Genomic DNA, 57,671 nt, shown 5'->3' with positions numbered 1-57,671 from the left:
CCTTTTTCACTTTCTATTTTCCACTCACCATCATGTATATGAACAATTTGCCTTACAATCGCAAGACCTAAACCTGTTCCACCATGTTGGCGACTTCTCGCTTTATCAACTCGGTAAAAACGCTCACCAAGATTCTCTAAATGCTCTGCATCAATACCTATTCCTGTATCCCTTATTTTCAACTCACAGTAATCGTCTATTTGCTCTAGCGTTATTATGATATTCCCGTTTTGATTTGTATACCGTATCGCATTATCTAACACGTTATGAAGAACTTGTTGCATACGATCTTCATCAATCATTACGATAATTTCAGGATTTAAATTCGTTGAAATACGAAGTTTTTTTTCTATAAACTTTAGTTCATACGTATCTAACACGTCTTCAATAAGCTGCGAGAACACAATAGGTTGCTTCTTTAGAGGAAAATGTTCACCTTCTAGTTGCGCTAAATCTAATAAATCATGAACGAGACGCTGCATACGATCCGCTTCTTTATGAATAAGCTGCGTCACTTTTTCTTGCTGCGGTCCCTTTGCTACACCATCTAAGATAGCCTCACTATATCCTTTTATATAACTAAGCGGTGTTCTAAGTTCATGCGAAACGTTAGCCAAAAATTCCTTACGCTTTACATCTTCTGTTTCTAAAGAATGCGCCATTTTATTAAATGCTTTTCCTAATCGTCCAATTTCATCTTCTGAAGAAATGGTAATCCGCTCCGAGAAATCTCCAGTAGCGAAATGATTGGCAACCCGCTCCATTTGCGAAAGCGGCTTCGTAATCGCTATAATAATTTTTCTCCCAATCCATATCGTAATTAAAATCATAGCAATTGCTAGCGGGGCTAAAATAAGACCCATATCATATATTAAGTCTTTTATACTTTTTAAAGGAATATAAGAATATACAATTCCAACTAACTTTTTATTATCTAAAACAGGGATAACAACACCCATAATATTCCGATCAAAATGTTCTTCATATCCTACCTTTGTCACCGTTTTACCATCTAGTAGTGTTTGTCTATCCCCTTCACTTATAAGAGAATGATGATGCACATCAAAAGGCAAACATGCGCTTAGATCACGTGGATTGGAAACGAAAAGAACGTCTGAACTAGATATTTGATCAAATGCTCTTACTTTCTCTTCAAAAGTTGACATTCCTTCATTCTTATCATATTGCGTTGCAAGACGCTTTCCTTCCATTACTAATGAGTCTTTTAAATTATCAACGTATAACTTTTCATACGAGTATAAAGATACAAAATAAAGAAAGGAAACTGTTACACATACTGCACATACTACTGTAAGCCAAAGCTTTTGTACCATCGTAAACATACGTTACACCTCAAATTTATAGCCTACACCCCAAACAGTTTGAATGTAGTTTCCACTTTCTCCAAGTTTCAAACGCATCGTTTTCACATGTGTGTCTACTGTTCTTGTACTTCCCGCATAATCATACCCCCACACCTTTTCAAGCAATTGTTCCCGGCTAAATACTTGTCCTGTATGTTGGCAAAGGAAATATAGTAAATCAAACTCCTTTACTGTAAGAGAAATCGGATCGCCATCTGCCTCAATCCTCCTACTTTTTTCATTAATAAGAATGGGACCAAATTGAATCTCCTCTTGCTGTTCTTGCTTTGTATAACGTCTTAGTACAGCTTCCATACGAGCAATTAATTCACCTGGACTAAACGGCTTTACAATATAATCATCTGCTCCCATGCGTAAACCGTTCACCCTATTCCACTCTTCACCTTTTGCCGTTAAAAATATAATTGGCACATCTGACGTTTTTCGAATCTCTTTGCAAACTGAAAGTCCATCCATCTCTGGCATCATAATATCTAATACAACGAAATCATAATGATCTGACTCTAATTTTTTAAGAGCCTCTTTTCCATTTTCAGCTTCTCCCCACTCGTATCCGAAGTTATCTAAGTACATTCCGACAAGTTGCCTCATGTCACTTTCATCATCTACAACTAGTACTCTATATTTACCCATTGTCCTTCCCTTCCCTCTCTATGAGTTGAAATGGTCCTTTTCCGACTTTAATTGTTTGTTTTATTTTCATACTCTTCATATCCATGACGCACACTTCATCACTATCATAACTTGCTACATATCCTTCTGCCCCGCTTTTCAAAAATGCAAATGGATTTGAGCCTACTTCAACGGAAGCTACCTCTTTATACGTACTAATATCAAATTTTCTAAGCGTATTCGAACCATGGCTTAATGCATATACGTACTTATTATCTTTCGTTATGTTCACAGGCATAAACGGGGCGTGTAAAGAACGTACCATTTCGCCGCTCTGTAAAGAATACACTAATACTTTCTCATTCACTTGATTTCCATCACCATGTCCGCCAATCCATATCTCTTTTCCATCCGGACTAATCGTTGCTCCTGTTGATGCTGGTGGAATCATAAAGGATTGTATAACCTCTTTTTTCTTTGTATCAATTGTCGTTAGCTTCGTATCATAAAAGTTTAGTACAGATAACTGGTTATGATACTCTACCAGGGTTATCGGTCCTTTTCCTGTTGAAACACTTCCTGTCTCTTTCCCTTCTATCGTAAAGAACCTTACCTTTTGTGCATTTTGATCGGCGGCAAACAATTGTTTTTTATCTTCTGATACAACCACATTTACAATGCCTTTTCCAGTTTTATATTTTTCCACTTGCCTTCCTTCTGCTAGTGAATATACATACATGTATTCTAACTGCTTACCATATACAAGTATGTCCTCGCCGTTTGGAAGTAGTGCAATTCCTGCCATCGGTTCATTTAATTCCCATGTCGTAATTAATTTATTAGTTTTTTTATCAATAAAACTAATACTGCCTTCTTTTATATTCGTTGTTATAATAATACTTTTATCTTCAGTAATTGGTGTATATGAACTTCCTTGACACCCTACTAATAGAAATAAAAAACAGAGAAGAAAAACATACTTTCTCAAAAGATTCCCTCCATTTTCGAATGATTTCGTTATAATTGTAAAATAACAAATAAATGTGTGGAAAGTGTGAAATCTTCCTTTCTTATTCAACTTACATATATAATGTACAACAAATAGAATTTGAGGTGTGCAAATTATGCTTTTTCCTGATTTAGCGAATAAAATTGTACGGGAAGTACGCAGACTAATTACAGAAAATATTATTATCATTAATATACAAGGTGTTATTATCGCCAGTACAGATGCAAAAAGAATCGGTCAATTTCATGAGGGAGCACTCCGCTGCGCGAAACAAAAGAAAACCGTCATCATTACAAAAGAAGACGAACGACGGTTGCAAGGTGTAAAAGCCGGGATGAATCTTCCTTTACTATTTCATGACGAAGTAATTGGTGTTATTGGAATTACAGGAGAACCCGACAATATTTCACAATACGGAGAAATATTACGGAAGATGACCGAATTATTAATTCATGAAAACTACTTTTTAGAGCAATTAGAACTTGAACACCGTTCTTATGAAGCATTTGTCTTTGATTGGCTTCAAAATACAGACTGGTCTTCAAGTTTTCTCGATCGTGCAAAAACACTTGGCGTTGATTTATATAAGAAGAAACAACTTATTTTGTTTTCGATTGATCAAAATGATACGATGCTCCAGCGTAAAGTTTGGCAACATATTCGCAATCTATTAGCAAAAGAACATCTATTTGTTCGCTGGGGAAATGATCGATTTATTTTATTTTCAGTGATGAGCTCTAAAGAACAAACTTACCTATTTTTAAAACGGTTAAAACATGACTGTGAAACTTTATTTTCTATCCCTTTATATATCGGGATTGGGCAAACCGTTACGCCAAGCAAGATGCACATATCATATGAACAAGCACTACGAGCGCTTTCTGTGTCACTTGAAACGAAAAAAATTGTATTTAATGAAGATTTACGTTTAGAAATGTGCTTACAAGATATTTCTATCGAAACGCGAGAACAGTTTCTAGAGCGTACCATTGAAAACTTAGTACAATCTCCTGAGCTCATGCACACTTTACGTTTATTTATCGATTATAACCAATCTTATAAACAGACAGCTGAGCAATTACATATACACATTAATACATTGCATTACCGACTAAAAAAAATTGAAGAACATACCGGACTTGATCCGAAACAATTCAAAGATTTAAATGTTTTATACTTCGCACTCCTTTTATTAGATAATCATACAAAAAAGAACGATAAAACAGATTAATCTTCAGATGATTATACATAGAAAGAATCCTCCAACTTTTTTATCATTATAATGAAAGCACTGTTACAACGTTTTTATTATGACTAAACACGTTAACAGTTTGAGGGGGATTTCCAATGTTAGAAGAGCAAATTATTCATTCATTCGTATCCATTGTTGGCGAAGATAATGTAGATACATCCAATATGGGGCGCTTAACTTATAGTTATGATGCCACTCCAAACTTCCAAGCAATGCCTGATGCAGTCATTGCTCCTCGTAATACAAATGAAGTAGCTGAAGTGTTAAAAGTATGTAACTCTCACAAAATCCCTGTGTATGTTCGTGGTTCTGGAACAAACCTTTGTGCAGGAACTTGTCCACTAGAAGGCGGTATCGTCCTTATTTTCCGCCATATGAACAATATTTTAGAGATTGATGAAGAAAATTTAACAATTACCGTACAAGCTGGTGTCATTACACTTGATATTATTAAAGCAGTAGAAGAAAAGGGATTATTTTATCCGCCAGATCCAAGCTCGATGAAAATTTCTACAATCGGCGGTAATATTAATGAAAACTCAGGCGGATTACGTGGGTTAAAATATGGTGTAACACGTGATTATGTAATGGGTCTTGAACTTGTCTTACCAAATGGTGATATCATTCGTACTGGTGGTAAATTAGCAAAAGATGTTGCTGGTTACGATTTAACTCGTCTATTTATCGGTTCTGAAGGAACACTTGGAGTAGTAACAGAAGCGATATTAAAACTTGTTCCTATGCCTGAAACGAAGAAAACAATGCTGGCACTCTACGAAGATATTAATGAAGCTGCACGTGCTGTTTCTTCTATTATTGCAAATAAAATTATTCCAGCGACACTTGAGTTTTTAGACCAACCGACAATTGAAGTTGTAGAAGAGTTTGCACAAATCGGTTTACCAACTGACGTAAAAGCAATTTTATTAATTGAACAAGATGGTCCACCCGAAGTGGTCGATCGAGATATTGAAAAAATGGCTAACGTTTGCCACTCTATGAATGCAGTTGATGTTCGCGTTGCAAAAGATGAAGCGGAAGCAGATGCACTTCGTACAGCACGCCGTAGCGCACTATCAGCACTTGCAAGATTAAAACCGACGACAATATTAGAAGATGCAACAGTACCTCGTTCACAAATTGCTCCGATGGTTGAAGCTATTAATGCCATCGCAAAAAAATTTAATATTCCTATTTGTACGTTTGGACACGCTGGTGATGGAAACCTACATCCAACTTGTATGACAGATGCCCGTAATGAAGAAGAAATGCACCGTGCTGAACAAGCTTTTGCTGAAATATTTGCGAAAGCAATTGAGCTTGGTGGTACGATTACTGGTGAACATGGTGTTGGTGCGATGAAAGCTCCCTATTTAGAAATGAAATTAGGTAAAGAAGGTATTGCCGCTATGCAAGGGATTAAACAAGCCTTCGATCCAAATAACATTATGAATCCTGGAAAGATGTTCGCGAAAGACACTCGTAAAAGAGTGGTGGTTGAGCGATGACAACATTAAATAAAGAAAACATTCAAAAGGAATTTAAAGAACGATTAAGTAAAGATGAGCTACTAAACTGTATGCGCTGCGGGTTCTGCTTACCTACTTGCCCTACTTACATTCAATCTGGTTATAAAGAATCACATTCGCCGCGCGGACGTATCGCATTAATGAAAGCTGTCGTTGATGGTTTAATCGAGCCAGATGAAGATGTTGAAAATACTTTAAACGTTTGCCTTGGCTGTCGTGCTTGTGAACCTGTTTGTCCATCTGGTGTGAATTATGGACATTTATTAGAAGAAGCTCGTGATATTATTAATCAAAATAAAAAATTCTCTATGCCAGTGAAAGCCGTTCGTAAAATCGTTTTTGAAGGATTATTCCCACATCAAAATCGAATGAGAACTTTAACTGGACTTATCGGATTTTACCAACGTTCCGGCTTACAAACGTTAACTCATAAAACAGGTATTATGAAGTTATTCCCTGAAACACTTGCAACGATGGATCTCGTTTTACCAAAAGTCCCTAAAATGAAAGCAATGAAAGATCGTCCTACATTTTTATCTGCTGAAAGTACAAAGAAAAAACAAGTTGCATTCTTCACAGGCTGTTTAATGGATACGATGTTTTTAGAAACAAATAACGCAACGATGAAACTTCTTCAATTAGCCGGTTGTGATATCGTTATCCCGCAAACACAAAGTTGCTGCGGTGCATTACATGGACATGCTGGTGAAAAGAGTGGAGCAAAAGAATTAGCGAAACGAAATATAAAAGCATTCGAAGACTTAAACATTGACTATATTATTACGAATGCAGGTGGTTGCGGGGCTTACCTCGTAGACTATGATTATCTTCTAAAAGATGATCCAGAATGGGCTGAACGTGCAAAGCAGTTTGTTTCTAAAATTAAAGATATTACCGCTATTCTAGTAGAACTAGATTTCCATAAACGAACTAACTTACGACTCACGCCGCAAATTATTACGTATCAAGATTCTTGCCATTTACGTAACGTTATGCGAACATCTTCTGAACCTCGTATGCTACTAGAAGCCATTCAAGGCGCAACATATCGTGAAATGAAAGATGCGGATCGCTGCTGTGGTTCGGCTGGTATATACAACATTGTACACTCAGAATTATCAATGGAATTTCTAGATTATAAAATGGACCGTGTACATGAAACAGATGCAGCAACAATTGTCACTACAAATCCAGGGTGCCTATTACAAATGAAACTAGGTATTGAACGTGAAGGTCTTTCTCATGAAATGAGAGGAATTCACATTGTAGATTTATTATTAGAAGCAATTGAAACTAACTCGTAATAACTCGTAACATACGTAATAATAGGAAAACGGCTATCTCCTTCGTCTATGTAAAGAGATAGCCGCTTTTTTGTCTGCTACAACATTAAAAATATGTTACTTTATTATAAAAAAGAACAACAGAAACATTACAGTTTTGTAAAAAACAATCCAGTATATTCCTTAAAAAAACGTTCAAACCATTGATACAATAGGATTCTTCATTTTCAATATAGGTACATTTATCCAAAAACCTCCTATTAAAACGAAGTATAAAAATGCTGAAAATTCCTTTTACACTCTACGTTTCTCTTATTTCTCTCCTTTTCTCTCCTTAGGATAAATTAGGTAAATTTTAAGTCTATGAATTTTTTTCCATCTTTTTTCTCGTAAATTGTATGCTACGATGGATTTGTCAGTCAGACAGGCTGTCAAAAACAAATCGTGTGAAAACAAATTAAAACTTTATATAGGGGGACACACATCATGAAAAAGCGTGTTTTATTATCTGTAGCTGCTGCAACAGCTCTTACTTTAGGAGTATCTTCTTTAGATGCACAAGCTGCAACAGTACAACCATCTAACATAAAGGTTCAAAATATTCAGCATTCAAAAGTGATGATGAAGCAAATGAACCAACAAGAGTTACAAGCATTCTTACAATCTATGGGAGTTGAATCATTAGCACAATGGCAACAAGGAAACTTCCAACCAAATTGCTTCGTTCCTGGTCAACAACCTACTGAAAATGTTGTAACTGAGCAACCAACAGCTAAGCCAGAAACTCAAAAGCCTGTTGAACAAAAACCAGCTGAGCAAAAGCCTGCTGAACAAAAGCCAGAAGCTCAAAAGCCTGCTGAAAACAACAATACTCAAAAACCTACAGAACAAAAGCCTGCTGAGCAAAAGCCTGCTGAAGAAGCAAAATCTTTAAGCGAGTTCGAACAACGTGTTGTTGAATTAACAAACGCTGAGCGTACAAAACAAGGCTTACCAGCACTAAAAATCGATACTGAATTAAGCAAAGTAGCGCGTGTTAAATCTGAAGATATGCAAAAAAATAACTACTTTGATCATAACAGCCCTACATACGGGTCTCCGTTTGACATGATGAAGAAATTTGGTATTTCTTATACATCTGCAGGTGAAAACATCGCTCAAGGCCAACGTACACCTGAAGAGGTAGTACAAGCTTGGATGAACAGTGCTGGACACCGTGCAAACATCTTAAATAACGGCTTCACTCACATCGGTGTTGGTTATGTAGAAAGCGGTAACTACTGGACACAACAATTTATTACGAAGTAAATAGATAAAAAGAGTCTTCTCATAATGAGAAGACTCTTTTTAAGTTTCGTAACTTTCTATTATGTATGAATATAAAATGTAGGACATAAACAAAATAGATCCGCAACTTATTACGCTAAGCAATACATAAAATCCCCACTTCAAGTTCAAAAACAAGGAAAACAGTATACCACATGCCATCACTTGAAAAATTCGTCTACTCACTAAACGAATTTTTTGTAATTTAATTGGATCTTTTTCTTTACCCTTTTTTTTAAAATCTTTGCTAAGCATAAAAAGAAACATACTAATCCCGATCGTTAATCCTGTCTGAAAGGATATAAAACTTCCAAAATTAATAACGAGAATAAGCATATGAATAAACAACATAAATAAAGTAATCGTCTTTATAAATCCGCCTATAATGAAATGCTCTCCTCCATTAAACTTATATATATTATGTGAAATAATATACACAAATCCATGTAAAAAAATAATAAGAACCGGAATAAATGCAACAACAACTTGTTTACTCATAAATTCGTTCGGCCCACCATTTTCGTTCCAATGTACTGCCAAACGTTCTGGTAAATCTGGATAGATGCATAGGGTAAATAAAAGACAAGCGAAAAATATTCCTAGTATATATTTATATTTGACCAAGTAATTCTCACCTCTCTTTTCTCTTTACGGCTTCGCTTCTTTTAGAGAAATTCCTGCAAAAATTTACTTTTCTCAAATTAAAACTTACACTTTACACATTGTCCCTTTGAAATTCTTTCATTGTATTGTTTAATTTTGCAGGAAACGGTACATCAATTTCGATCTCTTCTTTCGTAATTGGATGCAAGAAATTAATTTTCATTGCATGTAACGCTTGCCCTGACATATATGTTGTTTGTCCACCATATAACACATCCCCAACTAGAGGATTACCATTATGGCTCATATGCACACGAATTTGATGCGTTCTACCTGTTTCTAATTGTAAGGTTACAAAGGTTGTATTGTGCTTTTTAAAATATTTTTCTACTTTATAGTATGTAATAGCTTCATCACCCTTTGGAGAAACACGACGTCTCGTAGCATGATGTCGATCCCTTCCAATAGCAGCGTCAATTGTGCCCTTCTTCTTTTTCACTTTCCCTTCAACAAGCGCAGCATACGTTCTTTTTATTTTTCGTTCCATTAATAAACGATCCATAATCGCGCCAGCAATTCTATGTTTAGCAAACACGACACCACCTGTCGTATCTTTATCTAAACGATGAATATGGCGAACCTTCGCCTCTAAACCTTGCATTTGAAAATGAAAAGCAACAAGGTTTGCAAGTGTTCCCGTTCCACCTTTTTCGGCAGGGTGCGTGTCCATTTTCTCTGGTTTATTTACGATAAGTACGTGATCATCTTCATATACTACATGTAACTCACCATATTCTGGCCCTACACCGTACTCTTCCTCCATAAACATGTGAACTTGGAATTTATCGCCCTCTTTTAAAAGCTCATTCCATCTTCTCTGTTCACCGTTAACAGTAACACCTTTTTCCATACGAAGCTGATGTAATAACTTTTTCGGTAGTTCCCATTCTACTTTTAATAACGATTCGATACTTATACCATTCCATTTAGCCGGTACAGTAATTTCGCACCATTCGCCCTTCTTCTTTGTTTCCATACTATATCACCTTATTTCTATTGATTCTCTCATTGTAACGGAAAACACGCTTTGATGCATCGTCAAAAATAGAGGACAGCCTTATAATCGACTGCCCCTCACGCTCTAAGCCTTTTCATTTCCTGCAATACTTCTTCAGCTTTTTGCTCATACGATAAATCTTTGAAGAAATCCGCCAATCGTTTATAGTCGTTGTATGTATCTAATAAGTCGTCTATTTTCTCTCCTTTCATAACTTGCTGCTTTTGCTTCATTTTTACTGGATACCGATAGCCCGATAGCTCTTGTATTTTGTAATACTCATCCTCTACTTGAATAACCTTTACAAGTTCCTCCTCTTCCGCGTCCATCGTATATCCATCAAACTCTCTAAGCAGTTCATAAATGATATGAGTCCATTCATCTTTTGGATAAAATCCTTTTTCTAATCGATAACCGACAATGCGATACATATGCCCATCGTTTTCTGAAAATTGTACTGTATCATTTAGCTTAAATTTGAAATAACGAAACATTGCCTTCACCTACTTATATGTAATGTTCTTATCACATACTATTTGCAAAATGTAGGCCTTGCTATTCATAAAAAAATACTCATCTATAAGATGAGTATTTTTTATGATGATTTTTCTCGTTTTTTCCGAAATGGCAGCCACCAATTCCAGTCTCCAAACAACTTCATTAAGCTTGGTACAAGCATAAGACGAATAACGGTTGCATCAAGGAATATCGCTAATGCCACGCCAAGACCCATTTGCTTTACTGGTAAAATATCAGTAAATGCGAACGCACCCGTTACAACGATCATAATTAAAGCAGCTGACGTTATAATTCTACTCGTTGAAACGAGCCCTTCTAACGTTGCTTGATCATTATCTCCTGTTTCTTCATAAAGCTCATGAATACGTGAAATAAGAAATACTTCATAATCCATGCTAAGCCCAAATACAAGGCCGAAAATGAAGATTGGTAATACAAATAAAACAGGACTCGCTTCTAAACCAAAATGACCACCCTCAAATAACCAAACGACAATTCCAATTGTTGCACTTAAACTAAGTACGTTCATAATAATTGCCTTAATTGGAATGAGTATAGAACGGAATGCGAATAATAAAATGACAAAGGTTGATCCGAATATAACTGACATACCAATTGCAACTTTATCTTTAATTTCATCTTCTAACTCTTTTTGGAACGTCGTCATTCCGCCTAGGTAGTACGTAACATCATTTTCTTTATAATTACTTTTGAAATCACGAACCCACTGTTTCGCAGTTTCTGTACGAGGCTTCGTATCCAAAAAGACTTCTATTATTGTCTTATTTCCTTTTGAGTACGCTTCAAATACAGGAGCTATTTTTGCCGCTTCTGGCGACTGCAATATACCAGCAACTTGATCTGCTTTCATTCCGGTTAACCCATCGTATAAACTTCTTACCTCATATACTTTCTCATCATCTTTTAACTTTTGAACAACTTCTTCTATCTTTTGTAAACTCTCTTTTTCTTTTATATTTTTTTTCGTCTCTACTACTAATGTAACATCAGCATGTGTTTGGACCGTTTTATTAAATGCTTCTTCATATTTCTCATAAGCAACTCTAGTGTCACTCTTTTCAGGTAACGCTTCAACACCAGGAAACTGCAAATTAGCTGTACGTAGCGGTAATAAACAAATAACAATAAATGTTGTAACAGCAATAATCATTATGATTGGATGTTTCATTACAAATTGTGCAAATTTACGCCATGCCTTTGCCGGTGTATGTGCTACTTGATTCTTTTTTAATATTCGTTTTCCAATTAAAGATAATAGTGCTGGAAGAAGTGTAAGTGAGAATAAAATACTCATAATCACAACAATCATCCCGCTTATGGCAACAGACTGAATATAATCAATTTTAAAGAAAAATAAGCCTGATAAACCAACGAATACGCATAATCCTGAAAATACGATCGCACGTCCTGCCGTTTGATACGTAATCGCTATCGCTTCTTTCACCGTTCTCTTCGCAACTTCCTCTCGAAAACGATTCACAAATAACAGTGCAAAATCAATGGATAGTGCAAGTCCAATCATCGGTGCAACATTTAATACGAAAATAGATAACTCTTTGTCGCTACCTATAAAATATAAAATCCCCATCGTACTAATGACACTAAGCGCGCCATTTACAATCGGTAAAATAGATGCCAAAAGGCTACCAAATGAAAATAGTAATACGAGAAATGCAATTGGTAAACCAATCATCTCTGCTACTTTTAAATCATTTTGTGTTCTTTCATTAATCTCTTGATTAATTTTTGGAAATCCTGTAGGTGTTACTTTTAATGCTGTATTACTTTCCTTCTCAATAGTATCAGCGAACTTTAATGTCTTTTCCATACGTTCTTTAGTTGTTTTCCCGGAAAATAATATTGTCGCATAACCGATATTATCTTGTAACATTTCTTTATTTTGCACTGGATGATGGAAAGATTCATATTTCTCGTTCTCTTCAATCTTCTTTACAATGCTCTCTATTTGCTTTTTAAAATCCTCATGTGAAGCATCCTTATTCCTTTCAAAAACGAGTAGGAGCGTATCTTGAGACCTCTTAAAATCTTTATCTAAAATTTCTTTCGTCTTTTGATAGTCCCCTTCCGTTTGAAAACCATCACCACCTAATACTCCCGGTAGCTTTGGAGCAAAAATACCGAGTGCTATCGCAAGCAATAGTAGCGCTACAATTACTGTATAACGAAACTGATACAAGAAAGTTCCTAACTTCCCCCACTTATCCACTTTATGTACATTTGTCTTCACACAATTTCACCTACTTTAAATAATTCAATTATCACTTATACTGTATCACATCTTCATACAAACAAAAAACGTCTGGAAACACTATAATGATAGTTTTTCCAGACGTTTTTTATCTCTCTTTATTGAGCTGAAGCCTCTTAGTAAGTAAACGATGATAATAAATCGCGATAATTAACAAAATACCACCTACGCAATAACCTGCTAAAATATCAGTTGGATAATGTACATTTAAAATAACTCTACTTAATCCAATCGATACAATTAATATACCCATCAAAATGGTTATAACATATTTCCCAGTTACACTCTTCAAATTTGCCGCAATGATATAAGTAAGAAAACCGAATGTCATAATAGATAACATTGCATGCCCACTAGGAAAGCTATACCCAAGTGCATCTAATGCTTCATTTAACGACGGACGCTCCCTTTTCACAATTTCTTTTATTCCTTTATTAACGAGATGTGTGATCAAAACCCCCATTGGATACACGATCATTGCAGCATAATAACGTTTCTGCCAAAAAACAAGCAAACTTATAATAAGTATAGTTACAATTCCAATTGCTGATCCTAACTTTGTAAAGTATGAGAAAAAAGTAAGTGAGCTCTCCGTTTGTAACCCCTTTACTAATCCGCGGACATATGTATCCATCACTGTAACGCCACCTGCATGTACGCGCCAAGCAATAATACTAAATACCGTAAGTAATAAAATAACACACATTACCTCATACTGATGTAACTTCTTCTTCAAACGATTTCCTCCTACTATGAAAAAATGCGATTTCTACTTTAGAAACCGCATTTCCTTACTTATTTACCTTTTGTTTTTAATTCTGTCCAGTAACGATCATAGTCTTTTAACTTATCGTCTACATCAACAAGCCATTCTGTGCGATCTAATTCTTCTTTCGTTAAGAAGATCATATGGTTCTCACGATATTCTTTACTATGAAGAGGGTGAGCTTTTTCATTTGGATTACTGTACCCAATTGACTCGTAGTTTTTCACACTTACTTTCTCATCTAATAAATAGTTCATAAACTTCTCTGCAAGCTCTTTGTTTTTTGCACCTTTTGGAATTGCTAACGTGTCGGCCCAAATTGTGCCGCCTTCTTTTGGTACAACGTACTCTACATCTTTATTATCTTTTGCGATAAATGCTGCATCTCCAGACCAAACTGTTCCGATCCAAGCATCTTCTGTAATGAACTTTTGTTTAATGTTATCTGTATCAAATGCTAATAAATTTGGAAGTAGCTTCTGTAAATCAGTAGCCGCTGTCTTTAACTCTGCATCGTCTTTCGTGCTGTTTGAGAATCCATGCTTCTTAAGCCCCATTCCTAATACTTCACGAGAATCATTTAGTAATGTTACATGTCCTTTATATTTCTCGTTCCATAAGTCAGCCCAGCTTGTAGGTGCTTCTTTCACATACTTTTTATTGTATGCAATCCCTGTTACGCCCCAAGTGTATACTAAAGAATATTTATTCTCTGGGTCAAATGCTGGCGTTTTAAAATTAGAAATCATATTTTCGATGTTCGGGATATTCTTCTTATCTAACGGCGCTAATAAATCCATTTTCGCCATTGTCTTAACCATGTAATCAGACGGCTGAATTAAGTCATACTTTGCGCCACCAGCTTGTAATTTCGCAAGCATTTCTTCGTTACTTGCATACTTATCATAGTTAATTTTTACGTTATATTTCTTTTCAAAATCTCTTAGCACTTGCTCATCAAAATTGTCAGCCCAGCTATAAATGTTTAACTCTTCTTTCTTTTCACCACAACCGGCAAGTACACCAGCAACAAGGCTAAAACTAATTGCTGCGCCAGCTATTCTTTTCATTAATTTCATCGGTTTTACCCCCTCGTACTTTTTATATCGTTCGTATTATAAAGGAAGGTGTCCTCCAGAGTTTTCTTCACCATCTGCACCTTTGTTACGGAAGATTTCCGATAGCACCATTAATCCTACAATAACAACAATTAAAATTGTAGAAAGGGCATTAATTTCAGGTGATACTCCGCGCTTAACCATACTGTAAATGTATAATGGCAATGTTGTTGATCCTGGTCCTGATACGAAGAAACTAATTACAAAATCATCAATTGATAATGTGAATGTTAATAACGCTGCTGAAACAACTCCCGGTGCAATTGCCGGAAACGTCACATGGCGAAACGTTTGCCATGGCGTTGCTCCTAAATCATTTGCAGCCTCTTCTAAATCACGTCCCATGCTAGAAAGACGGGCCGCTAAAATAACAACAACAAATGAAATACTAAATGTAATATGTGCGATAATAATTGTTGTTTGTCCAAGTTCCATACCTAATTGACTAAATAGGATAAGTAAAGATAATCCCATTAATATATCAGGAATTAAAATAGGTAAATATACAAGACCATTAATGGCCCCTTCAAAACGATATTTGTAACGATGTAATGCTATCGCAAAAAACATACCAAGTATCGTTGTTACAACTGTTGTTATAACTGCAATCGTCATACTATTTACAAACGCATCAATAACATCTTGTTTTTGAAATAAATCTGTATACCAATGGAATGTAAAGCCTTCCCATTCCGCATTAATTCGAGAATCATTGAAGGAATATACCATTAAAACCATCATTGGAAAATACAAGAACAATAAAATTAACCAAGAATAAGAAACTAAAAACTTTTTCATTTTTGCCTATTCCCCTCCGTTCCCATCATATTTATATACTTTCGTTGCACGATAATATAAGTAAATTAACAGAACAGAGAATAGAACAACAATCATAGATAACGCAGATCCAAACGGCCAGTCACGCGCACCTAAGAATTGGTTTTGAATTACGTTTCCGATTAATGCTACTTTCGATCCACCCATCACGTCTGATACAACAAACATTCCGATAGAAGAAACGAATACTAAAATAGAACCAGTAGCAATTCCTGACATCGTCATTGGTACTGTTACATTCCAAAATGCTTTTACTGGTGTTGCACCTAAATCATAAGCTGCTTCTAGCTTACGCTTATCCAGCTGCTCAATTGCTGCATACACTGGTAAAATCATAAATGGTAATAAAGAATATACCATTCCAAGTATTACAGAAGGCGTATTATATAGTAAATTTAACGGTTCACTAATAATACCTAATTTTAATAACAGTGTGTTCACAAGACCTTGTGAACGTAAAATAACAATCCACGCATATGAACGAACAAGGAAGTTAATCCAAAACGGTATCGTTGCCAATAATAAAAGAATAGAACGATATTTACGATCAACAATTGTAATTGTATACGCAAATGGATAACCAATTAATAAACAAAGTACTGTTGTAATAACAGCAATCTTTACTGTTTCCCATAATGTTCCCATATACAATGGGTCAAACACACGTACTATATTATCTAACGTAAATTGCATTTCCACTGTTCCGTATGCTCCGCGCTGCATGAAGGCAAAACCCAATACGAATACAAGTGGAACTAGGAAGAAGATTAACAGCCACGCGACTGTAGGTAGTGCGAGTAATTTCCCTTTTTTCAATTTAAGGTCACCTCGTCCTCTTGCTCCCATCCTACATATACATTATCTCCAATGCTCCACTGTGCTGCTTCTTCAGCTGTTTGATACGCCATCAATAATTCTGCTGTTTTCTCATCACGTACATAAAGCTTTTCCATATTTCCAACAAACTCAATGTCTTCAATATGTCCAAGATGGTAATCTTCTAAAATTGGTTCTTCAACCGAACGTACCTTTACATTTTCAGGGCGAATTGCTACGTAGTCTTCCCCGTTTTTCACAATATTATTTTCACCGATAAATGTCGCAACGAACAACGTTTTCGGCTTATTATAAATTTCTTTCGGTGTTCCGATTTGCTCAATATGTCCTTTATTCATAACGACAATACGGTCACTCATGCTCATCGCTTCTTCTTGATCATGCGTTACGTATATGAACGTAATCCCTAAATTGCGTTGTAAGTTTTTCAATTCACGTTGCAAATCTTTTCTTAGCTTAAAGTCAAGCGCTCCAAGTGGCTCATCCAATAGTAATACACGTGGGTTATTTACAATCGCTCTCGCAATTGCTACACGCTGCTGCTGCCCACCAGACAGCTTCATAGGTTTACGATTACGGAACTCTAGTAACTGCGTTAAACGCATTGCCTCTTCAGCACGTTCTTTCTGTTCTGCCGCTGGTACTTTTTGCATTTTCATACCGAAACAAATATTTTTCTCCACATTCATATGCGGGAATAGTGCATAATGTTGGAACACTAAGTTCATATGACGCTTATATGGCGGCAAATCGTTAATCTTTTCATCATCTAATAAAAGATTCCCTTTAGTTGGAGTTTCAAATCCTGCGATCATACGAAGTAGCGTCGTTTTCCCGCAACCACTCGGCCCTAAAATTGTTAAAAACTCTCCTTCTTTAATATCTAAAGAAAGCGGTGGGATAATCACTTGATTTCCAAAATGTTTTTCTACTGCTTCAACTTTAATAATTTTTTTCATTTTCCCGTCCTATCTACCTTAAATTTTAATTTTTATATTCATGAATAAATATTTATGTTTTATAGACTATTTTTTGTTTCGATCCAAACAAAATGGTTATTTAGCAAGCGTTCACTTCTATTCTTTATGTAGTATGTTTGATTCATTTTTTCATGATACATAATGTCGAACAGAAAAACCCCTTCCATTGCGAAGGGGCTATTATCATACGGCTACGCCTACTGATAAACACCATCATCATTTTAACAACTTTCGTATGAATTTTAAAGCACTTTTTGTAGAAGAGTAACGAATTTTCATATCGAATGCCGTAGATTGGGCTAAAATGCTTTTATAATGTGAAAAAGTCCGAAAACTTTCTTCCCCATGATAACTACCTAATCCACTACTTCCAACGCCCCCAAAAGGTAAATATGGCGTTGCAAGATGATAGACAACATCATTAATGCACCCTCCGCCATATGAAATATTACTCGTCACTTTCTTTTGCACTTCTTTATTTTCAGAAAATACATATAGCGCTAACGGCTTCGGATGTTGCTGAATTGTGCCAATAACATCTTCTATTTTGTCATACTCTATAATCGGTAAAATCGGACCAAAAATTTCATCTTCCATAACAGCATCTTGCCACGTGATATCTGTTACTATTGTCGGCTCAATATGTAATGTATCTTTCTTATAGTTCCCGCCAATTACGACTTGACCATCTTGTAAGAATCGACATAATCGTTCAAAATGACGCTCGCTCACAATTTTTACGTAATTGTCATTGTTCAGTGGCTCTTTTCCATACTGCTCCGTAATTTCATGTCTTAACGCCTCAATTAACTGTTCTTTCACGGAAGAATGAACGTACATATAATCCGGTGCTACACATGTCTGCCCTGCATTTAAAAACTTACCCCAAACAATCCGCCTTGCTGTTACATCTATTTTTGCATCTTTATGTACAATACATGGGCTTTTTCCGCCAAGTTCTAACGTAAGCGGCGTTAACTCTTTGGCTGCTGCTTCCATCACAACTTTTCCAACACCAACACTACCTGTAAAGAAAATATAATCAAACCTTTCCTTTAACAATGCCGTACTCTCTTCTATCCCGCCTTCTATTACCGCTACAAGCTCTTCTTGGAATAATTCCTCTAACATTCTCGTAAGCACTTTTGAAACGTTAGGCGTTAACTCTGACGGCTTTAAAACAACTGTATTCCCAGCTGCCAGCGCTCCTACTAGAGGTGCAATTGCTAACTGAAACGGATAGTTCCATGGCGCAATAATAAGCGTCACGCCATACGGTTCTGGTACTACCTTCCCCTTCGATCCGAAATGAGTTAATGCTGTTCGAACTCGCTTCGGTTTACTCCACGATGACATATGTTTCAATTGAAAAGAAATTTCTTTTAATGCATATCCCACTTCCGTTGTAAACGACTCATGAACTGACTTATTTAAATCTAATTTCAATGCTTGAAATATCTCTTCTTCAAAACGCTGAATTCCATCATAAAGCTTTTTTAAATTATTTTTTCTTGTTTCTATACTTCTCGTATATCCATTATAAAAATATTGCTTTTGTTTATTTACAATAGAAGAAATGCTCATCTATTCACCTTCTCCCACTATTTTTATCCAATTCTTTCATTATTTATATAGAACTTTTTTACTCGTAAAATTACATTATATATAATTTTTTCTTTTATATAAAATTCATTGCTCACAAAAAACTACCGAAAGAAAATCTCTCGGTAGTTTTACGGTATTAACGGTATAAACGAACAGCACCTGCAGAATTATCATCAGCTTGTCCTACTACTTCAAACTTAAGACCAAGCTTCGGTAAAATACGTCCTGCATCTGGAATCTGTTGATTAATATACGTTTTCGAATCATCAAACTTCGGTACACCAGCTAAGCCATTGTACGTATACGTTCCACGCGTTGGAGATACAACTTGCCAAGCTGGCGTTTTGTCGAATGAGAACGCCGCATCAGCGATTTGGAATCGTGTACTACTGTCAATTGTCGGCTTACCATTTAAAGTTCCTACAATTGCTTCTGGATGAGAATCAACTACACCAAGGAAACCGTGTCCTGGATGTAAACCAACCCAGTTATCTGAGTAAGCTGAGTCTGCATACCATACAACCATACCTGAGTTATATTCTGGACCGCGAGCAAATTTCAATGCGCTATCTGATCCAGTATGGTTTCTCCACTCTACATAGTAGTTATGTTTTTTCTTCTCTGTTCCGCTAGAAACAACGAAACCATCTAATTTAAATTGTGATGTACCTTCTGCATCATCTGAGAATGCAACTTTACCATCTACTGTTAATGATGCATTATCAAGTAGGAAACCATTTAATGCTAAACCACCATCTGTAATGTACTCAAATGTTAATTTTACTTTCTTACCTTTGAATTGACTTAAATCATATGATTTATCAATCCATTTTCCATTTGTCGAATCTGCATTTCCGCTATTTGCTTTCTCGCCAAGTCTTTCAAGTAACGTTTGTTGTCCATCTTCTGTTACAGCGTGTACTTCAAGGAAATCATACTCAGCTTCAATCTCATATAATGATTTGAAATCGAATTTCGCATTCGTTGCATTTGTTAAATCAAACAGTGGTGTTTCCATTTTCGTGTGAAGATTGTCACCTTTTGTGCTGTAGTAATACTGTTTACCAAATGCTGGCTCAATTGTTTTTACATCTTTATCTGGTAAGTTAACACGAATCATACCTGGTCGGTTAGATTTCGTAACACTTTGGTCTAAATATGTTGCTAGACCAATACCTTTATTTAATTTCTCGTAATCTACTTCTACGATATTTGCCCAGTTACCACCGATTGTTTTTTGGAAAAACTCTTTATTTTGTGGTGAGAAACTTGTTGGCGTTGTTCCAGCGATTTTACCAGCCCAGCTACCGCCACTCATAACAGACCAAGCTTGAATTGGCTCACCATGACCCGTATAGTCTGTATCATACTCATCTGGAAGACCTAAATCATGACCATATTCATGCGCAAATACACCAACCGCACCATCTTCTGGTTCAATTGTGTAGTCGAATGCTGCCATCTTTCCGCCCCAATATGGAACTTTCGCTTGCGTACCTTCAATTGCGAACGGCTTTGGTCCAACTGTCCAGCGATGTGACCAAATTGCATCATCACCTAATTTACCACCGCCAGCTTCTTGTCCAACACCCGCATGAATAATCATTAAGTGATCGATTAAACCATCCGGTTGATTTTGATTTCCATCACCATTTACATCGTATTGATCGAACTGATCAAACTGTGATAAATCAAGACCGCTATCTACAGCTGCTTTTAATGCATCTTTTACTAGATCACGTGGTCCTTTTGGTCCTTTATTATCATGACCTGTAGCAGCATCTGCACCGTAATCAGCAGCTTTACCAGGAACTGTTAACCATTTTGTAACTGTTCCGTCCACTGTGTAACTACCACCGGATTGCTCTTCGTAATATTGTTTAAACGTTTCGATTTTGCTTCCATCCTCTAATGCGAATGGCTCATCACCGAATAACATTTTTTCATAGTGTTCTTTGTTAAAGTCTTCCGAATACATATAACCAGGTTCTTTATCAATGTTGTTATGTTTAAAGTCAGCGTACTCTACAAGTAAAACAAGTACCTTATCTTTACGAACATCGCCGTTATATGCTTTTTGTTTTGCTGGAGAAGTTGGTACTTTACCATTTAATCCGCCTTTAACTGGGCCTGTCGCTGCAGGTGTCCCTGTTGCTGGCTGATTTAGTTTTTCTTTCGTGTCTGCTTTCGCATCTTTCACTTTCTTTAAAAAGTCTGATGCTTCTTTCGTAAGTTGATCCCCATTCGTTGCTTCTTTCCCAGGATTTTCACCCTTTTTGTTCTCTACATACTTTTCGACAGCTTTCTTTGTTTCTTTCTCTGAAGCTGACGAATCAATTACCCCACGCTTTTTCAGTGCATCTGCTAAACGCTCTTCTGGAATTAAATGGTCATCAACTGGGCTCGTAGCTGCTTTATTCCCAGGCGTTTCAGCGTACACAGACTGAGTGCCCGCGCTAAATGAAAGACCTAATACAGCTGTCAAAGCAATTGATGATAATACTTTGAATGGTTTCTTGTTCATCCCTTATTTCCTCCCCTAATAAATAATATGTATTACAATTTGAATTTTATTAAAAATTCAATATTTTTTCAATATTTAGTTATATTATGTAATTTTTTTAATATATTTGTAAAAATTTCATAGTTAGTATACGGATATATCACAATTCAACAATGTTTTCTGAAAATATTGAAAGTTTTTATCGAACAATTTATAATTATTTCCATCGAGGGAGTTTAATGGGGATTTTATCTTTGTTTTACCTACACAATATTTGATAATTCGATACATAAAATAAAAAATTCGGTTTTATTATCATTTATTCTGTAGCAGCAGTTATGACCGATAATTAGGGAGGAATTACAATTGTACAAAGATAAGACGGACACACTGGATCAAGAATGGATTGATTTAATACTTGAAGCTCTAGATGCTGGTATCGCCCTACAAGATATCGAACACTTTTTCCAACGTATGAAGCCATCAAGTCAAGCTCAATAGCCTTGTTCTTTTTAACGAAGTTTATGTTATAATAATGACATCATAAGACGACGACATATTGATAGAAAGGTGCGCAAACATGATTGGAGAACGTATAAAACGCCTTCGTTTACAAAAAGGTATTTCATTAACTGAACTTGCCGAAAAAGCTGGTGTTGCTAAATCTTACATTAGTTCTATAGAACGAAATTTACAAAAAAACCCTTCCATTCAGTTTCTTGAAAAAATCGCAGCAGTTCTACAAATTCCAGTTGATACTTTACTTCATGACGAAACAGAAAAAGAAGCTCGCCTAGACTCCGAATGGACACAGCTCGTTAAAGACGCAATGAACTCTGGTGTCTCTAAAGAACAGTTTCGTGAATTTCTTGAATTTACACAATGGAAGAAAAATCAAAAATAATATATAAAAAGGAGTGCTTAAAAACTGGCACTTCTTTTTCTTTATAAAAAAAAGCGGGGGATACCCGCTTTTTTTTATTTTTCTTCCCCAGCTTCTTGGTTAGCATTGAATGTCCACTCTAAATTCAATGTATCACCTTGGAATTTATTTTGGTCTTGACCATTATCTTCGAATACAAATTGTACCCATAGATAATCCTCTGTACCAGCTTCTAATCCACCTTTTTCTCCCCACTCAGGAGCAAAGATGTCTTTAGCTAAAAGATCTGGATCCGCATTTTGTAAGTCTGCTAAAGTTGTTTCATATACAGGCTCACTTTGTTTATCCCAGTTCCAAATAAATTTTACTTTAATGTGCTTGCCAAAGTCTTCCCCAGCATTATCATTTTTTGCATCTTTCACAGTATACTTTGTTGCTAATTTAACGTCTTTAATTGTTAACGAACCATCGTTCTTTAGTAAGAACTCTTTCTTAACAGAATCCCCTGGTTTTAAATCTTTAATATCCACAAGCGTTTTAGGGTTTAATGTAAGATCTAACGTCCCAGCTGCAAATGTATTATTTGATACTTCTTTATCGCTAAAGAATGCAAACGTTCCTCCACCAATTAAAGATAACCCCAATGCTGCTGATGCAACTCCCATACCTAATTTCTTTTTCAGACTCACAATCAATTCCCCCTAGCTGTTTTTTGTATTTTTACATTGCTATCTCTTATATAAATTAAGAGATGTAAATAAAACTATATTAGCGATGCTAATATTTGTTCTTTTTCAAAAACCTTAAGTTCATTATAACGAACAAACTTATGTAAATACAACAACATTTTTTAGTATTTTCAATTATTTTTATTTCTCAATATTGTTTTGATTTTTCAGAAAATAATATATGCTACTTTATACTAATTTATAACTTTTTTCACACGCAAATACATTTCATATTATAAGAAAAAAGAAAGACAAAGAGGTGAGGGCTAACGTTCCCTCACACTCCTATAAAACATTAATCGTTTTGCTTATTCGCTCGTTATCTCTTGCACCACATTCTTGTTTTCCAGCTGTTTCACTAAAGCAGTTACCCCACTTTTATCTGTCTCTATTTTTTCTGTTCCTCTGCTTTCTTCTGCTCTTCTAGCTTTTTCTGTTCTTCTACTTTCTTTTGTTCTTCTGCTTTCTTCTGTTCTTCTACCTTCTTTTGTTCTTCTGCTTTCTTCTGTTCTTCTACTTTCTTTTGTTCTTCTACTTTCTTTTGTTCTTCTGCTTTCTTCTGTTCTTCTACTTTCTTTTGTTCTTCTGCTTTCTTCTGTTCTTCTACTTTCTTCTGTTCTTCTACTTTCTTTTGTCCTTCCGCTTCAAGTGCAACGTTTAATTGTTGCTGTAGAGCCTGAATTTGCTCATCAATAGCTTTCAAACTAACTTCTTTCTCAATATAATCTCGCTTCTCTTTTATAATCTGAAAGCCTTCACTCACATATAAGGCTACTTTTTGAATCGACTCATCTTTAGTTACTTTTAATTCTTCCTGTATTTGGTTGTAAGGAGCTTCTATTTCAGTATATACATTTTGCAAGGCTTCCTTCTCAGAAACAATTTTCTCACGACCTTGTTGCCATACAGAAATTTCCTGTTTTATTTCTTCAATAGAAGTTACTTTCAGTTTCCCCTTCATTGTTCCATACTCATGCTCAATAAACTTTTTATGTTGCTCAGCCTGTTCTTTTAATGTAGTAACTGTTTTCGGAAATATAATTGCTGTAGAAATACTCGCTTCTACTTTCGTTTCATGAATGAATGCCGCTTCTGTATGCGTCATAACTTGAGATCCTAAATAAAACGTAATAGAGCACATACACGGCAATATAAGCATCTTTTTTAAATTACGTGGTCTTTTCAGCATCTTAATCTCTCCCATCGAACATTACGTTCTTTATACAGAACATTATCTTTATTATAATAAAGAACTATATAAAATGATAGCTATATACTAGAAAAATAGAAAAAGGGCTATCCATATGATAGCCCTTTTTTATTATTATCTTTCTTCACCTGCTGTTTGTTGTGCATCAAACGTCCAATTTAATTGTAACTTATCGCCTTGGAATTGATTTTGATCTTTTCCATTATCAACGAACTCAAATTTCACTTTGAATTTATCAGATTTACCTGCAGAAATACCTTTTTCATCCCAGAACCAAGCAGCTAAATCATTATCTACGGCTGTAAGTGTGTCACCCTTCAATTTATCTAATGTAGTTTGTTTCACAATTGTCTCATGCTTATCTACATTTTTTAAGAATGTTACTTTAATATGTTTACCAAAATCATCTTTATTATCTTTCTTTACATCTTCTACATTATAATCTGTTTTCAGTAGAACCTTTTTAATATTTAAAGAGCCTTTATTTTCTAGTTTAAATTCTTTTTCAATTGTATCACCAGGTTTTAAATTCGATACATTAACAACTGTTGATGGATTTAATGCTAAATCAAGTGTACCAGCCGCAAATGTATTGTTTGACACTTCTTTATCACTGAAAAACGCAAATGTTCCTCCACCAACTAATGCTGCTCCTAGTACTGCTGATGTGATACCCATTCCTAACTTTTTCTTTAAAGTCATGTCCATATCCCCTTAATATATATATATTTGTTAACTTCCTAAACGGAAAGTATAACCAAACGAACTAGACGGATTGTTCTACTTTTTTATCTTTCTTTTCTCCGTCAATGCTACGAATAGCGCCAAAAATAGAAATCGCGGAATAACCAAGTAAAAAGACGCCTGGAATAATAAGAAGTAATGCTGCTCCCGCTTTTGAATTCGCATAATTCAGTAAATAACCAACGTAAGGAACTGTAATATCTGCATATTTCCCAACTACATTTTCTGCAAGTACTGGTTCTAAATCTGGTCCGTTGTTGTTATCCCCTTTTGTTTCATACATTACTTTTCCATTTGTATCTTTCACACCGATAATACGGTGAGTGATAATTTTTTGATCTTTCTCTTTAAAGGTAATAACATCACCTTTTTCATATTTAGAACCATCTTTCTTTGGCTCTATTGCAATGATTGATCCTGTTAAAAACGTCGGTTCCATCGATCCTGAAAGAACACTCTTAAACTGATATCCCATCACTGTCGGATCCCCACCGCTCGCTTTTGAAGAAATGACTACAAAAGCTAAGAAAACCATCAATGCAAATAAAACAAATGAGATCGCGTTGCTAATTATCTTCCAAATTAATTTCATCGTCTCTCTCCCTCTCCGTTGTTTTATATTATTTGAAGTATGCAATGCCTCTTTCGTTCTTTAACAAGAACACAAGTAAATGATATAACGAACTTCGAGTTATTGCAATAAGAAAATTTACAATTATTAGTTAAACTTCTTTTCCGTATATAAAAAAGACTGTGACAAAATCTCTTCACAGTCCTCATGCTTTTTTTACTTTTCTTCTGATTTTATTCCTTGTCTATTATGGCGCACAACAGCATATAAAATGACTCCAACTAATACAATCGCACCTATCCCAATACTTATCACTTTCACATTTGACTCTTTTATTTCAGGCTCAATTGTATCTTTTTTAGGCATCGCAAAAGTAACATCTTCTTTTGAAAGAACATTTATCGTCGCAATTGTTTGATTATTTTTCGTAATATCAACTGCACCAACTACCTCACCACGATGGATTCCCTTATGATACAAAGAGTCTTTATCTAATGAAGCGGCCCGAAAAATAGTTTTCACATTTTTCCCTTCATCTTTCTTAAGCACAAGCTCTGCACTTTTTTCAAGTTCGCTATCAATATCTTTATTTAAATACGTTGTCTTTTGATGCCAACTATGTTTATCTAGCACCGTTTGTTTCGTAAATTGCCCAAAAGAATATTCCGCCATCTGCTTTAAATCCTCATAGATTTCAGGTCTTTGAGAAGCCATTACTACATTTATAATACGATTTCCATCTTTCTCATTTAATAAAACGAGCGTATTACGTGCCTCATTCGTAAACCCCGTCTTACCGCCGATACTATATGGGTTCTCAAAATAAATAGATTTATTAAAAATAGAAACCGTCTGCCTAGATGTAGTAACTGTCGTTCTTTTCGTATTCATCGCTTGCAAAATTTCAGGATACTTTTGCACACCTCTCGTAATCACAGCGATATCATACGGCGTCGTATAATGGTTCGGATCATGCAGTCCATTTGGTGTTACAAAGTGACTATCTGTAGCACCTAACTGTTTTGCCTTTTCATTCATCATATTAGCAAAATTCTCAACACTTCCACCAATATGCTCTGCAATCGCATACGACACATCATTCGCACTTAACACCATTAAAATCATAAGCGCGGTATTTCTATTCACCGTCTCACCGGGTTGAAACTCAATTTGATAATTGCTCTTCTCTTGATCTAATGCTAATTGCGAAAATGTAAACTGATCCTCTGGCTTCGTATGCTCCATTAACAAAATCGCTGTTAACACTTTCGTCACACTAGCTGGATACGCACGATGATGTGCATTTTTGTCATACAACAAATCACCTGTTTTCGCATCAATCGTAGCTGCAAACTGACTAAAAACATTTGGCCCTTCCTTAGGTGGTGGTGCCACTTGCTCCGGATTCACTCCAATATTCGTCTCAGCACGCAACGTCATAGGTGTCAATAAAAACAAACTAATAACTGTAATAAAAGCCAAAATCTTCTTAAAATTTACCATATGACTCTCCCTTTTCACTTTACTCCTACAAATAAAAAATGAATCTACCAATCTATATGTAATTTGTATTAAATTGGAAGAAAAATCACTATTTTTTACTATATCATATTTTTACGATAAAGGACATAATTATACAATAAAAATAAGAAGGAATTACTCTTTCTTATCCTTCTCATCAATCAACGAATCTATTAACTTCTGACTTGCTTCCTCAGGCGTAATCTCATCCGTCATCCCCATAAATGACCAACCTTTAGAATCGACCCACTCAACAAGCTCTTGCAAAAACTCATCATGCGTAACATCCACATCAAGAATCGAGCCATTAATCGAAATCGTTCTATTTCTAGAAACGCGCATCTTGAACGTTTTTCTTACCATTACAATAATTCTCCCTCTACTCTTGAATATTTATAAAGTGAAACTTTAATCCGTGGGGGTTTTCTTCATCCCCCACGGATTATTAGCCTTCACCAATCGGGCTTTTACGGGCAGTTGATCTCCCACCTAACTTCTTTGCTTTCGCTGAATTTTGAGCGGGGATCTTACTGCCCGTTAATGCGGGGTAAAATAATCTTGTATCTCTGTTATACATGATTTTAAGTAAATTGTAAAAAGGATATATTGGCCAATTTGAATATTGAAAGTGAAAATCTCTTATTCTACATAGCCATCACACGTTATACAATTTGTCATACATTACTAAATGCATCCGTATAAAAACAACACAACTTACATTTTATCACATCAAATACACTTTGCTTTCGTACAATTAAATGGAATATATTAAAAAACACTAAAAATGAGGAGGAACTCTATGACACGTTGTACATATTGTAAGACGAAGTGGAAAATAAAAGATGTATGGTCGTTACTCATGACATTTGAAAAAGATTGTCCGTATTGTTTTGGAAGGCAATATCTTTCTAACGATACCTTTCATCATGCTAATGCTGCTTTACCTTTGCTATTCTTATGTCCTTTACTTGTTGATTTAAGCGATGAAAACCCTTTGGATAAATATCGTAAATAATATAACCTCTACATTTAAAACCTACTTTCTATTCAGTTTCCTTCTTATTAATTATTCCTTTATTCACTTCTAGCATGATTGTACAAGATCCATCTTTAAAAACTCCCTGTATAAATATTGTAAAATTTCAGTTAATTATATATAATTGCTTTAGCATTATTATTAAAGATGCTATTACATAAGTATTTTTGAAGATCCCGTAGCTCAGCAGGGAGAGCGCCACCTTGACAGGGTGGAGGTCGTGAGTTCGAGGCCAGTCGGGGTCATATAGTTAGAAACCGTGTCAAATTAACGTTTGATGCGGTTTTTATTTGTTTACTTTCATACTCTACAACGCCAGTGGTCACAGAATTGGTCACATTACCTACAAAATCTCTTCTATTTTGTTTACCGCATCTTCTTGCATTGTAGGCAGCACATGTGAGTAAGTGTCTAATGTGATTTTGATATTACTATGTCCTAACCTCTCAGAAATCACCTTCACATTCACACCTTTAGCTAATAGTAAGGTTGCATGCGTATGACGTAAATCATGAAAGCGAATCTTCGGAACAGCCGCTTTCTTAATCAAAGCGTTTAGACTTCTTCTCACATTAGCAGGATTAATTGGCGTTCCAGAAGGAGTACACATCACCAAGTCATTGTCTTGGTATTCCTCACCTTGACTCAGCTTCTCTTTCAATACGACTGCTCTGTACTTCTTTAGCTTTGCTACTGTTGATGCAGGTAATAGTATCTTTCTTAAACTTGATTTCGTCTTTCCTCCAAGCAAGAACGTCTTTCCATCATGGCTTAACGTTTGACTAATAGTTAAATGTCCCTTTTCTAAATCAACATCTTTCCAGCGCAACCCTAGTAATTCACCTTGCCGCATTCCAGTTACAAGAGCCATATGAAAGACAATAGAATATCTGCTATCTTGTGCAGCTTTCAAAAATAGCTGTACTTCCTGTTCGTTCCACACAGTTAACTCTTCCTTATCAGCTTTAGGTAACTTTGTTTTAGCTGCAACATTTTTACTTATTAACTCTAAATCTATTGCATGTTCAAGAGAGTTCCGAATGATTTTGATTATCTTCTCAATTGTTCCCCTCTTTAAACTTTCGTCTCGCAGTGAAGTAACGTAGTTTTGCATATGCAATGATGTTAACTTGGCTAGTTTGATATTGCCTAGAGAAGGAATGACACGGCTATTTAAGTATCCTTTCAGTACTCTTGCTGTTTGAATACCGACACTGTGCTTCTTCGTATTAAACCAACTCTCAAGATATTCACCATAAAGTAGTTTACTAGGTTCTACATATGCCCCTGTATGAACTTCTGAAAGTACCATTGTTAAAGCATTTTCTGCTTCTTTTTTAGTAATGAATCCCCTCTTCTTTTTTTGCTTCCTCTTACCCGTTAAAGGGTCAATACCAATGTCTACAGTATAATAATACTTTCCTGTTTTCTTATCTTTTTTGACGCTTCCTTTCATCGTTAAGTGCCTCCTTGGAGCCCTTAACTGTGCTGTATATGGTAATTATATTATAGCGTATCTATTATTTTAATTGGCTAGGATTTTACATTATTCCAGTATAAAAGACAGCTGAACGTTATTTATATATCTTTTCTAACATTTGAAGGAATATATCGAACAGTTCAATCCTTTAAATAAGGTATTTTAAGCGTCTGTTTTTGACCAATCTTATAATTGGAAGAAAGACCTTTAGTAATTTTGTATTTATCATCATTTTAGTGACCAAAATTATAAGAAAAAATATACTATTAGTCTGTGAATATTTTTCTCTTCAATAACAAAGGTAATACTAGATATCAAAAAGTCCTACCTCCTATAAAGGAGATAGGACCTTTTAAATTTTCAAGAAATTATAATTACAAAATGTAATCTCCATTGAAGCTTTACAGGTCATGACCACTTCTCATATTAAAGCTCCATTTCTACTTATGTAATAGTATTGAAAATAGTCTAGCAAATAAGGAGAATCATTTACTACACCAAGCCACATAAATGAGCAGAATAAAAAGGCATTAATAAATACCAAAAATGAACAAATTTTGGTAAACTGAGTATAATAAGTACTTGTTATACTTAATACATATGAAGAGGTGTGGCAAAAAGTGAGCGATTATGTAAAGAATGGGTATTGGTCAGTTGCAACACAAAAACATTTAAGAAAGTTTGCTATAGATAGCCCCAATATTGATGAATTTGAAAATTTGAATCTCTCAGGTAAAGCTGGTAGATTATTAGGAATAATTAGAGGGAATCAACAGTTAGATAATATAAAAAAATTAGAAAAAATGGCAGCTTCTGTTGGTATAGGAAAACTTGAATTACACCAAATAATTTTACCTAAGTTGGAAACAGCTTCAGACAAAAAAATAGAAATACATCGTAATTCAACAGGTGAAGTTATTGGCGTAGAAGAGTACGTATTTGGCAATAATGAAGTTTTAGATATTTCAGGAAGGTTCTTTGAACTGCTATCTCCTAGTCAAGTTGAAAGAGCAGTTATTGATAGCTTAGATATAACAAAAAGAATACCTCAACTTGAGAGTGAACTTTTACATACATTAAGTAAGAATGGGTATCACGAGCAAAATATAGCCCTTTCATGTTCCTTACAAGAACAATTTAAATTAATACAAAAACTTGGTCAAGGAAAAGGCAGAGAGCCTATATTTAGTAATGAATATGTTTGGGGACCCAATCATCATAAAATTGCCTACACTGTAGCAAATCTTGAACTAGATAAGAAGCAAACTATGGGGGGGGTAATTGAATTAATACAAGGTTCACAAGGTTACCCCTTAGCACAATTAATCAATATTGATTCGGAACTTTTACTCCTAGCGAAAAAGATAGGAATTATTAATCCTACAACCATTATATCTACTAGAGGTGTTCATCAAGAATTTGGTTTTAGCTCTAACTTGATTGAATCCAGTATGTACAATGACGATATTCTGGATGATGTAAAATTGTTGTTAGCTTCCATAAGATTCGGACAGTATTATACTGAGTATTCTACGTTAAGTGCACCTACCCAATTTTTAAATGCATTAATCAATAGAGATAGGGTTGGTCCCCATACTGCGAATGGAACAGATTATATTCTTTTAGAAAAGAGAGGTATTGTTAAAGCTATACCTTCTCATATCCCAAATCGGTATTATTTAAAATTAATTCGTAAAGATGTTGGGGAAGCTGCTCTTAAAATTCTCTCAGATGCCCAATTTGATATTAATTCAGAAATAGAAAGTAAAGACGTTGGGGCAATTATGCAATATGGTAATTTTAAATCTTCTGAAGAAACAAGAATTGAAATGGCACAATCACCTGAAAATGTTGCTGAAGCTGAAGAATATTTAGCACGAATTTTGCGTGATGAAAACATATAAGAGAGGGTGTAAAAAGGTGAGTAATAAAAAGAGTAACAATACTAGCAGTGATATTAAAGCTAGCACAGAAAACCAAATTGACACCAAAAAAATAGATACAGAAAATTCACTTAAGACCAGACAGCAGCAACATGAAGCCACAAACAAGACCATTGAGGAAAAGCAGGATGAAGACAACGTTTTACAAAAGAAAAAAAATATTCAAGTATCACCTTCGAAGCCAGAAAATACTCCAATAAATAATGGTGCATCAAAAAAGAAAACAAAAATAAGTCAAGGTGATTTATTAGAGTTCAGAGCTAAGAGGCTATTGTTCCATATGGGATACTTCCCTACTAGAGGGATAAAACTGAGAACATCGTTGGATGAGTATGGAGAAGACATTACAGATTTAGATGTCTATGGAATTTATATTCACAAAGATTTTAGGAGTAAATCGGTTTGGATAGACTGTAAATCTGGAGCTGCAAAACCCTTAGAGAGAATTTCTTGGATAATGGGAATTAAACAGAATTTCAAAATTGATGATGTACTTTTTATTAAAAATGGTATTAGAACAAGTGTCAAACATTTTTCAAGGAAATCAGGAATTGAAGTTTTAGATTTGATGACATTAGAAAAGATAGAAAAAGACTACAGAATTGAAAGTAATGTTTGGATGGGTTCCTGGAATCCCAGTATTATGTTAAACAAAATAAATGAATTTACAAAACTCTCCATCCCTAATTCGGATATTTATAAAAGGATTGCAAATTTCATTTCCTATGAATACTGGCAAAGAGATAGCTTTACAAAATTAAAAAAATGTATAACCGCTTTAAGGGAATTATCCATGATACCGACAAACAGTTACTCTAAAGAAGAAGAGCAAACGTTTAGATGGGGAGTATATCAATTAACAACCCTATTTATTCTAGCCATCCTTAACATTGCTAAGGAAGTATATTATTATAATTCAGATGACAGACGCAAAGCGCTTCATGAAGGAATATTATCTAGTGATATACCATTAAGAAAGAGAACGGAAATTTTACAAGCCGCATATAAATTAGCTTTTGAAATGGTAAAATCTAAATACCCAGATTCAAATCTAACAATGGAAAGAAATTTAACTATCCAACCGCCTGATTATTTCGAGCAATTGTTAGACTTGCTTTCTCGTATTATTGATAACCCAAATACTTACTATGATATTTTACGTACAACAGATTTCATCTTAATGGAATATCAACTATTAGGTAAAAAATTAGATACTAATGAAATTAAATCTTTATGCACAAATTTCGATAGCAATTACGTAGGCATAAAAACTTTTCTACATTTTATACATCAAGTGACCAATATTCCAAAGGATTATTTTAATACTACACTATAAAAAACCTATTAATAACAATTATTAGTAAACACCTACACTTATAAGGCATCTATATTTTTTAATCGCCTTATAAGTGTAAAGTTTTGGATTCTCCTATTGTTCAACAACACTATTAATATTCTCCTTAAGTCTTTTTTTAATATGTTAAAATGCGGTAATTAACTCTTCTTTTATCATATTTTATGATTTTTAATAAAATCACAGTTTTATTAAAAATCATAAAATAATTTCTTGTATTCTTTTTCTAGCATCCACTCCTTATACACAAAAAAAGGAAGCCTCAGTAAGAGACTTCTTTAATTATTATTTATACAACTTCCACTACTACTTAATCTCTTTAAACTATAAATAATAGTTATTGATTAGATTATCTAATCAATAACTGCAAAATGTAATTTTTCTCGATTAATCTTTATGCTATAGGAGCTTTCTCCTTATGAGCATTTAATTTATCATTCTCATCCATAGAATTATCTTCATTCTCATTCATGGAATTATCTTCATTCTCATCCATGGAATTATCTTCATTCTCATCCATGGAATTATCTTCATTCTCATCCATGGAATTATCCTCAATTTTATCCATTACCTTTGAAGTTTCTATAGTTTGAGATTTCACTTTAGACTTCTCTTCTTCCATCTTTCTAAACCTGTAATTTTGAATATACCGCATATGTATCTTAGATTCTTCTTTTTCCCAATCTATCCTATCTAAAAAAAGTTTCCATGAACTCTTCTTTTCTAACCTTTTAATGAAAGTATCTATCCAGTTATAATAATTCCAGCCATTTACGGATAACAATGCTGAGAGTTTTAGCTTCCCTGACACCTTCATATTAACACTGTACCCCAATAACTCATCTACCTCTTGGTCTGTATAAAAAGTTTTAAACCGCTTAGAAATAGAAGCTGAGTGTCCATCAAACCCAATTTCAAACTTGATTATCGCTTTTTTAGTAATAATCTCTAACATTCCAATATCTAGGCGTTTAATTCGACTTTTCTTTGGTAAAACAAGGTCAAATCTATTATATTCTGCTCCATTATAATACATTCTTACAAGAACCTTATTACCATCCTCTACTTTATATATGGATGCCACTTTTTTCTTTTCTTTTTCATCTAAATCTAGAAATACTTCCCGTTCTTCTATCGGTCTAGTCAATAAGTCTAATATGCGATTTTTTAATAATGGTTGCAGGTTGTCTCTATCATACTCTTGTAACTCTTGTTTTAGTTCCTCTTGTTTAGCAAAATAGTCAGTAAGATGTGTGGACAGCATGTCTAGAAGATAGTATTCTGTAGCCTCAATCAGTAAAACCTTAGATACAGACTTTTCCTTACTTTCTACCTTTGCAACTAGTGTTTCTATATCATTTCTACCATCATCTAAAGCCTCTTTTTTCCACCCTGCTTCCAATGCACGATTCTCTAAAAATACAGAAGATAAGGTAGTACTTATATCAGTACCAAATGAATAGTTAAACACAGGAATAATCTTTTTATCCTTCTTGTTAAATAAAACTACAGCTTTAACTTCTGTATTTAGACTTCGATTCTTTACCCTTATGAATAAAATGTACAATAAGGAGACCAATACCAAAACTACCCCTGCTATACCTAGAATCCCCATATTTATCCCCGCAGATTCAGAAGATAGATAATTTGCTATTAATGCAGTTCCAAGGGCAAGAAAAAAAGCTACAAAAACAACTTCTATAAAAAGACCTCGTTGAATAATAAAATCACTAACTAACTTTTTTCTTTCTTTATTCTCCATTATTTTCCCCCGCTACCTTTTTTTATAACATCATATCTTAATTCTATTAATCTTACAATGTTAATGAAAACTTTCTGACCATCTTATTAAATTTCAAATTATAAATTCAACTAATAACATTGAAGTGTAATAAATTAAGGATTTCCCTCTTGCAATAATTGCTCGTTGTTTTTATTCATAAAATATAATTAAAGTTGACGAAACTACTCCAATATACAAAAAAGAGAGCCTCAATTAAGAGACCCTATTTATCACATCTGACCATATCTAATCCTATGAAACACTTCAAGAGGATTGTTTGTGGTTCGTTCTAATTTGACAGGCTGTCCCCCCTCAAATTGATTCTCCCATTCCTTGTGTTCTCGTTGTTTTTGATGTTCATATTCATCTATTATCTCTTTTGCTGTAACCTTTCTTGTCCCATGTCCCAAAACAGCATCAAGCGTCATGTGTTTCACACCGTCATCACCATACTTTTCTTCATAAACCCGAATCTCATCTCTAATGGTTTGCATAGCATCAAAATATTCATAATCTGTAATTCCTGTACAATATCCAATTTCCAGAAATTCTTTTTCGTATTCATAGAATTCTTTTTCAACATAGTACTTGGAAAGCTCGATATTTGGTTTGGCTTTAATGTTGTTGCCTTGCTGTGCTAGATTTTCTAATTCAATCTCTCTAAAGACTTGATTTTGATTGTTTTGTACTTTCTTCGTCAATTCTATATGTTGTTCAGTGTTCACGCAGGGTTCATAATTACGAATCCCATTTTTAACACTTTTCTCATGCTCTGCCTTCGCTGAGAGTGACAGTCCTAGCTGTTCAAGTTCTTTCCTTTCATATTCATCAATCATTTTTTGAACTGCTTTAATTTCATCGGATTCAGTGATACTCATGCCACGTAATTGAAGATAGAGGTTTCTAATACACTCAACATATTTATCGCTCTCAAGTAGTGCTATATAAGGTGATTTCTCTTTCCCCTCAGAATAAGCCTCTTCTTCCATACGCTGCTCATTAGATGCGATGATTTCTTCCTCTGATGTACCGAGTACTATCAGTAACTCGCTCACATCATCTTCAAGCTGAAATTTCTTATCATGCTTCTTCTTCAAATAATTGTGATACTTCTTTTGAGCATTATCTACAACATAATCAAGTAACTTAGAGTGGTATGCTTGTTCGTTTTCATGTAAATCGAATGAATCAATTTCACTAGGATAATGTGCCTTAATATACTCATCAAATGCGTATTTGTTTGATACTTCGATTCGAAACACTTCATAAATATACTGCAAGTGCATTGCATCGCCTTCTGCATCTTCTACATTCTCAATATATTCAAGCCACTCAGCTTTAAAAGCTTTGGTCTTTGGACAGTTCTTAAACATTAGTGAATGTGTTTTAGAAATTTCATGTTTCTTAAGCAAATGTTCTTCAATGAATTTTATCTCCATGGCAAGGAATCCATCAATTTCAATCGGCTTATCAGAACCTTTTACCTTACCTTTCCATGAACATATTCTGCTAATTAGTTTCAACTTCTCCGCTTGGTTAAGTACAGTCTGTATTTGTCCTTTAGCAACCTTAGTTAACGTGTAAGCAAGGTCTTGGAATATCTTCTCTTCTCCATCTTCTATAATTCCTAACCCAATCATGGATTGCTTATATGGTTTAAGTGCTTTTTCACTGAAAACGCCATTCATGATATCTTTTTCAGCAGAGGATATAAGTCCAAAATAGGTTGCCCATCCATTTCTAGTCCTTGCCTTGTTATCAATATCATTCATCTTCCTCATAACCATGAGCGCTAAATTCTTTGAATGGGGTGGTGCTATTCCTTTATTAAATTGCCGTCTGTCTTCTTTCTTAGCTTTTACTTTTCGCTTCTTATCTGTGATGATGATTCGGTTCTTACCAATACCTTTGTCCCTAACCTCTTCGTAATAGCATTCAATTTCTTTGATAAGAGATTCGTATTCACGTTTGTTTAGATTCCCATTATTCTTATTCAAAGATTTCATCTTTTCTGGTTTAAACTTCTTAACTGCATTTTGTAGTGTCCATTCTTTTGCCACTTTTTTACCTACTTTCTCCTTATTTTTATTAATGAATTTGAGGATTAATTTCTGTGCAAGATTTACCTCTATATAGAGACATTTTTATATAAATATTTAGAGACAAATCTTGCACTGTTTTTTTGCCATAGATTCGCCTTATCTTTACTAACGGTTTTGATATTTTCAGTTGATATTTTTTAATTTACGATTATCTGAATCCGATTCAATGTCATAACTTAAGGACATCCGTTCCATGTCTCCCTTAGAAAACACAAAAAAGGAGCGAATCTACATACAACTCACCTCGTTCGAAAGCACACTTATCCCTGTCCAATATAGGCATAAAAATTAGCCTATCCCTATGAGTACATCATAGGCATACAGAATAAGTGCGCCTCCTTATGAGGCGGTTGCATGTAAATCCACTCCTTTATAATTTATTCATTCAACAATTTACTTTTTAAAATTTTAATTCTTAATATAATAACATTATTATTCTCATAATACAATAGATTCATTATAGTAAATGAACAAGAAGCCAAAAATAGGAGTGTATCGAAATTAGTGTTATAAATACAGGAAATTGGATGTTTATGTTAACAATAAACTAGCAAAATATCCGTCTCGTATCGGAATTTTTTATGTCTTGCTTGGTGTAAATTGAGGCGCTTAACTCCTTTTCATAACAAGAGGGCTATAATATATGAAAATATATTATAGCCCTCAGTAATTATATATTTAAATGAGATGGTGCTTTCTCTGAAATCTTTTTAATGTCCTCTTCCATCTCCAATAGATGAATTTTCCGATGGCAATTCGGACATAAAGCAACCACATTATCTATAGTGTCACTTCCACCTTTAGATAAGTAATGGATATGATGGACTTCTAAAAATGGGTTTCCGTATTTATCTGAGAAAGGCGCTTCTTTGTCACAGAGCTGACAAATTCCCTTTGCCACCCTTCTTGCAAATTCCTTAACATATACACTTCTTGTGAAGACAGATGTTTGTGTTGTTCTACAAGTACTTTCTATTTGTGATTGCTGTTTTGAGGAGATTTGTTTTAACCTCTCTAATGAAAGACTTTTAAAATAAGCAGCTTTCATGCTACAAAATTCTTGATACATAGCAGGAAAATGCTTGTATTCAGCAGATGACATTATATGTTCTTTCCATGTTTTCTGCTTCTCCTTAACCTCTAACATTGAATCAAACTTAGTAACCCATACTTCTTCCTCAAGGCTAACGCCATAATCTTTTGCTTCCTTTACTATGTTAATAGCCTGCTCTTCAGATTTACACAATAATATCTGGTGTTTAAATAAAACGCTATATTTTCGCCTTCGGTTAACTTGAGTTTTTAAAATTCTATTTTTTAACTCAACACAGTCTTCATAATCCTCAATAAAATGTATTAAAGTGCGATTATAAAATACAAATGGTGGTTTGAATCCATGTTCATCTATTTTATTGTAAAACACTTTAACTTGTTCAGCTTTTTCCAAATAATATACCATCATATTAAGTTCGCCTATTAGTGGGCTTCTGTTATGCTTTTTTATTAAATCTAAGTACAAAAGTATTTCAGATAAATCTATTGTAATGTTCATAATCCACCTCCTTTTTTATTCCATGTTACATCTAGCAATAGCCTTGTAATAGGAAGTATTCTAATACGCTGGTTAGTATTTATCAATGAGATAATCAATCCACTCTATATTAATTACCACTACTGCTTCACGGATAATCCTAACCTTTCTTTTGCATTCTCACATGCTGTTTCAAAATATCCTTTAATAACCATTAGTTGTTCTGGATTCAACTTGAATCTAGACATTATTTGTATCCAATTTGATTCGTTGGTAAATTCCTCCCATGTAAGGTCATATTTGTTGTAACTGTTCATTGCATATACAACCCAACGAATTAACCTCTTCCTTCCATTTGCGTTCAATTTCTTTCGATAGAATAGAGTTGATGCAGCACTTCGTTGATATGACCTATTCACATCAATTCTCTTTGCAACATTCCTAAACAAATTCACAGTATTTCTAGCATCAGTCCTTGCACGATGGGCTTTTCCCCTCCATTTCGAGCCCATTACTTCCATTGCATATTTAAGACTAGGAGTATTTTCAAACAAATCCTCAAATGCATGATACATTACGTGTTGTAAATCTATGAATCTAGGCATATCCCACTCAATATTATGAAGAATACAATCATTTTTAAGAAAATTAGAATCAGCATTCCCCCAAGTTACTATTACACATTTCTCTTCTAAAAAATAATGAAACCATTCGAGCATTTCGGGAAATGTAGGTGCGTCCTGTACTGTTTTATCGCTAATTCCAGTTAATATCTCAGTATATGTAGAGATGGATGTACTTGGTTTTACAAGAGAACAAAATTCACCACGCCCTTTTAATGTTTTAGAATCTAATTTGAATGCAGAAATCTCAACAATCTCTGTTGGCTTATTTGTACTATATCTTCTAGCATTCGCCTCTAAATCTAATACAATGTAATACAAAAATTCCCGCTCCTTAACTTAAAATTCTTATACAACTTCGTCTAACTGCAAACCTTGCAGGTTTTGTATAAGCCAAAACTGTCACTTGTCATAGGAGGTTACTCCTTTTATTTCTATTAATGCTACTTTAAATTCTGTTAATGATATTCTCTTTCTTACCGTAACTTTTCTAAACAAATAGAGAGCCGCCATGACTACTCCTTCAGTGGAATGAATAATATTAACAATCCGTTGCTTTTCAAATCCTACTTTTTAAACGTCATCCATGGTAATCTGATAGAAATCTTGCTTCATTTTCTGTATTCGATTAATTTTATCTGCGTAAACAAGCTTAAATTTGTCTTTAAAATCATCTTTATCAGATGAAAGCTTCATTATTGAAACAAGCCCTTCTAAATGACTCCGAAGATATTGAATTCCTTCATCCGAGAGATGTTGGAACAAGCGGAATTTACGGTCAACACGTCCAGTTTGACTATTATGGATAAGAGGATTCATTTCGTCTAATTTCTCGAAAACATTAGGTGGTAACATATCATACACATAGGTGCGAGTAAACCCAGCAAAAAATTTGGGTCTTCTCTGTGTAGTCGGGTCATATGGCAGACCATAAATGCGAAAGATTTGTTCAAAATATTCACTATGAAATTCCTTGGAATACGGTCTTAACTCTTCAGATATGAACTCCTCTAATAAAACTTGTAATTCATCTTTCCCTCTAATACTCTGATAATTTGTCGCTTCATCGATGAGAGCAGTAATTCCGACTCTTGCAAGGGAACGGAGTAATATCTTAGCCTTATTTAGTACATGTTGTTGTGAAGCGGTAATTAACTCTCTTTTCTCAGCCTCCATGTATATATCACAAATTATTGGAATAGTATTCGCATCATACCACTTTCCAGTTTTCCCATTAAATTGAGCAACATCAAAAGGTGTAATAGTGAGTAGATGCTCTGGATACATATCCATTAAAAGCGCCGCTAATACTTTAGAGCCAATAATAGGAGGAAACCCATCAAGTCTTGTTTCACCTTTCCTTTTACGGTCAAGCGCAGCAAATAAACTGGTGTCTTTAATAACTCGTCGACCATCATTTAATACCGAACATTGTAGTTTAGTATCACCTATATACAAATCTGATTCAACCACTACAGCTCTTGGGATTTCAACAAAATGGTTGTAACTTAAATCATTGTAATACTTCTCAACGAGTTCTTGCTGCTCTCTATTGAAATAGCAATCTCCATTCTCATGGATAGCAACATAGACTTTCTCTTCATCCATTACAAAATAACCGACTGCTTTTGCATGAGGCATCTTTAAACACTTCTCAACATAGCCATGTTTTTTTATCTCCACACAGATTCCTCCTTCTCAGGTCCAGCTTTTTTAATATATTCTCTCCAGTAAGGACCATATTACAAAATTACAAGTTTCAAGGGGAGAAAATTCATAACGCATAGAAATTTGTTCAGAATGAAAAGATTCTTTCGTCTGTACAACAAATATCATTACACATTATTGCTTCTCTCCCAAACAGACAGAGAACATTTTTAATAACCTTTTGATATGTTTAATCTCCATACGTTCCTGTAAAATAAAAATTTTGCTTATCAATATGAAAAACGAAGTTCTTTAAGCAAATCTACCAATAATTGTATACCATCCAAATCTCGAAAATAGACACCATTATCATCTAACTCTGAGATTCTTAATTGTAAATCCACTCTTACTTTCGACAATTCCTTGATAACAACAGATTTTTGTTCTAAAGAAATTTCTTCAGCTAATGTAGTATCTACTCCTAACATTCTGTACTCTAACTCTTCTTCTCCAATCTCGTCTGTTAGAAAGAGATTTATCAGTTCCTTATACCGCTCCCAGTGAAGTTCAGATTTAATAATAAGTACTGTTGTTCTTATAGGGTTAAAATCAGAAAAGATTTCACCAAGGCTCACACCTGTATTCTCCCAAAAATCTGTACTATACTGATAAAACCGAGATTGCTCCTTTAATACTTTCATAAATAAATCCATTTTCCTCATTTATTTTCCCCCCTCCCCTATTTTTCACTAGTCCCATGCACCTTTTATAACCTTAATGCCAAGTCCTTCTTCTGCAACTAACACTAGGGCTTGATGCATCGTAATTCCATTTTCATTTATTTTTTTGCTAAGTGGAGAATCATTCCACACCGCAAAAAATTGTTCTTCATTTAGCGTCTCCATGTGTTTCTTAATTAGCATATTCAAATCATCAAGCAAGCTTTGGATGTTATCAAAATGTTTCTTAACGTATTCTTCAACTACCTGTTCATTTGATTGCTCTTCATTATCAATGGACATTGTATATCCCCTCCTAAATTTTTTTTATTCATTCCCAAAAACCCCCTTTCATTTATTATATTATAAAATAAAAATTAATTATTTTCAAAATATTTAAAATAAAAATAATAAATAAAAATCCGCTGCAATACTGTATTAGTTATACAGTGTCACACTAACACATTAACTTTATGCTGTTAAAAACACCCCTATATAATTATATTTAAATAATAATTATTTTTTCACTTCAAATAAAAAACCACAATAATATTTCAAAATCTCTATTATAAATACCGTCCCACCTTATCCTCTAATGCTAAAAAAGCAAAGTACTCCCTCGATTCATACCTTTTTGTATCGTGTGATTTAGGGTACTACGTATCCCCTCTTTAGTAAAAGAACCGTAAAATGTGAAAAATAGCCCCCCCACCGCACAAAAAAAAGGAATGAGTCACCCCATTCCCTTTACCATTATACAGACAGTTAAAGACATAAATTTGTGGTCACAAATGGTCACATAACTTACAATAACCATTGCTTTTTTAATAGAATTTCATTTATATAAACCCGTGAAAATGCCTTTAAATCAACGTTTCTCCCGTAGCTCAGCAGGGAGAGCGCCACCTTGACAGGGTGGAGGTCGTGAGTTCGAGCCTCTCCGGGGTCATATCCTTTTGTATCAACTGTTGATAATTTCATATTTTGAGCAAAACTAACGGTGAGTACCGCTCAAGTTTTGATCGAAACTCCTCCTTTAACTCTAAATGAGAATAAAGGAGGAGTTTTTATGTCTTTAACATACTTCACAGAAAAAGAAATCGTAAAAAAAACGACAACCCCACAAACGGAAAACTAGCAAAATTTCAAAAGAATATTCTGTTGAACGCGTATTCGAAAGATTTATTGATAGTAAAGTAAAACAGAATTCACGCCCCAAAATCATTGAATCAATTCCTTCTTATGTTTAATAGTATAAAAGCATTTCATGGAACACAAAATGCTCAAATATTCTATATGACCGATATTACAACAAATTTTATTTATGACTGGGTTTATTGATTAAAAAATGAATGTGTATGCTTTGATGGCCATATTTACGTGCATCAAGATACAGAAATAGGAATCAGAACAATGGAGCGCTATGTAGAAATGGGGCTGTTAGAAGATGCAAGTTTGGTAGCGGAAATTCTCAAGGAAACGAGATGCTGTGATTTACTGCATGTAATAAAATTGTTTGATTTTCAATCCGCTGAGCAGATTGAACATATCTCACGAGGTAACCCAAGCACTTACTCAGCACAATGGTATACAACGGTCTATGTTTAACATAGGCCCATTTTTTATAAGGAGTAATTGCTATGATCGACGTATATATAATGCAACCATTCGATAAAAGGGAATTTGCCAAAATAGAAATTTTATTGACTTCGGAAGTGACTGAAATATTGAGGATTTCAATGGCTCGTATGAATGCGCTATTGAAAAAGGGACAAATCAAACCCATCAGACGGACGAAAGGCACGAGTATATTTCTACGTGAAGAATGGTTAAAGGATATGGAATGAAGGTACAAATCTATAATTGAAGATGTTAAAAAATCGTATCATCAAAAAATTAAAGAAAATGTTAATGAGACTTTATCAGGCTTAGCATGATGAAAAACGAACTATAGTATTGGTTCGTTTTTTATTATGCACTTTTGCATACAGGATTATTTTCTCTTGTAAATAGGTAATAGTAGTATATAATAAAATAATATTTTACCAATAAAAGGTAACGAGGGGGGTGGGATAAGTAAATACCCAAAACGTATTAACAGATTTATTCTATGTAAATCATGATACATATATGGAATCAAAACTATGGAATTTTATGTAGAGATTAGATTACTACACGACACAAGATTACTAGCGAATACATTCGAGGAAAAACAGCGTTCGATTAGATTCATGTTATAAAACTACTTAATGTGATATCTATTGAACGAATTGAGAATATACTTAGGAGGAATTTCAAGTGAAAACATTTGGTAAAGTATTATTAACAGGAGCTTTAGCTTTGGGCGGTTTCACGGTTATGAACATTGATACAACTAAAGCACATGCCGACGGAGCAAGCGAGTTCTGTCGTTATATCTGTGGACCTAGCGAAACGGTGAATGGTGTTACAGTTCAAGTACACGCTACGGAATACCGATTTGGGCAAAACGTAATTGCAAGAATTACAAATGACCGAACTGAGGATATTCATTACAATGTCAGCATCGAAAAGAAATATGGAGATAGCTGGGGAGAATATGATACTTTCTTCAATTGGAAAAATCAATGGGTTCCAGCTGGAAGTAATGATAAAATTTCTACTTTCACAGGATATGGCGAAGATATTGGAGATAATGGAACATACCGTTACAAAGTTGAAATTGTAAGCGCTGATGGTTCTGTAGATACAATTTACACAGCAGGAATGACAGTTATAGGAAGAGGAGAATAATCATGAAAAAATAAGCTTTTCGGAGCTTATTTTTTTATATATAAAATTGAATATCAATATTTAGAAATGGATAGGTAGGGAACGAAACAGTCCTTACCTATTTTATAAATTCCACGTATTTACCTAATGGTGCATATGTGTTTATGATCCTACCTCTTCTTTTTCTATCGTTTGCAACATAAGGTTTTTTAAATTATCAACGCTTTCTAAATTGACAACACATTCTTTTATATTTATTTATATACATTTTACAACAACAAAGAACTACATAGATTAACCATGTAGTTCTTTGTAAATATAAGTCTCAAAAATGAATGGGCTAATCTTATTTCTTTCCTAACTTGATTGCCTTTTTTATATTACTAAATGCACCTTTACCATATAATAATACGCCGCCGCGGTAAACACGGCTCGTTAAACCAATCATCATACATATTGTTGCTAATAGAATCGCTAATGTAAGCGCAATCTCCCATACTGGAATATTGAGGAATCCAATTCGTACGAGCATAACAATAGGAGTAAAGAAAGGTATATAACTAGTAACGGTAACAACCGTGCTGCTTGGATTTGACATTCCATAAAGTGCGATATACAAAGCAGCAATTAACATAAACATCAGTGGCATAACAGCTTGAGAAGACTCCTCTATACGACTAATAATAGAGCCGAGTAGACAAGATAATGAGCCATATAATAAGAATCCTAATGTGAAGAATAGAATCCCATACGCCACTAGAGTAGGAGCAACAGAGTTTAAATCAATACTATTTAAAATATCATTTTTCGATTCATTAATTGCTATTTTATACCCAACAGTTGCGACCAAGCCCCAAATTATCATTTGTGTAATACCTGCCAATAATGTTGAGAATAGCTTCGCATATAAATGTTTTGTAGGCGAAATACTTGAAACAACTAACTCCATTACACGAGAAGATTTTTCTGTTGCAACATCTGTAGCTAATTGTGCAGCATATAATAATATCATTAAATAATTTAGCATGATAAAGGTATTAATTAAAATTCCTACACCCTCTGTATGTTCTCCATCTTTAACCTTATCTGAAACAGTTTTGGTATGAATTTCTACTGGCGTCGTTAACACCTTTAATTCATCTTGCGATAGATTCAATTGCTGAGCGAAATTAGAAGATTGTATTTGAGATAAAATAGTTTGGACCTTGCTAACATCTTGCTGATTTACATCTGTCTCAGTTATATACGTAGCCTTCAGTTGTTTATTACCCAATTCCTCTACAACAATTGCATATGTATAATCACCATTTTTAACGCCCGATTCTGCTTTTTGTTTATCCATACTATATTTAACATGCAATTTACTATCTACGTTTTTAAACACTTGATGAATAGTTGTATATAATTCTTCTTTTTCTGTAACAATGACAACTTGCTCTTCCTCGTTACCTGCAAAATAGTCATAAATTTTGTCAAAATTCATCAGTCCTATAATTAACATAGAAATTATGATTGTAATAGCAATATATGATTTAGCTTTTACCTTAGATTTATAGTTTTGTAAAAAAACCGTCCAGAAACTATTCATGCTGTGCACCTACTTTCTCAATAAAGATGTCATTTAGTGTAGGCTCTTCCACTGCGAACTTTTTAACATACCCTAATTTCGTTATCTCTTTAAATAAAACATGCGAAACTTCTTCATATGAAATTTTAAGAGTAACTGCATTCTTACGTTTCTTCATACTTTCCACACCTTTTATTTCTTTTAAATGATCAAAGTCATGATCGCCAACGATTACAACATTCTTTTTACCAAAGTCACTTTTAATTTTGGCAATGTCTCCCTGAACAACAGGTACTCCTTTGTGCATGATACAAATGTGTTGGCATAATTCTTCCACATGTTCCATACGATGTGAACTAAAAAGAATCGACGACCCTTGTTTTTGCATATCAAGAACAGCTTCTTTTAACATTTCAACATTTACTGGATCTAAACCACTAAATGGTTCATCTAAAATTAAGAGTTCAGGCTTATGTATAATCGCTGTTATCAGCTGAATTTTTTGCTGATTCCCTTTTGAAAGTTCTCCTACCTTTTTGTTCAGATACTCAGTTATATTAAAACGCTCCAGCCAATAGTGCAGTTCTTTTTCTGCATCTTTACTTTTCATATTCTTTAATTTTGCAAAAAAGTTAACTTGTTCTTTGACAGTCATTTTCGCATAAAGACCACGTTCTTCTGGTAAATACCCAATCTTATCTGTAACATCATAATTTATAGGTTTACCATTCCATGAAATGGTTCCGCTTGACTTCGATAAAAGTCCAAGTATCATTCGAAATGTAGTCGTTTTACCTGCTCCATTCCCGCCCAAGAATCCAAATATTTCACCTTTCGGTATCTCGATATTCAAATTATTCACTGCAACATGCTCGTCAAATTTCTTTGTTAAATCTTTAATTAGTAAACTCATTATCCACAACCTTAATTCCCAAGATGATTTATTTATACAATTGTATATCCATAGTCAACCACAATATTTTTCCCTCTAATGGCATCACTTTTATCAGACATTAAAAATAAGATGACATTTGTAACATCTGAAATTCCGACAAATCTTCTATATGGTATCTTCTTTAATAACTTATTTCCCTCAAAGGACTTCAAATAGCTTTCGTTATTATCGTTTATAATATAAGACGATGGCACACAATTCACTGTAATATCTCATTTTTTATCCTTCAAAAATGAATCATTACCAACAAATGTTATATTTCGCATTATAAGGTTAGCATAAGATTTAAAATAATTAATATGCAATTTTGCATATTTTAGCACTCCTAATTATTTACATAGTGTTGACCACCTTTATTTAAAGAAGCCCCCACATTCACTTAAAACACGAATTTGTTAATCAATACTTTTTCTTTAATTTTTCATGGGAGAACTGAAATTAATTAGTAACCCTGTTAAACACCTAAATCTTATAATTAAACTAACTAATCTTCCTCTAATAAATTGTTGTCTTATTTAACTTCACAATTAATAGTATTCAGCAGGCATAGTCACAACATCTTCGTACATCTCCTCATTAAAACTGAAAGAAAACTAATTAAAATCTGGTCTAGAAATTTCACTTTTCTACGTTACAGGATCTGCCTAAGAAAACATCGAATACAGTATCTTCCCTGTTACAACTAGCTTTATGTTATATATTTATAAAAACATGATATGAAATTTTTAGAATGGATATCGTGAGTTCAAGCCTCTCCATGGTCATAAAAAAAAGACACCATATCACCCTACTACGTGATATGATGTCTCTTTTTTATGTAAGTCAATCACTTCCCACCAAACATCTTCTCCAAAGCTTTAGCATTCGCAAACAATACTTCTTTCAAGTTATCATCAGCAACGATTTTATAGTCACCATCTTTGTTTTTCTTTAAGTTCAATGTAACTTCGCGTGTTGCCATTATTATATCTTTATCTGATAAATGTTTAATGATAGCTGATGTCATTGTTTTTTCGATTGCTTTTTCAGATTGCTCTTTATCTTCGCTAAAGGCACTAGCGAAGGCCATTGGCATAACTTCTCCCATTGCTTTCGTTACGGCAACAGATAGGTCAGCAGATGTAATTTTCACTTTCACTTCTGCTTTATCATCTGTTTTTGATACTTCTTCTAGTCTTTCAAATTTAAAGTTTTTCGTAATTGCGCTTAGCATTTCTTTTGCTTCAGCATCATCTGTTTTTTCATTTAGTTTATTAAATTCCTTGTCACTTTCAACGAATGTACGAGCCTTCTCTACATCCCCTTTTTGTATTGCTGTTAAAAATTCTTCAGCAGTATCTTTCGGGTTTGCACATCCTGCTAGAACACCAACTGTTAACCCTATTACCATCATTAGTAGCAATAATTTCTTTACCTTTTTCACGTTCATTCTCCTCTTACCTTACCTTTTCTTTTCTAGTAAGCCATCACTATACAACAGTATAAAACTTACATTACAAACATTTTTTAGTATAACATTTATACGATTTATTTTCTATTCTTTCCCAAAAGATAAAGAGCCTTGTAGCATTTCTACAAGACTCTTCATCTTTTAATCCGTATCCGTAGCACAAATTAACCACATTTTATGCTCCTTACTATCTAATACCATCCAAGTAGCATCCCATGCAACATCGTAAAACCAATCTGTCCAAGGGTGGTCACTTTCAAACACTTTAATATCTTCGTATCGATCTTGGAACATATATTGGCATACATTAATCGCTAATTGCTTCGCAGCAACCGGCCGTTCTTGAAATGCTTCATACGCTCCGCCCCACAAAATTTGAGCGGCAATGCTACCATCAAGCATGACTGCCTGATGCTCTTTAAAACGAAACTTATATTTATCTGATGTATGTATTTTTAATTCTTCTAAGTTATTGATTATATCTAAAGAGTTGCAGATTCTTCTGAAAAAGTGCTCGTGTCCATCTTCTCCATGTGGTATTTCTTTGAAAAAGTTTTCGTTATGTACTTTAAAACAGCTTATAACCGCTCCACCATTTAAGTTTTGTTTCTTATATATATTTATAATTTGTTCAATAGATACATGGTTTGTTTCTATTTTTTCAAACGTTCCTGCTCTCCATCTCATAATGCCACTACTCTCTATTAAAGATTTGTTATTTCATTATAAATATCAAAATAAAACCCAGCAACTTTAAAATTGCTAGGTTATCCCTTATTCATATTCGAAACAATAATAACAATTACGCTAAGTACATCATGCCCCGCTATCATCCACATACTCCTATCAAAAATCATCAATGATAACCAAAGCGATATATTAATAACAGCAAATAATACATATAAAATGAAATCTCTCTTTTGTAGCGCCTCTCTATTCATGAAAATGTAAATGGCACCGATAGGAGGCAGAATAAAGCAAAGGAAAAAGACAAATATTTTTCTTAACGACCACGGATTTGAAGCTATTATCTGCATATGAGTCTCCTTTTCTATTATAGTACTTGCTTTAACATCGGCCTTACTATTCTATATTCGTCACCATAAGGTTCCTTTATGATTAAAGGCGATTGATCATCTTTTTTTTCTTCAATCATTGTGAATACTTCTGTTTTTTCTTGTAACGTATTAGATTCACTATTTTTAGTAGGTGCTTTACTTGCTTCAATTTTCTTTGTCACTTCTCCGAGCCTTTGCCCAACTTCTTCTGCTTGAGCAGGTTCATCCGTAACGTAGTATTCTTGGTCCTCCCATACTAATATAGGTGGTACTTGTTCTCCTTTGTTACATATTATATAAGTAATACTAGCTATAAGTAGTAGACTTGTTAATAAAAAGAAGATAGCTTTTTTATTCATATACTATTCTCCTTTTCTATTATTTTATTGGATTATACAATATAGTTTCCATGTAGTAAATGGTTTTTGTGGTAATTTTTAGGTTTTTATACAAAAAGAAAAACCTTACAAAAAGTAAGGTTTCATTTTTAAAATTTATAATGATTGAGTAATTAATACAATCATTACGATGATCGCTATAAACATAACAACTAAACAGCCAATCATTTTATAAAATCCTCGTTTCGTTAACGTCCCGCCTTGAACGTCTTTACGAATGAATAGGAACACCGCTAAAAATAAAACGATCCCCATACCAAAAGCATACATCATTTGCATATGTTAATCTTCCTTTCTCTCTTCCATCTTAATATCTTTTTGCCAAAACAACAAATGAGATAAAGACGGTACTCATTGTAAGTGCCATAAGTATATTTAATAGTTCAACCGCAGATAGTGTCATTACTTTTAAATTTAAGCCGATAGAGAAAAGGAGATAATACGCTGTTAATGCAAAAAAACTGAAGAACATCCCTTTATAACGAATGAGTTTCATTCGCTCATCTTTTTCTTTAAATTGCGGGTGTAAGTAACTTAAGCAGAAACACATAATCATCATTGCTAGTAACGTATAAGTAGGACTTGGTGGTGCTGAATGTGTCATTATACCTGCTAGTATCATAAATCCACTCATAATTAAAAAGATAATTCCCATAATAACAAAATACTTTTGTGAATCATTCATCCTTTCTCCCCCTCTTCTTTTCCTTCATAAATAAATACATGTTCTATCGTTGTTTGAAATGTTTTCGCTATTTCAAATGCTAATGGAAGTGATGGATCATATTTCCCTTTTTCAATTGAAATGATGGTTTGTCTGGAAACTCCAAGTTTCTCAGCCAATTTTTCTTGAGATAGTCCAAATTTTTTTCGATATTCGACCATTTTATTTTCCAAGGAAATTTCTCCCTCCTCCCTTATATCGAGTATATATGTAAAGGAAACTTTACGTCAAGTTTCCTTTACATATATTTCAGTTTGTTTCACGCTATTTATCCCGCATTAACAGGCAGTAAGACTCCCACCTCAAAATTCAGTGAATGCGAGGAATTTAGGTGGGAAATAACTGCCCGATTGGTGAAGGCTAATAATCAGTGGTGGATGGACAAACCCCACACTGATTAAAGTTTCACTTTATTATAGAAGAAACTTTTTCAATTTCAGCACGTCTATTTTGTAATGCAACATGGAACAATGTATATATCCGTTACTATATCCCTTCTCCATTTTTATAAAAATTTAATATCTCCATATTTGTTTTATCCTTTTAAAATATTTCATTTGCCGCTTTATTAGATGAAATGCGTTATTTGTTTTACGGTATTTTTCGGCATATTAATAGAAACTAACGGTTTATGAAGCATTTTTTATGTTTAGCCACTTTTTTTGTAGAAATCCTTCGTTTTCCTTTCAATATTTAACACTACCGAAATAAAGTTTACTCTAAATTCATAATTTTTTATTTTTTATACTATATTCCGTTATATTGTTGTATAATATCAATGAAAGCGCTTATTATTTCAATATACATAATTCGAACTTTATTTTATCGAAACATTCTAACTATTATACCTATATGTAAATGCAACAATTATAGTTGTTAGTGTAGGTATACCAAATATATCCACTCCATTTTTCTGTAAAATTACTTTATAACATGAAAGATTAACTTGGGTGATAAGTTATTGTGAATGTTTTTTTACAAAACAGATAAGTAATAGTGTTTGGTATTATGTAAATTATTGTAATAACATAAGAGTAAAGACAACATTTACATTAATTATTAGTTCATCAATTATTGAAAAAGAGCAAAATGCACCTTTTGTATAGGAAAAGGATTATATGCATTGGGAGGTTTAAACAAATGACGAGGAAGAATACAACGACAAACCCTTGGGCCAAGTTCCATGGTCCGAACCTTGGTTATGTTATTGAACAGTATGATCTTTACGTAACTGGAGCAGGTTCTGTTGATCCGGAATTACAAGAGCTTTTTGAAATTTTTGGAGCTCCTTCGTTTCAAGATGATGTCGTAACAGGGGACAACACAGCAACACATTTTTCTCCTCAAAACACAGGTAACATTGAAAAAATTCTTAAAGTCGTTCAACTTGTTGAACAGATTCGTTCTTTCGGGCATACGTTGGCTCACATCAACCCGATGGAAGATGCTGCAAACGGACAATCTCTTCTTGAGAAAGCAATGAACGAATTGAGCGATACTGACTTGAAAGCGATTCCAGCTAAAACAGTATGGCAAGATGCACCAGAGGGTATTCACACTGCACTTGATGTAATTCATAGATTAAAAGACGTTTATACAAAATCTTTAGCTTATGAATTCTCACATATACAAGATAGTGAAGAACGCGCGTGGTTGCATCAAATGGTGGAATCAAATTCATTGCGTCAACCATTATCAAATAAAAAACGAACTGCTCTTTTAAAACGTTTAACAGCTGTTGAAGGTTTCGAGCAATTCTTGCATAAAACATTCGTTGGGCAAAAGCGTTTCTCTATCGAGGGCGTTGATATGCTTGTACCAGTTCTAGATGAAATTGTGCTAGAAGGTGCTAAAGGCGACGTTGAAGATGTCATGATTGGTATGGCTCACCGCGGTCGTCTAAGCGTACTTGCTCACGTATTAGAAAAACCATATACTCACATGTTTGCTGAATTCAAACATGCAAAAATAGAAGGCGCAGTGGCAAATGCTGGCTGGACTGGCGACGTGAAATACCATTTAGGTAGAGAACAAGTCGTTGGCAATGAAGAAGTTAGCACTCGCGTTACATTAGCAAATAACCCGAGTCACCTTGAGTTCGTTAATCCTGTTGTGGAAGGTTTCGCACGTGCGGCTCAAGAAAATCGTAAAAAGTCTGGTCTTCCAGAACAAGATACTTCTAAATCATTCGTAGTTTTAGTTCATGGTGACGCTGCATTCCCTGGTCAAGGTATTGTATCTGAGACACTAAACTTAAGCAGATTGAACGCGTATCAAACGGGCGGAACAATTCATGTTATCGCAAACAATGCAGTTGGTTTTACGACTGATAGCTATGATTCTCGTTCTACGAAATATTCAAGCGACCTTGCAAAAGGTTTTGATATTCCGATTGTTCACGTGAACGCTGATGATCCAGAAGCTTGCCTTGCTGCTGCTAACCTGGCGATTCAATATCGTACGTTGTTCAAAAAAGACTTCTTAATCGATTTAATTGGTTACCGTCGCTACGGTCATAACGAAATGGATGACCCAGCAGTTACGCAACCACAAGTGTACAAAAAAATTAAAAATCACCCAACTGTAAGAGCAATTTATGCAGATCAATTACAAGCTGCTGGTGTTCTAAATGCAGATGAGGTTGAAACAATTACTCAATTTATACAAGAACAATTAAAATCTGATTATGCACAAGTACCACCAGCTGATACGGGCGATGCAACAATTCACGTTAAAGTACCAGATGTTGTTGCAAAAGGCATTCAGCCAATTGATACTGGTGTTGAACTTGACTCACTTCGTGCAATGAATGAAGGTCTATTATCTTGGCCAGAAGGCTTTAACGTATATCCGAAGGTGAAGAAAATTCTTGAACGCCGTAAAGATGCTCTTGAAGAGAACGGTAAAATTGAATGGGCACTTGCTGAGTCATTAGCATTCGCTTCTATTTTACAAGAAGGTACACCAATTCGTTTAACTGGTCAAGATTCACAGCGTGGTACATTCGCGCATCGTCACATCGTATTACACGATACTGATACAAATGAAACATATTCACCATTACATCGCTTACCAAACATTAACGCTTCATTCTCTGTTCATAACAGTCCGTTATCAGAAGCTGCTGTTGTTGGTTACGAGTATGGTTATAACGTATTTGCTCCAGAAACTCTTGTTATGTGGGAAGCGCAATATGGTGATTTCTCAAATACTGCGCAAGCATTATTTGATCAGTACGTTTCAGCTGGAAGAGCAAAATGGGGTCAAAAATCTGGTTTAGTTCTTCTATTACCACACGGTTATGAAGGTCAAGGACCAGAGCATTCTAGTGCACGTCCAGAGCGTTTCTTACAGTTAGCTGCTGAAAACAACTGGACAGTTGCAAACTTAACGAGCGCAGCACAGTACTTCCATATCTTGCGTCGTCAAGCATCTATTTTAGGAACAGAAGCTGTTCGACCTTTAGTACTTATGACGCCGAAGAGTTTATTACGTCACCCACTTACGCTTTCAACTGCTAGTCAGTTAAGCGAAGGACGTTTCCAACCTGCTTTAGAACAAGAAAACCTTGGCATGAAACCAAATAAAGTTAAACGTCTTGTTTTAAGTACAGGTAAAATGGCGATTGACTTAGCAGCGGAAATCGAGTCTGGTAAACATGAATACAACTTAGATGAAGTTCATGTCGTTCGCATTGAACAGTTGTATCCATTCCCTGCTGAAAAAGTTCAATCTATTATGAAACGCTTTAAAAACTTAGAAGAAATTATTTGGGTTCAAGAAGAACCTCGTAATATGGGTGCATGGCATTACATGGCTCCAATTCTGTTCGAACTAGCTGGAGATACAGTGAAAACAGGTTACATTGGACGCCCAGATCGTTCTAGCCCATCTGGTGGCGATCCGTTCGCTCACAAAGCTGAGCAAGAACTAATTGTGGCGCACGCTTTAGATGTGAAGTATAACTTCCGTCAAGATAAACAAGAAATTGAAGTTTATAGCAACTAAAAGTAACAATGAATTTTTCCCGGCTCGACTTGGGCAGATATTCTACCCAAGTCGAGCTAACAAATGGAGATTACCGAAGATTAAAGAAGACAAAACACACCGTTAGGCAAATAAGGGGAGGACATTTAAAATGATCGAAATTAAAGTACCTGAGCTTGCAGAATCTATTACAGAAGGAACTATTTCACAATGGCTTATCAACGTAGGTGACAAAGTTGAGAAAGGTGGCAGCGTTGTTGAGCTTGAAACTGATAAAGTCAATGTAGAAATCATTGCAGAAGATTCAGGTATTGTATCAAAGTTACTAGGCGAGCCTGGGGATACAGTTGAAGTTGGCGCAACTATCGCAATTTTAGATGCAAATGGCGCACCAGTGGCAGTAAGTACACCTGCACCAGTGGCTGAGCAACCAAAACAAGAAACAGCTGAAGCACCGAAAGCTGCTGCTCCAACTGCTGAACAAGCTACGGCTCTACAAGGTTTACCAAATACGAACCGTCCTATCGCATCACCAGCTGCTAGAAAAATGGCTCGTGAATTAGGAATCGACTTAAACGACGTACGTAGCACAGATCCACTTGGACGTGTGAGACCACATGATGTACAAGCTCATGCTGCAGCACCAAAAGAAGCACCAGCTGCTCCAAAAAGTCCAGCTCCTGCTCCAGTTACAAAAACGGAATTTGAAAAACCAGTTGAGCGCGTGAAAATGTCCCGCCGCCGTCAAACAATTGCAAAACGTCTTGTAGAAGTACAACAAACATCTGCAATGTTAACAACATTTAACGAAGTTGATATGGGTGCAATCATGGAATTACGTAAAGAGCGTAAAGATGCTTTCGAGAAAAAACATGATGTACGTCTTGGCTTTATGTCATTCTTCACAAAAGCAGTTGTTGCAGCATTAAAACAATTCCCATTATTAAATGCTGAAATTCAAGGCGACGAGCTTATCATTAAAAAATTCTATGATATCGGTATTGCAGTAGCAGCTCCAGATGGATTAGTTGTTCCAGTTGTACGCGATGCTAACCAATTAAACTTCGCTGAAATCGAAAGCGAAATTCGTAATTTAGGTATGAAAGCACGTGATAATAAACTTTCATTAAAAGAGCTACAAGGTGGTACATTTACAATTACAAACGGTGGTGTATTCGGTTCTCTAATGTCAACACCAATCCTAAACAGCCCACAAGTAGGTATTTTAGGAATGCACAAAATCCAAGTAAGACCCGTTGCAATTGATGCAGAACGTATGGAAAATCGTCCGATGATGTACCTTGCACTATCTTACGATCACCGTATTGTTGATGGTAAAGAAGCAGTTAGCTTCCTTGTTGCTGTTAAAGATATGCTTGAAGATCCAAAATCATTATTATTAGAAGGTTGATAGACTAATAGTCTATTAGAGGCTGTAGAATAAATCATTCTACAGCCTTTTTTTATTGCGTTCATACGGGACAAATTTCATGACATAAGCTAATAATGTATGCTTAAAACGTAAGGAGGATTAAAATGAATAACCTTCCAGCTCATGCAAAGCTTAAAGCAAATAAGGATACTTTCTTCCTTCCCGACTCAAACGGGGGTGTCTATTTTCGAAATAACGCCAGTTCATTCCGCATGGACGGTGATGGAATTTATAACTGGATTGAAAAATTAATGCCTATGTTTAATGGTGATCATTCTTTAGCAGAAATAACCGATGGTCTTCCTCTCCCCTATCAACATCGTGTATTTGAAATTGGAGAGATTTTATATGAAAATGGTTTTGTTCGTGATGTAAGTCAAGATGCACCTCATGAATTAAATAGTGCATTACTCGATAGGTATGCTTCGCAAATTGAATTTCTAGAAGCTGATTCTCATTCAGGTGCTTTAAAATTCCAGACGTACCGCGCAGCAAATGTCCTTATACTTGGTTCTGGGGATATGCTTACTTCCTTAGTTTCTTCTTTACTAGAATCCGGATTACCTACATTTCATTACCTTGTCACAGATTATATGGAAACAAATTACGACCGAATTCATGAACTAGTAGAACGTGCATATGAAGTTGATGACAATGTACTTGTTCAAGAAATAGATACTACAATTGACCGCCCCCTGCATGAAGTGTTCGAACCCTTTGACTGGATTTTATACGTTTCTCAAAATGGAGACATTGAAGGCTTAAGAACAGTTCACACGATTTGCAAGGAAGTAGGAAAGAACTTCATACCCGCCATTTGTTTATCAACATTCGGTTTGGCTGGTCCTGTCGTAACAGCTGATCGTGAAGAATGCTGGGAATCAGCTTGGCATCGGCTACATGAAACTACTTTGCAAAATGAAAATGCATCAGCTCCTTTTTCACCAATTACTGGCGCAATGTTAGCAAATATAATTATTTTTGAATTATTTAAACACGTCGCTGATGATTCATATCGAGAAAAAGAGCCACAATTCTTTTTATTAAACTGTGAAACACTCGAAGGGACATGGCATCCTTTTATAAAACATCCTCTCGCAACTGATGAAAGTTTTACAATTGATACAATAGAAAATCTTACCGAAAAACTTGCGCAGCGGTCCAACCAACATACTTCAACTGAATTGTTCCGTTTTTTCGACTCATTAACTTCTAAAGAAGCTGGTATATTCCATGTGTGGGATGAACAAAATTCATATCAACTACCGTTATCACAATGTAATATTCAAGTAGCTACACCACTATCCGATGGTCCCGCTTCCCTCCTGCCTCTTATGACTTGCGCTGGTTTGACTCATAATGAAGCTCGCCGTGAAGCTGGTTTAACAGGAATTGAAACATATGTAGCTGAAATCATTCATCGCCTTATTCCTGAACATAACGATATCGGTATTGGTGCTGGGGAAACGATGACAGAAGGTGTATACCGGGCACTACAACAACATTTAAACAATAAACTATATGAGCGGCAATCACATATGCTAGAAGAAATTACAACGATCGACCTAGCTGGAATTCATGATACACATTGTAAGTTTTATTACGATGCTCTCTCTACAATTCATGAAGCACCTAAAATAGCAATGAGTGAAGAGATTCTTAGTTTTCCAGTCGTTTGGGTCGGTGTAAATGATAGATGGTATGGCGCATCCAGTATTAATATGACGTTAGCGTTACGTAACGCACTACAACTATCTCTTCTTCACATTCAAAATGAAGAAACTCCATACAGAGCTACTGTTTTGCCTGAATCATCTATTATTTTATATGACACTGATTCTTTTCGAATAGAAATACAAGCGGACGAAGAAATTCCAGATGTGCAATCTTTACAGCTTGCCTTGCAGCATTTAGGAGAACATAATTTTTATCCATTCGTGTTTGATTTAGCGATTGAATCATT

The 57,671-nt window shown here is 34.7% G+C and carries 53 protein-coding genes (2 of these 53 only partly in view); 15 read left to right on the top strand and 38 right to left on the bottom strand.

The window, feature by feature from the left end:
• The 3 genes in view from ACS2MN_RS07840 to ACS2MN_RS07830 are tightly spaced (at most 3 nt apart) and all read right to left on the bottom strand, a layout consistent with a single transcriptional unit that may run on beyond the window.
• Nucleotides 1-1,343, bottom strand: partial view of a sensor histidine kinase gene (locus ACS2MN_RS07840; protein ID WP_000494806.1) — the 5' portion only. 58 nt of this gene lie to the left of the window's left edge; the window shows 1,343 of its 1,401 coding nt (coding positions 1-1,343); its start codon is at nt 1,341-1,343; its stop codon lies off the left edge, out of view.
• Between the two features lie 3 nt (nt 1,344-1,346).
• Entirely contained in the window at nt 1,347-2,018 is a 672-nt protein-coding gene (locus ACS2MN_RS07835; protein ID WP_000521658.1) for a response regulator transcription factor, read from the bottom strand.
• Nucleotides 2,011-2,985 carry a YncE family protein gene (locus ACS2MN_RS07830; protein WP_001234168.1) on the bottom strand — a complete coding sequence of 325 codons (975 nt, stop codon included), beginning with the start codon at nt 2,983-2,985 and terminating at the stop codon, nt 2,011-2,013. The genes ACS2MN_RS07835 and ACS2MN_RS07830 overlap by 8 nt, the downstream gene beginning before the upstream one ends.
• Before the next feature lie 136 nt (nt 2,986-3,121).
• On the opposite strand from ACS2MN_RS07830, the gene ACS2MN_RS07825 reads away from it, so the two are divergent.
• The 4 genes from ACS2MN_RS07825 (at nt 3,122) to ACS2MN_RS07810 (ending at nt 8,378) form a co-directional block, all read left to right on the top strand.
• A complete protein-coding gene (locus ACS2MN_RS07825) occupies nt 3,122-4,237 on the top strand; it encodes a CdaR family transcriptional regulator (protein ID WP_098805386.1) in 1,116 nt (371 codons plus the stop codon).
• Between the two features lie 116 nt (nt 4,238-4,353).
• The gene (gene glcD, locus ACS2MN_RS07820) at nt 4,354-5,766 is read left to right on the top strand and encodes a glycolate oxidase subunit GlcD (protein ID WP_087949139.1); all 1,413 of its coding nucleotides are present in this window, start codon (nt 4,354-4,356) and stop codon (nt 5,764-5,766) included.
• Nucleotides 5,763-7,091, top strand: a complete 1,329-nt coding sequence (locus ACS2MN_RS07815; RefSeq protein WP_438894678.1) for a (Fe-S)-binding protein — start codon at nt 5,763-5,765, stop codon at nt 7,089-7,091. The genes glcD and ACS2MN_RS07815 overlap by 4 nt, the downstream gene beginning before the upstream one ends.
• A gap of 465 nt (nt 7,092-7,556) precedes the next feature.
• Nucleotides 7,557-8,378, top strand: coding sequence for a CAP domain-containing protein (locus ACS2MN_RS07810; protein ID WP_000747570.1), 822 nt, complete (start codon nt 7,557-7,559; stop codon nt 8,376-8,378).
• A gap of 39 nt (nt 8,379-8,417) precedes the next feature.
• Here ACS2MN_RS07810 and ACS2MN_RS07805 read toward each other — a convergent pair whose 3' ends face one another.
• From ACS2MN_RS07805 to inhA1, 11 genes are all read right to left on the bottom strand, one after another.
• Nucleotides 8,418-9,020 carry a DUF1648 domain-containing protein gene (locus ACS2MN_RS07805; RefSeq protein ID WP_000241826.1) on the bottom strand — a complete coding sequence of 201 codons (603 nt, stop codon included), beginning with the start codon at nt 9,018-9,020 and terminating at the stop codon, nt 8,418-8,420.
• Nucleotides 9,021-9,111: 91 nt separating this feature from the next.
• Nucleotides 9,112-10,035 (bottom strand): RluA family pseudouridine synthase, encoded by a 924-nt coding sequence (locus ACS2MN_RS07800; protein ID WP_438894677.1) that lies wholly within the window; start codon nt 10,033-10,035, stop codon nt 9,112-9,114.
• A 98-nt stretch (nt 10,036-10,133) separates the two neighbouring features.
• The gene (locus ACS2MN_RS07795) at nt 10,134-10,550 is read right to left on the bottom strand and encodes a hypothetical protein (RefSeq protein WP_000490306.1); all 417 of its coding nucleotides are present in this window, start codon (nt 10,548-10,550) and stop codon (nt 10,134-10,136) included.
• Nucleotides 10,551-10,651: 101 nt separating this feature from the next.
• Entirely contained in the window at nt 10,652-12,844 is a 2,193-nt protein-coding gene (locus tag ACS2MN_RS07790) for an MMPL family transporter (protein WP_000856446.1), read from the bottom strand.
• A 109-nt stretch (nt 12,845-12,953) separates the two neighbouring features.
• The gene (locus ACS2MN_RS07785; RefSeq protein WP_000727808.1) at nt 12,954-13,601 is read right to left on the bottom strand and encodes a phosphatase PAP2 family protein; all 648 of its coding nucleotides are present in this window, start codon (nt 13,599-13,601) and stop codon (nt 12,954-12,956) included.
• 59 nt (nt 13,602-13,660) lie between these two features.
• On the bottom strand, nt 13,661-14,710 hold the full coding sequence (gene potD, locus ACS2MN_RS07780; protein ID WP_000772488.1) for a spermidine/putrescine ABC transporter substrate-binding protein PotD: 1,050 nt from the start codon (nt 14,708-14,710) through the stop codon (nt 13,661-13,663).
• Nucleotides 14,711-14,746: 36 nt separating this feature from the next.
• Nucleotides 14,747-15,547, bottom strand: a complete 801-nt coding sequence (gene potC, locus ACS2MN_RS07775) for a spermidine/putrescine ABC transporter permease PotC (protein ID WP_000714202.1) — start codon at nt 15,545-15,547, stop codon at nt 14,747-14,749.
• Between the two features lie 6 nt (nt 15,548-15,553).
• Nucleotides 15,554-16,402 carry a spermidine/putrescine ABC transporter permease PotB gene (gene potB / locus ACS2MN_RS07770; RefSeq protein ID WP_000715502.1) on the bottom strand — a complete coding sequence of 283 codons (849 nt, stop codon included), beginning with the start codon at nt 16,400-16,402 and terminating at the stop codon, nt 15,554-15,556.
• On the bottom strand, nt 16,399-17,382 hold the full coding sequence (gene potA / locus ACS2MN_RS07765) for a spermidine/putrescine ABC transporter ATP-binding protein PotA (protein WP_000720326.1): 984 nt from the start codon (nt 17,380-17,382) through the stop codon (nt 16,399-16,401). The genes potB and potA overlap by 4 nt, the downstream gene beginning before the upstream one ends.
• A gap of 237 nt (nt 17,383-17,619) precedes the next feature.
• A complete protein-coding gene (locus tag ACS2MN_RS07760) occupies nt 17,620-18,987 on the bottom strand; it encodes an aldehyde dehydrogenase (RefSeq protein WP_087949144.1) in 1,368 nt (455 codons plus the stop codon).
• 157 nt (nt 18,988-19,144) lie between these two features.
• Nucleotides 19,145-21,532: a M6 family metalloprotease immune inhibitor InhA1 gene (inhA1, locus tag ACS2MN_RS07755; protein WP_088055448.1), complete on the bottom strand. Its 2,388-nt coding sequence runs from the start codon at nt 21,530-21,532 to the stop codon at nt 19,145-19,147.
• 345 nt (nt 21,533-21,877) lie between these two features.
• On the opposite strand from inhA1, the gene ACS2MN_RS07750 reads away from it, so the two are divergent.
• On the top strand, nt 21,878-22,012 hold the full coding sequence (locus ACS2MN_RS07750) for an anti-repressor SinI family protein (protein ID WP_000276222.1): 135 nt from the start codon (nt 21,878-21,880) through the stop codon (nt 22,010-22,012).
• A 79-nt stretch (nt 22,013-22,091) separates the two neighbouring features.
• The gene (locus ACS2MN_RS07745; protein ID WP_000578873.1) at nt 22,092-22,415 is read left to right on the top strand and encodes a helix-turn-helix domain-containing protein; all 324 of its coding nucleotides are present in this window, start codon (nt 22,092-22,094) and stop codon (nt 22,413-22,415) included.
• 74 nt (nt 22,416-22,489) lie between these two features.
• Here ACS2MN_RS07745 and calY read toward each other — a convergent pair whose 3' ends face one another.
• From calY to ACS2MN_RS07715, 6 genes are all read right to left on the bottom strand, one after another.
• Nucleotides 22,490-23,083 (bottom strand): biofilm matrix protein CalY, encoded by a 594-nt coding sequence (calY, locus tag ACS2MN_RS07740; protein WP_000053720.1) that lies wholly within the window; start codon nt 23,081-23,083, stop codon nt 22,490-22,492.
• Nucleotides 23,084-23,510: 427 nt separating this feature from the next.
• On the bottom strand, nt 23,511-24,326 hold the full coding sequence (locus ACS2MN_RS07735) for a DUF4047 domain-containing protein (protein WP_390191367.1): 816 nt from the start codon (nt 24,324-24,326) through the stop codon (nt 23,511-23,513).
• 120 nt (nt 24,327-24,446) lie between these two features.
• Nucleotides 24,447-25,034 (bottom strand): CalY family protein, encoded by a 588-nt coding sequence (locus ACS2MN_RS07730; protein ID WP_000172853.1) that lies wholly within the window; start codon nt 25,032-25,034, stop codon nt 24,447-24,449.
• A gap of 64 nt (nt 25,035-25,098) precedes the next feature.
• A complete protein-coding gene (gene sipW, locus ACS2MN_RS07725; RefSeq protein ID WP_000767788.1) occupies nt 25,099-25,668 on the bottom strand; it encodes a signal peptidase I SipW in 570 nt (189 codons plus the stop codon).
• A 195-nt stretch (nt 25,669-25,863) separates the two neighbouring features.
• Nucleotides 25,864-27,150, bottom strand: coding sequence for a D-alanyl-D-alanine carboxypeptidase family protein (locus ACS2MN_RS07720; protein WP_088055450.1), 1,287 nt, complete (start codon nt 27,148-27,150; stop codon nt 25,864-25,866).
• Between the two features lie 153 nt (nt 27,151-27,303).
• On the bottom strand, nt 27,304-27,531 hold the full coding sequence (locus ACS2MN_RS07715) for a hypothetical protein (RefSeq protein WP_000251867.1): 228 nt from the start codon (nt 27,529-27,531) through the stop codon (nt 27,304-27,306).
• A gap of 436 nt (nt 27,532-27,967) precedes the next feature.
• On the opposite strand from ACS2MN_RS07715, the gene ACS2MN_RS07710 reads away from it, so the two are divergent.
• Complete coding sequence (locus tag ACS2MN_RS07710) at nt 27,968-28,183, top strand: hypothetical protein (RefSeq protein ID WP_000196285.1); 216 nt, start codon at nt 27,968-27,970, stop codon at nt 28,181-28,183.
• A gap of 364 nt (nt 28,184-28,547) precedes the next feature.
• Here the strand turns inward: ACS2MN_RS07710 and ACS2MN_RS07705 are convergent, their stop codons facing one another.
• Nucleotides 28,548-29,660: a tyrosine-type recombinase/integrase gene (locus tag ACS2MN_RS07705; protein WP_346994110.1), complete on the bottom strand. Its 1,113-nt coding sequence runs from the start codon at nt 29,658-29,660 to the stop codon at nt 28,548-28,550.
• A 644-nt stretch (nt 29,661-30,304) separates the two neighbouring features.
• On the opposite strand from ACS2MN_RS07705, the gene ACS2MN_RS07700 reads away from it, so the two are divergent.
• Both ACS2MN_RS07700 and ACS2MN_RS07695 read left to right on the top strand, forming a co-directional pair.
• Complete coding sequence (locus ACS2MN_RS07700; protein WP_346994109.1) at nt 30,305-31,588, top strand: hypothetical protein; 1,284 nt, start codon at nt 30,305-30,307, stop codon at nt 31,586-31,588.
• 16 nt (nt 31,589-31,604) lie between these two features.
• On the top strand, nt 31,605-32,963 hold the full coding sequence (locus ACS2MN_RS07695; protein ID WP_346994108.1) for a hypothetical protein: 1,359 nt from the start codon (nt 31,605-31,607) through the stop codon (nt 32,961-32,963).
• A 412-nt stretch (nt 32,964-33,375) separates the two neighbouring features.
• On the opposite strand, the gene ACS2MN_RS07690 is transcribed toward ACS2MN_RS07695, so the two are convergent.
• From ACS2MN_RS07690 to ACS2MN_RS07660, 7 genes are all read right to left on the bottom strand, one after another.
• On the bottom strand, nt 33,376-34,743 hold the full coding sequence (locus tag ACS2MN_RS07690) for a hypothetical protein (RefSeq protein ID WP_438894676.1): 1,368 nt from the start codon (nt 34,741-34,743) through the stop codon (nt 33,376-33,378).
• 251 nt (nt 34,744-34,994) lie between these two features.
• On the bottom strand, nt 34,995-36,824 hold the full coding sequence (locus ACS2MN_RS07685; RefSeq protein WP_346994106.1) for a hypothetical protein: 1,830 nt from the start codon (nt 36,822-36,824) through the stop codon (nt 34,995-34,997).
• 712 nt (nt 36,825-37,536) lie between these two features.
• The gene (locus ACS2MN_RS07680; protein ID WP_346994105.1) at nt 37,537-38,418 is read right to left on the bottom strand and encodes an HNH endonuclease; all 882 of its coding nucleotides are present in this window, start codon (nt 38,416-38,418) and stop codon (nt 37,537-37,539) included.
• Between the two features lie 119 nt (nt 38,419-38,537).
• Nucleotides 38,538-39,341, bottom strand: a complete 804-nt coding sequence (locus ACS2MN_RS07675; protein WP_346994104.1) for an exonuclease domain-containing protein — start codon at nt 39,339-39,341, stop codon at nt 38,538-38,540.
• Nucleotides 39,342-39,593: 252 nt separating this feature from the next.
• Complete coding sequence (locus tag ACS2MN_RS07670; RefSeq protein ID WP_346994103.1) at nt 39,594-40,703, bottom strand: P63C domain-containing protein; 1,110 nt, start codon at nt 40,701-40,703, stop codon at nt 39,594-39,596.
• 254 nt (nt 40,704-40,957) lie between these two features.
• Nucleotides 40,958-41,389, bottom strand: coding sequence for a hypothetical protein (locus ACS2MN_RS07665; RefSeq protein WP_346994102.1), 432 nt, complete (start codon nt 41,387-41,389; stop codon nt 40,958-40,960).
• 27 nt (nt 41,390-41,416) lie between these two features.
• Complete coding sequence (locus tag ACS2MN_RS07660; protein WP_098285845.1) at nt 41,417-41,689, bottom strand: hypothetical protein; 273 nt, start codon at nt 41,687-41,689, stop codon at nt 41,417-41,419.
• 1,110 nt (nt 41,690-42,799) lie between these two features.
• On the opposite strand from ACS2MN_RS07660, the gene ACS2MN_RS07655 reads away from it, so the two are divergent.
• The 3 genes from ACS2MN_RS07655 to ACS2MN_RS07645 all read left to right on the top strand — a co-directional run bounded on the left by ACS2MN_RS07655 (nt 42,800) and on the right by ACS2MN_RS07645 (nt 44,158).
• On the top strand, nt 42,800-42,994 hold the full coding sequence (locus ACS2MN_RS07655; RefSeq protein ID WP_000443120.1) for a hypothetical protein: 195 nt from the start codon (nt 42,800-42,802) through the stop codon (nt 42,992-42,994).
• Nucleotides 42,995-43,026: 32 nt separating this feature from the next.
• Complete coding sequence (locus ACS2MN_RS07650; protein WP_000568079.1) at nt 43,027-43,233, top strand: hypothetical protein; 207 nt, start codon at nt 43,027-43,029, stop codon at nt 43,231-43,233.
• Between the two features lie 451 nt (nt 43,234-43,684).
• Complete coding sequence (locus ACS2MN_RS07645) at nt 43,685-44,158, top strand: hypothetical protein (protein ID WP_000846645.1); 474 nt, start codon at nt 43,685-43,687, stop codon at nt 44,156-44,158.
• A 325-nt stretch (nt 44,159-44,483) separates the two neighbouring features.
• Here ACS2MN_RS07645 and ACS2MN_RS07640 read toward each other — a convergent pair whose 3' ends face one another.
• The 10 genes from ACS2MN_RS07640 to ACS2MN_RS07595 all read right to left on the bottom strand — a co-directional run bounded on the left by ACS2MN_RS07640 (nt 44,484) and on the right by ACS2MN_RS07595 (nt 50,462).
• Nucleotides 44,484-45,725, bottom strand: coding sequence for an ABC transporter permease (locus tag ACS2MN_RS07640; protein ID WP_103592420.1), 1,242 nt, complete (start codon nt 45,723-45,725; stop codon nt 44,484-44,486).
• Nucleotides 45,718-46,617, bottom strand: a complete 900-nt coding sequence (locus tag ACS2MN_RS07635) for an ABC transporter ATP-binding protein (RefSeq protein WP_000054717.1) — start codon at nt 46,615-46,617, stop codon at nt 45,718-45,720. Before ACS2MN_RS07635 ends, ACS2MN_RS07640 begins: the two co-directional genes overlap by 8 nt.
• Before the next feature lie 32 nt (nt 46,618-46,649).
• The gene (locus tag ACS2MN_RS07630; protein ID WP_257209445.1) at nt 46,650-46,862 is read right to left on the bottom strand and encodes an SDR family oxidoreductase; all 213 of its coding nucleotides are present in this window, start codon (nt 46,860-46,862) and stop codon (nt 46,650-46,652) included.
• Nucleotides 46,863-47,485: 623 nt separating this feature from the next.
• On the bottom strand, nt 47,486-48,082 hold the full coding sequence (locus ACS2MN_RS07625; protein WP_346994100.1) for a hypothetical protein: 597 nt from the start codon (nt 48,080-48,082) through the stop codon (nt 47,486-47,488).
• Nucleotides 48,083-48,250: 168 nt separating this feature from the next.
• Nucleotides 48,251-48,796, bottom strand: coding sequence for a hypothetical protein (locus tag ACS2MN_RS07620; RefSeq protein ID WP_098805159.1), 546 nt, complete (start codon nt 48,794-48,796; stop codon nt 48,251-48,253).
• An 80-nt stretch (nt 48,797-48,876) separates the two neighbouring features.
• Nucleotides 48,877-49,146 (bottom strand): hypothetical protein, encoded by a 270-nt coding sequence (locus tag ACS2MN_RS07615; protein WP_103592418.1) that lies wholly within the window; start codon nt 49,144-49,146, stop codon nt 48,877-48,879.
• Nucleotides 49,147-49,163: 17 nt separating this feature from the next.
• Nucleotides 49,164-49,526 carry a hypothetical protein gene (locus ACS2MN_RS07610; protein ID WP_052943556.1) on the bottom strand — a complete coding sequence of 121 codons (363 nt, stop codon included), beginning with the start codon at nt 49,524-49,526 and terminating at the stop codon, nt 49,164-49,166.
• Nucleotides 49,527-49,661: 135 nt separating this feature from the next.
• Nucleotides 49,662-49,844: a DUF3976 domain-containing protein gene (locus tag ACS2MN_RS07605; RefSeq protein ID WP_001178305.1), complete on the bottom strand. Its 183-nt coding sequence runs from the start codon at nt 49,842-49,844 to the stop codon at nt 49,662-49,664.
• Nucleotides 49,845-49,872: 28 nt separating this feature from the next.
• Complete coding sequence (locus ACS2MN_RS07600) at nt 49,873-50,250, bottom strand: hypothetical protein (RefSeq protein ID WP_001000065.1); 378 nt, start codon at nt 50,248-50,250, stop codon at nt 49,873-49,875.
• Nucleotides 50,247-50,462: a helix-turn-helix transcriptional regulator gene (locus tag ACS2MN_RS07595; protein ID WP_000428507.1), complete on the bottom strand. Its 216-nt coding sequence runs from the start codon at nt 50,460-50,462 to the stop codon at nt 50,247-50,249. The genes ACS2MN_RS07600 and ACS2MN_RS07595 overlap by 4 nt, the downstream gene beginning before the upstream one ends.
• Before the next feature lie 967 nt (nt 50,463-51,429).
• Between ACS2MN_RS07595 and odhA the strand changes: the two genes are divergently transcribed.
• The 3 genes from odhA to ACS2MN_RS07580 form a co-directional block, all read left to right on the top strand.
• On the top strand, nt 51,430-54,297 hold the full coding sequence (gene odhA / locus ACS2MN_RS07590) for a 2-oxoglutarate dehydrogenase E1 component (protein ID WP_346994099.1): 2,868 nt from the start codon (nt 51,430-51,432) through the stop codon (nt 54,295-54,297).
• A gap of 130 nt (nt 54,298-54,427) precedes the next feature.
• On the top strand, nt 54,428-55,687 hold the full coding sequence (odhB, locus tag ACS2MN_RS07585) for a 2-oxoglutarate dehydrogenase complex dihydrolipoyllysine-residue succinyltransferase (protein WP_346994098.1): 1,260 nt from the start codon (nt 54,428-54,430) through the stop codon (nt 55,685-55,687).
• Nucleotides 55,688-55,812: 125 nt separating this feature from the next.
• A protein-coding gene (locus ACS2MN_RS07580) for a putative thiazole-containing bacteriocin maturation protein (RefSeq protein ID WP_346994097.1) crosses the window boundary here: on the top strand, nt 55,813-57,671 show its 5' portion. The gene runs 61 nt beyond the window's last position; 1,859 of the gene's 1,920 nt are visible here — the first part of the coding sequence; the start codon lies at nt 55,813-55,815; the stop codon falls past the right edge of the window.

It is taken from the genome of Bacillus cereus group sp. BceL062 (assembly GCF_051780025.1).
Taxonomy (GTDB): Bacteria; Bacillota; Bacilli; order Bacillales; family Bacillaceae_G; genus Bacillus_A; species Bacillus_A toyonensis.
Note: the sequence above shows the minus strand (reverse complement) of the source record. Positions and strands in the feature narration are given on the sequence as shown.

Coding starts and splice junctions, on each gene's coding strand:
- sipW (WP_000767788.1), bottom strand. CDS start 25,668: ATGAAATTAATTTGGAAGATAATTAGCAACGCGATCTCATTTGTTTTA.
- ACS2MN_RS07710 (WP_000196285.1), top strand. CDS start 27,968: ATGACACGTTGTACATATTGTAAGACGAAGTGGAAAATAAAAGATGTA.
- ACS2MN_RS07615 (WP_103592418.1), bottom strand. CDS start 49,146: ATGCAGATAATAGCTTCAAATCCGTGGTCGTTAAGAAAAATATTTGTC.
- ACS2MN_RS07690 (WP_438894676.1), bottom strand. CDS start 34,743: ATGGAGAATAAAGAAAGAAAAAAGTTAGTTAGTGATTTTATTATTCAA.
- ACS2MN_RS07810 (WP_000747570.1), top strand. CDS start 7,557: ATGAAAAAGCGTGTTTTATTATCTGTAGCTGCTGCAACAGCTCTTACT.
- ACS2MN_RS07800 (WP_438894677.1), bottom strand. CDS start 10,035: ATGGAAACAAAGAAGAAGGGCGAATGGTGCGAAATTACTGTACCGGCT.
- ACS2MN_RS07600 (WP_001000065.1), bottom strand. CDS start 50,250: ATGAATGATTCACAAAAGTATTTTGTTATTATGGGAATTATCTTTTTA.
- ACS2MN_RS07835 (WP_000521658.1), bottom strand. CDS start 2,018: ATGGGTAAATATAGAGTACTAGTTGTAGATGATGAAAGTGACATGAGG.
- ACS2MN_RS07680 (WP_346994105.1), bottom strand. CDS start 38,418: ATGAACATTACAATAGATTTATCTGAAATACTTTTGTACTTAGATTTA.
- odhA (WP_346994099.1), top strand. CDS start 51,430: ATGACGAGGAAGAATACAACGACAAACCCTTGGGCCAAGTTCCATGGT.
- glcD (WP_087949139.1), top strand. CDS start 4,354: ATGTTAGAAGAGCAAATTATTCATTCATTCGTATCCATTGTTGGCGAA.
- ACS2MN_RS07745 (WP_000578873.1), top strand. CDS start 22,092: ATGATTGGAGAACGTATAAAACGCCTTCGTTTACAAAAAGGTATTTCA.
- ACS2MN_RS07715 (WP_000251867.1), bottom strand. CDS start 27,531: ATGGTAAGAAAAACGTTCAAGATGCGCGTTTCTAGAAATAGAACGATT.
- potD (WP_000772488.1), bottom strand. CDS start 14,710: ATGAAATTAATGAAAAGAATAGCTGGCGCAGCAATTAGTTTTAGCCTT.
- ACS2MN_RS07795 (WP_000490306.1), bottom strand. CDS start 10,550: ATGTTTCGTTATTTCAAATTTAAGCTAAATGATACAGTACAATTTTCA.
- ACS2MN_RS07655 (WP_000443120.1), top strand. CDS start 42,800: ATGGAGCGCTATGTAGAAATGGGGCTGTTAGAAGATGCAAGTTTGGTA.
- ACS2MN_RS07610 (WP_052943556.1), bottom strand. CDS start 49,526: ATGAATAAAAAAGCTATCTTCTTTTTATTAACAAGTCTACTACTTATA.
- inhA1 (WP_088055448.1), bottom strand. CDS start 21,532: ATGAACAAGAAACCATTCAAAGTATTATCATCAATTGCTTTGACAGCT.
- potC (WP_000714202.1), bottom strand. CDS start 15,547: ATGAAAAAGTTTTTAGTTTCTTATTCTTGGTTAATTTTATTGTTCTTG.
- ACS2MN_RS07665 (WP_346994102.1), bottom strand. CDS start 41,389: ATGAGGAAAATGGATTTATTTATGAAAGTATTAAAGGAGCAATCTCGG.
- ACS2MN_RS07720 (WP_088055450.1), bottom strand. CDS start 27,150: ATGGTAAATTTTAAGAAGATTTTGGCTTTTATTACAGTTATTAGTTTG.
- ACS2MN_RS07705 (WP_346994110.1), bottom strand. CDS start 29,660: ATGAAAGGAAGCGTCAAAAAAGATAAGAAAACAGGAAAGTATTATTAT.
- ACS2MN_RS07635 (WP_000054717.1), bottom strand. CDS start 46,617: ATGAGTTTACTAATTAAAGATTTAACAAAGAAATTTGACGAGCATGTT.
- ACS2MN_RS07735 (WP_390191367.1), bottom strand. CDS start 24,326: ATGGGAGAGATTAAGATGCTGAAAAGACCACGTAATTTAAAAAAGATG.
- ACS2MN_RS07760 (WP_087949144.1), bottom strand. CDS start 18,987: ATGAGCATTTCTTCTATTGTAAATAAACAAAAGCAATATTTTTATAAT.
- ACS2MN_RS07660 (WP_098285845.1), bottom strand. CDS start 41,689: ATGTCCATTGATAATGAAGAGCAATCAAATGAACAGGTAGTTGAAGAA.
- ACS2MN_RS07650 (WP_000568079.1), top strand. CDS start 43,027: ATGATCGACGTATATATAATGCAACCATTCGATAAAAGGGAATTTGCC.
- ACS2MN_RS07825 (WP_098805386.1), top strand. CDS start 3,122: ATGCTTTTTCCTGATTTAGCGAATAAAATTGTACGGGAAGTACGCAGA.
- odhB (WP_346994098.1), top strand. CDS start 54,428: ATGATCGAAATTAAAGTACCTGAGCTTGCAGAATCTATTACAGAAGGA.
- ACS2MN_RS07640 (WP_103592420.1), bottom strand. CDS start 45,725: ATGAATAGTTTCTGGACGGTTTTTTTACAAAACTATAAATCTAAGGTA.
- ACS2MN_RS07605 (WP_001178305.1), bottom strand. CDS start 49,844: ATGCAAATGATGTATGCTTTTGGTATGGGGATCGTTTTATTTTTAGCG.
- ACS2MN_RS07730 (WP_000172853.1), bottom strand. CDS start 25,034: ATGACTTTAAAGAAAAAGTTAGGAATGGGTATCACATCAGCAGTACTA.
- ACS2MN_RS07815 (WP_438894678.1), top strand. CDS start 5,763: ATGACAACATTAAATAAAGAAAACATTCAAAAGGAATTTAAAGAACGA.
- potA (WP_000720326.1), bottom strand. CDS start 17,382: ATGAAAAAAATTATTAAAGTTGAAGCAGTAGAAAAACATTTTGGAAAT.
- ACS2MN_RS07620 (WP_098805159.1), bottom strand. CDS start 48,796: ATGAGATGGAGAGCAGGAACGTTTGAAAAAATAGAAACAAACCATGTA.